The sequence below is a fragment of the Pseudomonas lopnurensis genome (genome assembly GCF_015070855.1).
Lineage (GTDB): Bacteria > Pseudomonadota > Gammaproteobacteria > Pseudomonadales > Pseudomonadaceae > Stutzerimonas > Stutzerimonas lopnurensis.
The window spans coordinates 20,744-69,381 of record NZ_JADDIX010000069.1 but is presented as its reverse complement, the minus strand read 5'-3'; the positions used below and the strand labels follow the sequence as shown (position 1 = coordinate 69,381).

50 protein-coding genes are annotated in these 48,638 nt (G+C 66.3%); 19 read left to right on the top strand and 31 right to left on the bottom strand.

Annotated features, from left to right (window positions below; genetic code table 11):
• Nucleotides 1-377: 377 nt before the first annotated feature.
• The 6 genes from pepN to IN820_RS13810 form a co-directional block, all read right to left on the bottom strand.
• Nucleotides 378-3,038: an aminopeptidase N gene (pepN, locus tag IN820_RS13835; protein WP_193681512.1), complete on the bottom strand. Its 2,661-nt coding sequence runs from the start codon at nucleotides 3,036-3,038 to the stop codon at nucleotides 378-380.
• Nucleotides 3,039-3,100: 62 nt separating this feature from the next.
• Nucleotides 3,101-3,946: a DUF2797 domain-containing protein gene (locus IN820_RS13830; protein WP_193681511.1), complete on the bottom strand. Its 846-nt coding sequence runs from the start codon at nucleotides 3,944-3,946 to the stop codon at nucleotides 3,101-3,103.
• Complete coding sequence (locus tag IN820_RS13825) at nucleotides 3,946-4,224, bottom strand: YeaC family protein (protein WP_102893735.1); 279 nt, start codon at nucleotides 4,222-4,224, stop codon at nucleotides 3,946-3,948. Before IN820_RS13825 ends, IN820_RS13830 begins: the two co-directional genes overlap by 1 nt.
• 144 nt (nucleotides 4,225-4,368) lie before the next feature.
• Nucleotides 4,369-5,232, bottom strand: a complete 864-nt coding sequence (locus tag IN820_RS13820; RefSeq protein ID WP_193681510.1) for a rhomboid family intramembrane serine protease — start codon at nucleotides 5,230-5,232, stop codon at nucleotides 4,369-4,371.
• Nucleotides 5,229-6,197, bottom strand: a complete 969-nt coding sequence (locus IN820_RS13815; protein WP_193681509.1) for a metallophosphoesterase — start codon at nucleotides 6,195-6,197, stop codon at nucleotides 5,229-5,231. Before IN820_RS13815 ends, IN820_RS13820 begins: the two co-directional genes overlap by 4 nt.
• Nucleotides 6,197-7,084, bottom strand: a complete 888-nt coding sequence (locus IN820_RS13810) for an NAD(+) kinase (protein ID WP_193681508.1) — start codon at nucleotides 7,082-7,084, stop codon at nucleotides 6,197-6,199. Before IN820_RS13810 ends, IN820_RS13815 begins: the two co-directional genes overlap by 1 nt.
• 381 nt (nucleotides 7,085-7,465) lie before the next feature.
• Here IN820_RS13810 and IN820_RS13805 point away from each other — a divergent pair, with 381 nt between their 5' ends.
• Both IN820_RS13805 and chrA read left to right on the top strand, forming a co-directional pair.
• Nucleotides 7,466-8,413: a DUF1853 family protein gene (locus IN820_RS13805; RefSeq protein ID WP_193681507.1), complete on the top strand. Its 948-nt coding sequence runs from the start codon at nucleotides 7,466-7,468 to the stop codon at nucleotides 8,411-8,413.
• Between the two features lie 96 nt (nucleotides 8,414-8,509).
• On the top strand, nucleotides 8,510-9,727 hold the full coding sequence (chrA, locus tag IN820_RS13800; protein ID WP_193681506.1) for a chromate efflux transporter: 1,218 nt from the start codon (nucleotides 8,510-8,512) through the stop codon (nucleotides 9,725-9,727).
• 140 nt (nucleotides 9,728-9,867) lie between these two features.
• Here chrA and IN820_RS13795 read toward each other — a convergent pair whose 3' ends face one another.
• A complete protein-coding gene (locus IN820_RS13795) occupies nucleotides 9,868-10,620 on the bottom strand; it encodes a sulfite exporter TauE/SafE family protein (RefSeq protein WP_193681505.1) in 753 nt (250 codons plus the stop codon).
• A gap of 111 nt (nucleotides 10,621-10,731) precedes the next feature.
• On the opposite strand from IN820_RS13795, the gene IN820_RS13790 reads away from it, so the two are divergent.
• Nucleotides 10,732-11,688, top strand: a complete 957-nt coding sequence (locus tag IN820_RS13790) for a LysR family transcriptional regulator (protein ID WP_193681504.1) — start codon at nucleotides 10,732-10,734, stop codon at nucleotides 11,686-11,688.
• 152 nt (nucleotides 11,689-11,840) lie between these two features.
• On the opposite strand, the gene IN820_RS13785 is transcribed toward IN820_RS13790, so the two are convergent.
• The 6 genes from IN820_RS13785 to speE form a co-directional block, all read right to left on the bottom strand.
• Complete coding sequence (locus tag IN820_RS13785) at nucleotides 11,841-12,182, bottom strand: ribonuclease E inhibitor RraB (protein ID WP_193681503.1); 342 nt, start codon at nucleotides 12,180-12,182, stop codon at nucleotides 11,841-11,843.
• Nucleotides 12,183-12,389: 207 nt separating this feature from the next.
• Nucleotides 12,390-13,124: a proteasome-type protease gene (locus tag IN820_RS13780; protein ID WP_193681502.1), complete on the bottom strand. Its 735-nt coding sequence runs from the start codon at nucleotides 13,122-13,124 to the stop codon at nucleotides 12,390-12,392.
• Nucleotides 13,125-13,217: 93 nt separating this feature from the next.
• On the bottom strand, nucleotides 13,218-14,015 hold the full coding sequence (locus IN820_RS13775) for a transglutaminase family protein (RefSeq protein ID WP_193681501.1): 798 nt from the start codon (nucleotides 14,013-14,015) through the stop codon (nucleotides 13,218-13,220).
• Nucleotides 14,012-14,962, bottom strand: a complete 951-nt coding sequence (locus IN820_RS13770; RefSeq protein ID WP_193681500.1) for an alpha-E domain-containing protein — start codon at nucleotides 14,960-14,962, stop codon at nucleotides 14,012-14,014. The genes IN820_RS13775 and IN820_RS13770 overlap by 4 nt, the downstream gene beginning before the upstream one ends.
• Nucleotides 14,963-16,375 (bottom strand): circularly permuted type 2 ATP-grasp protein, encoded by a 1,413-nt coding sequence (locus IN820_RS13765; protein WP_193681499.1) that lies wholly within the window; start codon nucleotides 16,373-16,375, stop codon nucleotides 14,963-14,965.
• Between the two features lie 177 nt (nucleotides 16,376-16,552).
• Complete coding sequence (gene speE / locus IN820_RS13760) at nucleotides 16,553-17,413, bottom strand: polyamine aminopropyltransferase (RefSeq protein WP_193681498.1); 861 nt, start codon at nucleotides 17,411-17,413, stop codon at nucleotides 16,553-16,555.
• A 199-nt stretch (nucleotides 17,414-17,612) separates the two neighbouring features.
• On the opposite strand from speE, the gene IN820_RS13755 reads away from it, so the two are divergent.
• Nucleotides 17,613-18,500 (top strand): DNA-3-methyladenine glycosylase family protein, encoded by an 888-nt coding sequence (locus IN820_RS13755; protein ID WP_193681497.1) that lies wholly within the window; start codon nucleotides 17,613-17,615, stop codon nucleotides 18,498-18,500.
• 30 nt (nucleotides 18,501-18,530) lie between these two features.
• On the opposite strand, the gene IN820_RS13750 is transcribed toward IN820_RS13755, so the two are convergent.
• The 7 genes from IN820_RS13750 to aroC all read right to left on the bottom strand — a co-directional run bounded on the left by IN820_RS13750 (nucleotide 18,531) and on the right by aroC (nucleotide 23,231).
• Nucleotides 18,531-18,722 carry a PLDc N-terminal domain-containing protein gene (locus IN820_RS13750; protein WP_193681496.1) on the bottom strand — a complete coding sequence of 64 codons (192 nt, stop codon included), beginning with the start codon at nucleotides 18,720-18,722 and terminating at the stop codon, nucleotides 18,531-18,533.
• Nucleotides 18,723-18,733: 11 nt separating this feature from the next.
• Entirely contained in the window at nucleotides 18,734-18,937 is a 204-nt protein-coding gene (locus IN820_RS13745; protein WP_193681495.1) for a PLDc N-terminal domain-containing protein, read from the bottom strand.
• 92 nt (nucleotides 18,938-19,029) lie between these two features.
• Nucleotides 19,030-19,713, bottom strand: coding sequence for an acireductone synthase (gene mtnC / locus IN820_RS13740; protein ID WP_193681494.1), 684 nt, complete (start codon nucleotides 19,711-19,713; stop codon nucleotides 19,030-19,032).
• A 1-nt stretch (nucleotide 19,714) separates the two neighbouring features.
• The gene (locus IN820_RS13735) at nucleotides 19,715-20,260 is read right to left on the bottom strand and encodes a 1,2-dihydroxy-3-keto-5-methylthiopentene dioxygenase (RefSeq protein WP_193681493.1); all 546 of its coding nucleotides are present in this window, start codon (nucleotides 20,258-20,260) and stop codon (nucleotides 19,715-19,717) included.
• 36 nt (nucleotides 20,261-20,296) lie between these two features.
• Entirely contained in the window at nucleotides 20,297-20,917 is a 621-nt protein-coding gene (locus IN820_RS13730; RefSeq protein ID WP_193681492.1) for a methylthioribulose 1-phosphate dehydratase, read from the bottom strand.
• On the bottom strand, nucleotides 20,914-22,065 hold the full coding sequence (locus tag IN820_RS13725) for an MFS transporter (RefSeq protein WP_193681491.1): 1,152 nt from the start codon (nucleotides 22,063-22,065) through the stop codon (nucleotides 20,914-20,916). The genes IN820_RS13730 and IN820_RS13725 overlap by 4 nt, the downstream gene beginning before the upstream one ends.
• A gap of 74 nt (nucleotides 22,066-22,139) precedes the next feature.
• The gene (aroC, locus tag IN820_RS13720) at nucleotides 22,140-23,231 is read right to left on the bottom strand and encodes a chorismate synthase (RefSeq protein WP_193681490.1); all 1,092 of its coding nucleotides are present in this window, start codon (nucleotides 23,229-23,231) and stop codon (nucleotides 22,140-22,142) included.
• Between the two features lie 158 nt (nucleotides 23,232-23,389).
• Between aroC and IN820_RS13715 the strand changes: the two genes are divergently transcribed.
• Together IN820_RS13715 and IN820_RS13710 are read left to right on the top strand one after the other, a co-directional pair.
• Nucleotides 23,390-24,352, top strand: a complete 963-nt coding sequence (locus IN820_RS13715) for an alpha/beta hydrolase (RefSeq protein WP_193681489.1) — start codon at nucleotides 23,390-23,392, stop codon at nucleotides 24,350-24,352.
• An 82-nt stretch (nucleotides 24,353-24,434) separates the two neighbouring features.
• Nucleotides 24,435-25,205, top strand: a complete 771-nt coding sequence (locus IN820_RS13710) for a hypothetical protein (RefSeq protein ID WP_193681488.1) — start codon at nucleotides 24,435-24,437, stop codon at nucleotides 25,203-25,205.
• A 101-nt stretch (nucleotides 25,206-25,306) separates the two neighbouring features.
• Here the strand turns inward: IN820_RS13710 and IN820_RS13705 are convergent, their stop codons facing one another.
• The 7 genes from IN820_RS13705 to IN820_RS13675 all read right to left on the bottom strand — a co-directional run bounded on the left by IN820_RS13705 (nucleotide 25,307) and on the right by IN820_RS13675 (nucleotide 33,119).
• Entirely contained in the window at nucleotides 25,307-26,269 is a 963-nt protein-coding gene (locus tag IN820_RS13705) for a glucokinase (protein ID WP_193681487.1), read from the bottom strand.
• Nucleotides 26,266-28,095, bottom strand: a complete 1,830-nt coding sequence (gene edd, locus IN820_RS13700) for a phosphogluconate dehydratase (RefSeq protein WP_193681486.1) — start codon at nucleotides 28,093-28,095, stop codon at nucleotides 26,266-26,268. Before edd ends, IN820_RS13705 begins: the two co-directional genes overlap by 4 nt.
• Nucleotides 28,096-28,702: 607 nt before the next feature.
• Nucleotides 28,703-29,464: an SMC-Scp complex subunit ScpB gene (gene scpB / locus IN820_RS13695; protein ID WP_193681485.1), complete on the bottom strand. Its 762-nt coding sequence runs from the start codon at nucleotides 29,462-29,464 to the stop codon at nucleotides 28,703-28,705.
• 41 nt (nucleotides 29,465-29,505) lie between these two features.
• Complete coding sequence (locus IN820_RS13690) at nucleotides 29,506-30,204, bottom strand: segregation and condensation protein A (RefSeq protein WP_193681517.1); 699 nt, start codon at nucleotides 30,202-30,204, stop codon at nucleotides 29,506-29,508.
• Between the two features lie 156 nt (nucleotides 30,205-30,360).
• Nucleotides 30,361-31,566, bottom strand: coding sequence for a tryptophan--tRNA ligase (locus IN820_RS13685; protein ID WP_193681516.1), 1,206 nt, complete (start codon nucleotides 31,564-31,566; stop codon nucleotides 30,361-30,363).
• A gap of 49 nt (nucleotides 31,567-31,615) precedes the next feature.
• Complete coding sequence (locus IN820_RS13680) at nucleotides 31,616-32,239, bottom strand: L-threonylcarbamoyladenylate synthase (RefSeq protein WP_193681484.1); 624 nt, start codon at nucleotides 32,237-32,239, stop codon at nucleotides 31,616-31,618.
• Nucleotides 32,240-32,252: 13 nt separating this feature from the next.
• Nucleotides 32,253-33,119, bottom strand: a complete 867-nt coding sequence (locus IN820_RS13675) for a PHP domain-containing protein (RefSeq protein ID WP_193681483.1) — start codon at nucleotides 33,117-33,119, stop codon at nucleotides 32,253-32,255.
• Between the two features lie 444 nt (nucleotides 33,120-33,563).
• On the opposite strand from IN820_RS13675, the gene IN820_RS13670 reads away from it, so the two are divergent.
• From IN820_RS13670 to IN820_RS13650, 5 genes are all read left to right on the top strand, one after another.
• The gene (locus tag IN820_RS13670; RefSeq protein WP_193681482.1) at nucleotides 33,564-33,863 is read left to right on the top strand and encodes a YciI family protein; all 300 of its coding nucleotides are present in this window, start codon (nucleotides 33,564-33,566) and stop codon (nucleotides 33,861-33,863) included.
• Between the two features lie 72 nt (nucleotides 33,864-33,935).
• Complete coding sequence (locus IN820_RS13665) at nucleotides 33,936-34,295, top strand: hypothetical protein (RefSeq protein ID WP_193681481.1); 360 nt, start codon at nucleotides 33,936-33,938, stop codon at nucleotides 34,293-34,295.
• Nucleotides 34,296-34,310: 15 nt separating this feature from the next.
• A complete protein-coding gene (locus tag IN820_RS13660; RefSeq protein ID WP_193681480.1) occupies nucleotides 34,311-34,988 on the top strand; it encodes a response regulator transcription factor in 678 nt (225 codons plus the stop codon).
• A 152-nt stretch (nucleotides 34,989-35,140) separates the two neighbouring features.
• Nucleotides 35,141-35,554, top strand: coding sequence for a Spy/CpxP family protein refolding chaperone (locus IN820_RS13655; protein WP_193681515.1), 414 nt, complete (start codon nucleotides 35,141-35,143; stop codon nucleotides 35,552-35,554).
• 93 nt (nucleotides 35,555-35,647) lie between these two features.
• Nucleotides 35,648-36,976 carry a sensor histidine kinase gene (locus IN820_RS13650; RefSeq protein ID WP_193681479.1) on the top strand — a complete coding sequence of 443 codons (1,329 nt, stop codon included), beginning with the start codon at nucleotides 35,648-35,650 and terminating at the stop codon, nucleotides 36,974-36,976.
• On the opposite strand, the gene IN820_RS13645 is transcribed toward IN820_RS13650, so the two are convergent.
• Nucleotides 36,977-37,543: a nitroreductase family protein gene (locus tag IN820_RS13645; RefSeq protein WP_193681478.1), complete on the bottom strand. Its 567-nt coding sequence runs from the start codon at nucleotides 37,541-37,543 to the stop codon at nucleotides 36,977-36,979.
• 541 nt (nucleotides 37,544-38,084) lie between these two features.
• A complete protein-coding gene (locus IN820_RS13640) occupies nucleotides 38,085-38,456 on the bottom strand; it encodes a YkgJ family cysteine cluster protein (protein ID WP_193681477.1) in 372 nt (123 codons plus the stop codon).
• Between the two features lie 184 nt (nucleotides 38,457-38,640).
• On the opposite strand from IN820_RS13640, the gene IN820_RS13635 reads away from it, so the two are divergent.
• Complete coding sequence (locus IN820_RS13635) at nucleotides 38,641-40,092, top strand: TrkH family potassium uptake protein (protein ID WP_193681476.1); 1,452 nt, start codon at nucleotides 38,641-38,643, stop codon at nucleotides 40,090-40,092.
• A gap of 9 nt (nucleotides 40,093-40,101) precedes the next feature.
• Here IN820_RS13635 and IN820_RS13630 read toward each other — a convergent pair whose 3' ends face one another.
• Nucleotides 40,102-41,034 carry a DUF808 domain-containing protein gene (locus tag IN820_RS13630; protein WP_193681475.1) on the bottom strand — a complete coding sequence of 311 codons (933 nt, stop codon included), beginning with the start codon at nucleotides 41,032-41,034 and terminating at the stop codon, nucleotides 40,102-40,104.
• A 245-nt stretch (nucleotides 41,035-41,279) separates the two neighbouring features.
• On the opposite strand from IN820_RS13630, the gene IN820_RS13625 reads away from it, so the two are divergent.
• The 6 genes from IN820_RS13625 (at nucleotide 41,280) to IN820_RS13600 (ending at nucleotide 45,981) form a co-directional block, all read left to right on the top strand.
• The gene (locus tag IN820_RS13625; RefSeq protein WP_193681474.1) at nucleotides 41,280-41,597 is read left to right on the top strand and encodes an Mpo1-like protein; all 318 of its coding nucleotides are present in this window, start codon (nucleotides 41,280-41,282) and stop codon (nucleotides 41,595-41,597) included.
• A gap of 262 nt (nucleotides 41,598-41,859) precedes the next feature.
• The gene (locus IN820_RS13620) at nucleotides 41,860-43,248 is read left to right on the top strand and encodes an adenylate/guanylate cyclase domain-containing protein (protein ID WP_193681473.1); all 1,389 of its coding nucleotides are present in this window, start codon (nucleotides 41,860-41,862) and stop codon (nucleotides 43,246-43,248) included.
• A 59-nt stretch (nucleotides 43,249-43,307) separates the two neighbouring features.
• Nucleotides 43,308-44,066 (top strand): helix-turn-helix transcriptional regulator, encoded by a 759-nt coding sequence (locus tag IN820_RS13615; RefSeq protein ID WP_193681514.1) that lies wholly within the window; start codon nucleotides 43,308-43,310, stop codon nucleotides 44,064-44,066.
• Between the two features lie 137 nt (nucleotides 44,067-44,203).
• Nucleotides 44,204-45,049, top strand: coding sequence for a DMT family transporter (locus IN820_RS13610; protein ID WP_193681472.1), 846 nt, complete (start codon nucleotides 44,204-44,206; stop codon nucleotides 45,047-45,049).
• Between the two features lie 274 nt (nucleotides 45,050-45,323).
• Complete coding sequence (locus tag IN820_RS13605; RefSeq protein WP_193681471.1) at nucleotides 45,324-45,545, top strand: AbrB/MazE/SpoVT family DNA-binding domain-containing protein; 222 nt, start codon at nucleotides 45,324-45,326, stop codon at nucleotides 45,543-45,545.
• A gap of 10 nt (nucleotides 45,546-45,555) precedes the next feature.
• On the top strand, nucleotides 45,556-45,981 hold the full coding sequence (locus IN820_RS13600; protein WP_193681470.1) for a type II toxin-antitoxin system death-on-curing family toxin: 426 nt from the start codon (nucleotides 45,556-45,558) through the stop codon (nucleotides 45,979-45,981).
• 30 nt (nucleotides 45,982-46,011) lie between these two features.
• On the opposite strand, the gene IN820_RS13595 is transcribed toward IN820_RS13600, so the two are convergent.
• On the bottom strand, nucleotides 46,012-46,293 hold the full coding sequence (locus tag IN820_RS13595) for a SelT/SelW/SelH family protein (RefSeq protein WP_193681469.1): 282 nt from the start codon (nucleotides 46,291-46,293) through the stop codon (nucleotides 46,012-46,014).
• 69 nt (nucleotides 46,294-46,362) lie between these two features.
• Between IN820_RS13595 and IN820_RS13590 the strand changes: the two genes are divergently transcribed.
• The gene (locus IN820_RS13590; protein WP_193681468.1) at nucleotides 46,363-48,552 is read left to right on the top strand and encodes a patatin-like phospholipase family protein; all 2,190 of its coding nucleotides are present in this window, start codon (nucleotides 46,363-46,365) and stop codon (nucleotides 48,550-48,552) included.
• Nucleotides 48,553-48,638: the final 86 nt, after the last annotated feature.

The following is a 48,638-nucleotide window of genomic DNA, read 5'->3' as shown; positions in this document are numbered from 1 at the left end:
AGGTCAGGCTCCCGCAAAAAAAGCAGCATGTGCACACCGAGCCCTGCAAGTCGCGGGGCTTCACCGAACCTGTGGTGGGCTGAAGCCCACCCTACCTGCTGGACTGCCAAGGACGCAAAAGCATCGCCCAGGTCAGGCTCCCGCAAAAAAAGCAGCATGTGCACACCGAGCCCTGCAGTCCCGGGGGCTTCACCGAGCCTGTGGTGGGCTGAAGCCCACCCTACCTGGTTGGACTGCCAAGGACGCAAAAGCATCGCCCAGGTCAGGCTCCCGCGAAAAAGCCGCATGTGCACACCGAGCCCGTAGGAGCCCTTGGGCTGCAACCCACCGTGGAAGAAGCCGGCCGCCCGGCTCACCCACAGCTGCCGGAACGAACCTCAGGCCAGGCTCTTGCTCACCACCTCGTAGACGTCGCTGGACAGTTCGCCGGAGGCCAGAATCCGTTCCAGCTCGTGTTTCATCAGCGCCTGGCGCGCGCTGTCGTACTTGCGCCAGCGGGTCAGCGGTGCCAGCAGGCGCGAGGCGATCTGCGGGTTGAGTGCGTTGAGCACGATCACCTGCTCGGCGAGGAAGCGATAACCCGCGCCGTCGGCCCGGTGGAAGTTGACCAGGTTCTGGTTGGCGAACGCGCCGATCAGCGCGCGCACCTTGTTCGGATTCTTCAGGATGAACGCCGGGTGCTTCATCAGCTGCTGGACGCGCTCCAGGCCACCGGGCAGCGGGTTGCCGGCCTGCACGCTGAACCACTGATCCATGACCAGCGGGTTGTCCTTGAAGTGTTCGGCGAAGGTCTGCAGCGCCTTGTCGCGCTCGGCCTCGAACGGCGAATTGACCAGCACCGCCAATGCGGTGAGGCGTTCGGTCATGTTGTCGGCCTGCTCGAACTGCTCGAGGCATGCCTCGAGCACTTCGGCCTTCTCGCTCAGCATCAGGTACGACAGCGCGATGTTCTGCAGCGCGCGGCGGGCGAAATGTTCGGCCGAAGCGACGTAGGCGGTGTTGCGCGAGGTTTCGCGATTGGCCTGGTAACGCTGCCACAGCGGCTCGAACAGCGCATCGGCGATGCGCTTGCGGGCGAATTCGCGAGCGGCGTGGATGGCGTCGACGTCGGCTACCTCGCTGATCTCGGTGAGGTAGGCCTCGCTGGGCAGCGAGAGCATCTCGGCGACCATCGCCGCATCGAGGTCCTGGTTCGCCAGCAGGCTGCGCAGCGCCTGGACCAGGCGCTCGTCCATGGCCAGCGGCTCGCCGCGCTGCTGCTGGCCGATCAGCTCCTGCAGCACCTGCACCGACAGTTGCTGCCCGGCCTCCCAACGGTTGAAGCCGTCGCTGTCGTGCTGCATGAGGAACATCAGCTGGTCGCGGCTGTAGGGGTACTCCAGCTTCACCGGCGCGGAGAAGCCGCGCAGCAGCGACGGCTGTGGCCGCTCGGGCACGTCGACGAAGGTGAAGGTCTGCTCGGCTTCGCTGACCGCCAGCACGCGTGAGATGCCCGCCGCAGCGTCTTCACCCTGCAGGCGCAGCGGTATCTCCGCGCCGCGGGCATCCAGCAGCCCCAGCGCCAGCGGAATCACGAAGGGTTCCTTGGTCGGCTGGCCCGGCGTCGGCGGGCAATTCTGGCGGAAGGTCAGGCTGTAGGTTTTGGCCACCTCGTCATAGCGCTCGCTGACGGCCAGGCGCGGCGTGCCGGCCTGGCCGTACCAGCGCTTGAACTGGCTCAGATCCGCGCCGTTGGCATCCTCCATGGCCTTGACGAAATCGTCGACGGTCACCGCCTGGCCGTCATGACGCTCGAAGTACAGGTCGCTGCCCTTGCGAAAGCCTTCGGCGCCCAGCAACGTCTGGATCATCCTCACCACTTCGGCGCCCTTTTCGTAGACGGTCAGGGTGTAGAAGTTGGAGATCTCGATGAAGGATTCCGGGCGTACCGAATGCGCCATGGGGCCGGCGTCCTCGGCGAACTGGTGGGTACGCAGGTAGGCCACGTCCTCGATGCGCTTGACCGTCGGCGAATTCATGTCGGCGGAAAACTGCGAGTCGCGGAACACGGTGAAGCCCTCTTTCAGCGAGAGCTGGAACCAGTCACGGCAGGTCACGCGGTTGCCCGACCAGTTGTGGAAGTACTCGTGGGCGACGATCGCCTCGACGCGCTGGTGCGCGGCGTCGGTGGCGGTTTCGGCACGGGCCAGCACGGCGCTGGAGTTGAAGATGTTGAGGCCCTTGTTCTCCATCGCGCCCATGTTGAAGTCGTTGACCGCGACGATCATGAAGATGTCCAGGTCGTACTCGCGGCCGTAGGCCTCCTCGTCCCACTTCATGGACTTCTTCAGGCTGTCCATGGCGTGCTGGCACTTGTCGATGTTCTCCGGCTCGACGTAGATGCGCAGCGCCACGTTGCGACCGCTCAGGGTGGTGAAGCTGTCCTCGACGCACCAGAGGTCGCCCGCCACCAGGGCGAACAGGTAGGCCGGCTTCTTGAACGGATCTTCCCAGGTCGCCCAGTGGCGCCCGTCATCCTCGCTGCCGCTGGCGATCGGATTGCCGTTGGAGAGCAGCACCGGATAGGCCTTCTGCTCGGCGCTGACGGTGGTGGTGAACTTGCTCATCACGTCCGGGCGGTCGAGGTAGTAGGTGATCTTGCGGAAACCCTCGGCCTCGCACTGGGTGCAGAACATGCCGCCGGACTTGTACAGCCCCTCCAGCGCGGTATTGCTTTCCGGATGGATGCATACGCTGCTGTCGATGACGAAGGCATCGCTGTCCGGCTGCAGGGTCAGGCAATCCTCGCTGAGCTGGTAGTCGCCCAGGCCCAGCTCGCGGTCGTTCAGCGCGAGCGACAGCAATTCCAATTCCTGGCCGTGCAGCTCCAGCGGCGGCAGCTTGCCGGCCGGCCGCTCGGGGTTGCGGCGCATCACCAACTGGGCATGCACCAGGGTGCGGTCCTCGTACAGCTCGAAGGTCAGGTGGGTTTCATCGATCAGGTACTCCGGGGCCTGGTAATCCTTCAGATGAATGACTTTCGGTTGTTCGGTACGCATGGGTCGGGCCTCTTCGAGGCAGCTTCAAGTGGCAAGCTTCAAGCTGCAAGTTAGGGATGGTGTCAGCTTGCAGCTTGTGGCTTGCAGCTGATGGCTGTTTGGTAGGCGGTGAACTTGCGAATGTTGATCACGCCGGTATCCAGGATCAGGTATTGACCCTTGATGCCCCGCAGGGTGCCTTCGACCACCGGCGTCTTTTCCAGATCGAGACTGACGATCTTGCTCGGATAGGCCTCCACCGGATAGCGGATCTCCAGCACCTCGGCATCCGCCACCGGCTGGATCGCCTGCAGGCCGTAGCGCTGCTGCAAGTCCCGCAGCCCCTCGGCGCAGGCATCGAAGATCTGCTCGCGCATCTCGATCAGGTCGATGGGTTCGGCATCGCCCTTGAGCAGCGCACGCCAGTTGGTGCGATCGGCGACCTGGCTGCGCAACAGATCCTCGACCATGCCGGACTGCTGACGAGTGGCGACGCGCATGATCGGCAGCGCCTGGCTGGCGCCCTGGTCGAGCCAGCGCGTCGGCAACTGCGTGGCGCGGGTGATGCCCACCTTGGTGCCCGAAGAGTTGGCCAGGTAGACCACGTGATCGGTCATGCAGAAGTCCATGCCCCACTGCGGATCGCGGCAGGTGCCGAAGTCGTGGTGGCATTTTTCCGGGCTCATGATGCAGACGTCGCACTGCGGCAGTTTCTTGAAGCAGGGATAGCAATAGCCCTGGCTGAAACTCTTGTTGGTCTTGCGCCCGCAATGAGTGCAATGGATGGCCCCGAGGTACTCCAACCGCAGCGTTTTGCCGATCAGCGGATTGACCGGCACCCGCGCCTCGTCCAAGCAGAAAGCGTACTGGGCGGGCGCGCCCAGCTGCACACTCATCTTGTTCAGCGCGCCACGTCCAAGCTCCTGCATCAGTGACGGGTTCCCGAAGCGGGTGCGAACAGGCTGGTATCGATGGGGGCCTCGGCCTTCTTGCTCTTGGAGCCACACTCTGCCCCGCCCATGTAGCCGGTGCGTTCTTCTTCCGGAAGATTCTTCATTTCCCAGGCGATGATCGCCTGCATGCAGGTTTCCTTCTGCTCGGGCGTGAGCTTGCGGCCGTCAGCCCATTTGCCGAGCTCGATGGCCTGCTTGAGGCTCGCGTAGATTTCGGGGGTGATGTTTTCGGCGGTTTGGATAAAGGACGACATGGCCAGCTCCCAGGGAAACGAGCCGGCATTCTAGCGGAAAGGAGCAGCCATTAGCTGCAAGCCTCAAGCCTCAAGCCTCAAGCTTCAAGCTTCAAGCAGGAGCATTCGTCCTCGCCGCTCTTACTTGCCGCTTGCCGCTTGCCGCTATCCCCTACGCGCCAGCAGCCCACCGATAACGCCCGTGACGCATCCGGCGACCAAGCCGCCAACGTGCGCGGCATTGGCGATCGCCAGCGCGCCGAAGCTCAGCACCTCGATCACGCCGGTCAGGCACACCACCAGCCAGACCAGCATCAGCACCACCACGCCCGGCGGCAGCCGGTAGGCGTTGTCCGGGGCGAGCTTCTGGAACAGCCAGCAATGGCCGAGCAGGCCGTAGAGCACGCCGGACAGCCCACCGAAAATGCCCGGACCGCCGAACAGGTATTGGGCGAAATTGGAGATCAGGCCGAACAGCAGGGTCAATGCCAGCAGCATCCAGGCACCCTGGCGGAATTCGATGCGTCGTCCCAGCTCCCAGTACCACATGCCGTTCATCGCCAGATGAAGGATGCCGAAGTGCACGAAGATCGGCGTGATCAGTCGCCACCACTGCCCGGCCGCGAGACTCTGCTCGAGCGTGGCGAAATAGGCGTATTCGCCGTCGATACGAAAATCCGTGAAGCTCAGCCAGCGGATCGTCGCGAAATTCTCGCCGAGCAGGGTGAGCGCCGCGACGACCAGCGTCAGCAGCAGGATCGCCGTGGTGAAGGGATTGGCCCGTAGCGCCGCGCCCAGGCCGCCGCGGCGGCGGGTCGGCTGCTCGGCAACCACCGCGCCGTCGCCGGCGGGATAGCGCGCATAGAGGTCGCGCACCTGCTCGGCCACCTCGGCCGGCACGCGCAGCACCTGCTGATCGCCCTCCTCCGATACCCGGCAAGGCACCCGCAGACGCTGCAACAGGGCGATGAAGCCGCTCAGGTCTTCGGACAACGGCAGGCGCAAGGCCTCGACTATGGCCACGCTCATCGAAATATCGCCTTGACGTCGACCCAGGCGAATTTCGCCGGGTCCAGACGGGTTTCCTGATCCAGCCGATAGGCCACCAGCTTGCCGTTCTTCACCGCGCTGTAGTCCAGGCACGCCAGGTTGTCGCGAATCGGCCCCGGTTGCCCGCGACGCCAGTAGTGGCCGACGAACAGCAACGGTTCGTCCGGCCCGTAGAGGAACAGGCGGCGCTTCTGCTGCGCCGACAGCGGCATGCGCGCCGCATGTTCAGGCAGCCCACCGGGCTGGAATACCACGTCGCCATACGTCTGCGGATCCTCTTCCCAGAACTTGGTGCGGAAGAAGGTACGCACGAAGCCCTCCTCGCTGGTCAGCGTCATGCCCTGCGGCAGCGGCATATCGGTGCCGCGCAGCAGCCGGTCCAGCGCCTGGCAGATGAAGGTGCCGGGCAGGCCAGCCTCGCGCAGGATCGCGGGATTGATCCGCCCGTCGTCCAGAAGGGTTCCTAGCCGGGCGATGACATCGCTGTCCCAGCAGGCGTGCACCACACGGAAACGCGCGCTTTCCAGGTACAGCGGCAGCGAGTAGAACCAGTCGCGAAACGCCTGCCACTCATCAGGGTAATGCTCGAACTGCTGGAAGGTCTCCTGCAGCAGCCGGGCGAAGCGTGGCGAGCGCTCGCGGACGAACTCGCGGCCACTGCCCGGCGGCGCCGGCATGTACCAACCCAGGGCATTGAATTCGTGGTTGCCCATGATGCAGTAGGCCTGGCCATGTTCGACCATGTCGTGCACCAGGTGCAGTGCCTCGCGGATATGCGGGCCACGGTCGATGATGTCGCCGAGGAAGATCACCTGGCGCCGTGGATGGCGCCAGACGCCGCCCTGGCGGTGATAGCCGAGCCCCTCGAGCAGGCGCGCCAGGGCGTGGGCGCAGCCGTGCACGTCGCCGATCAGGTCGTAGCCGCGGTCCGGATCGAGCTGCATCAATCGCCTCCGCCGAGGCGGCTGCCCCAGCCGAGCTTGGTCCGGCAGACCTCGTAGTAGTTGTGGTCCAGCGGGTGGATCAGGTGCAGCTTCTGCGGCTTCTTGCGCACCGTGACGGTGTCGCCCGGCGCGCAGGTGAAGTGGTTCTGCCCGTCGCAGGACACCTGCGGGTAGATTTGCATGTTCGGCGAGACCACGATCTTCAGTTCGCTGTTGCCGTCCACCACGATCGGCCGGCTGGACAGCGTGTGCGGGTACATCGGCACGATGACGATGGCGTCCAGGCGCGGGTGCATGATCGGCCCGCCGGCCGACAGCGCATAGGCGGTGGAGCCGGTGGGTGTGGCGACGATCAGGCCGTCGGCCTTCTGGCTGCAGACGAACTGGCCGTCGATGTACAGCTCGAACTCGATCATCCGGGTCGACTTGCCGGGATGCAGCACCACGTCGTTGAGCGCATCGCCCTCGCCGATCGGCTCCTCGAAGCGCCGCGCCTGCGCCTCGAGCAGGAAGCGGTTCTCCAGGGTGTACTGGCCGTTGAGCACCTCGGCGACCTTCTCCTCCAGTTCGTCGGGACGGATGTCGGTGAGAAAGCCCAGGCTGCCGCGGTTGATCCCCAGCACCGGGACCCGATGCCTGGCCATCGCCCGCGCGGCGCCGAGCAGGCTGCCATCGCCGCCGACCACGATCACCAGGTCGCAGGACTCGCCCAACCGCTGCCGCGAGGAGGTCTGCATGCCATGCCCCGGTAGCACCTCGGCAATGTTCTCCTCGAGAATCACATGCAGATGACGCTCGACGAGAAATCGCTTCAGCCGGCGGATGGTATCCAGCACCTGGGAGCTGCCCAGGCGGCCGATGATGCCGATATTGCGGAATTGCTCCATTGAGGCTCCCTGGTGTGGCTGAGCTGAAATGCGCACAAAAGCCGTGTGCAGTGGACAAGCAGGACGCTGAGTCCGCTCGCGAAGCCGCCATTGTGCCAATCGGTTAGAGCGCATGGCCGGCGTGGGTGTTCAAAATCGCCGAATTATGGGCGAAACCGCGAAGCAGCGGCAAACGCTCCTCGGCTATGCTCAGGGCAATCGCGCTATGCGCTCGAAGAGCCGAAAACAGCGTTGGAAGGCTGGAGGCTGAACGACAGGCGGCCCGAGTGTGAGCGAAGATCCGACGTTTTTTCGTCCAGCTTTCCAGCCTCCAGCGCTTTTGTCGAATGGCCGTTGCGAAATAACGTCATAGCGCGATTTCCCTGCGGCTATTCTGCAGGCATGAACCTCCCCGACCTTGCCGACCTTCTGCCCCGCCTCCAGCATCCGCAGGTGCGCGACCTCGCCTGGACGATCCTTTCCCCACCCCTGCTGGGCGAGGCGCCCTGCAGGCAACGTCACCCCCTCGCGGCCAGCCGCTGGAGCCGTGAACCCGGCCTGCTGGCCGGCTGGCTCCTACGCCAGGATACGGATGTTTCGGTGCTCGAATCCTGGCTGGGGCGCAGCAGCATCCGCCGGCTGGGGCTGTACTACGAGCGCCTCTGGCAATTCGCCCTCAGCGAGGCGCCGGACATCCGGCTGCTCGCCGCCAACCTGCCGATTCGCCAGGCCGGGCATACCCTGGGCGAACTGGACCTGCTGCTGCACGATCCGGAAGGCGTGCAACACCTGGAGCTGGCGGTGAAGTTCTACCTGGGCCTGGAGCAGGGTGACGGCAGCCGGCACGCCCGCTGGCTGGGGCCGGGTAGCCACGACCGACTCGATATCAAGCTCGACCATCTGTGCCGCCATCAGTTGCCGCTGGCCAGTCGCCCGCAGGCGCTCGCCGTACTTGGCGAGCTGACCCGCAGCCCGGTAAACAGCAGTTTCTGGCTCGGCGGCTACCTGTTCCAGCCATGGCCGCACGGTTGCACGGCGCCCCATGGCGCGTATCCGGCTCACCTGCATGGACGCTGGCTACGCCAGGCGCAATGGGAGCGGTACCAGGCGCAGACGCCCGATGCGCTCTGGCTGCCGCTGCCCCGCCCAGCCTGGCTGGCGCCGGCGCGCCTGGATGCCTCTCAACTGTGGGAACGCGCCCGCTTCGCCGCCTGGATCGCCACGCAACCGGCCGCGGCCCGGGCCCAGTTGCTGGTCCGCGTGTGCGCGACGGCCACGGGCGACTGGCTCGAGCAGGAGCGGCTGTTCCTGATGTCGGATGAATGGCCGAGCATGCCGGCCTGGTCGTAGCGCGGCGAGTAGCCCGTTTGTCATGGCGAGCGGTTAGACTCGCCTGAGCCCGGCCCGCGCGCCACCTCATCGGATTGCCATTCCATGGTTCCAAGCATGCCCGCTGCCTCGAAAGACTCCGGCGAAACCTCGCAACGCAACGCCTGGGCGGTATTCCTGGTGTTCCTGCGCCTGGGGCTGACCGCCTTCGGCGGCCCGGTGGCCCATCTCGGCTATTTCCGCGACGAGTTCGTCCAGCGCCGACGCTGGCTGGACGAGCGCAGCTATGCCGATCTGGTCGCGCTCTGCCAGTTCCTGCCCGGTCCCGCCAGCAGCCAGGTGGGCCTGGCGGTCGGCCTGGTGCGCGCCGGCTATCGCGGCGCGCTGGCGGCCTGGGCCGGATTCACCCTGCCCTCGGCGCTCCTGCTGACATTGTTCGCGCTGGGCATCGCGTGGGCCGAAGCCTTGCCGGACGGCGTGCTGCAGGGGTTGAAGATCGTCGCCGTGGCGGTGGTGGCCCAGGCCGTCTGGGGCATGGCGCGCACGCTCTGCCCCGATGCCCCACGCATCGCCATGGCCCTCGGCGCGGCCAGCACCGCCCTGCTGCTGCCCTTCATCTGGGGGCAGGTCGGCGTCATCGTGCTGGCCGGGCTGATCGGTCTGCTGCTGTTGCGCCCCGAGCTGAAAGGCGAGCATGCGGCGCTGCCGATCGCCATTGGCCGACGCAGCGCGCTGATCTCGCTGGGCCTGTTCGCGGCACTGCTGCTCACCTTGCCCCTGCTGGCCCGCCATACCGGGAACCAGGCGCTGGCAATGGCCGATGCGTTCTACCGTGTCGGCTCGCTGGTATTCGGTGGCGGCCATGTGGTGCTGCCGCTGCTGCAGGCGGAAGTGGTCCCCAGCGGCTGGATCGACAACGGCACCTTCCTCGCCGGCTATGGCGCTGCCCAGGCGGTGCCGGGGCCGCTGTTCACCTTCGCCGCCTTTCTCGGTGGCTCGATGAGCGCCGAGCCCAGCGGCTGGCTCGGCGCGGGCTTGTGCCTGGTGGCGATATTCGTGCCGTCGTTCCTGCTGGTGATCGGTGTACTGCCGTTCTGGGAACGTCTACGTGCCAGCCGGCATACCCAGGCGGCGCTCGCCGGGGTCAATGCCGCAGTCGTCGGCCTGCTGCTGGCGGCACTCTACGATCCGGTGTGGACCAGCGCCATCGAGGGCGTCGAGGACTTCGTCCTGGCGTTGCTCGCCCTGGCCGCCCTGATGCTCTGGAAGCTGCCCCCCTGGCTGGTGGTGCTGGCGGGTGCTATCGGCGGCTGGCTGCTGAAAGCGCTTGTCTGAGTGCACGGGGTCCCCCCTCCTGTAGCACGTTGGGCTTCGGCGCTACGCGCCTCAACCGCAACCTACGCCATTGCATATGTAGGCTGGGTTGAGCCCCGCGAAGCCCAACGCGCGCCAGCATCCGAGCAGCCTTCGAGCGCTCAGATCTCGAGCGCCAGCAGTACCGCGCTGAGCACCAGAAACAGGCTGAACAGCAGACGCAGCAGGCGCTCCGGCAAGGCGTGGGCGAAGCGCACACCGAGGCTGATGCTGAGCAGGCCGCCCACCGCCAGGGGCAGCCCCAGTAGCCAGTTGACCTGGCTGTGCAGCGCATAGGTGACCAGCGTCACTCCGGTGCTGGGTGCCGCGAGGGCCAACGAAAGCCCTTGGGCGACGACCTGCGACGTGCCGAATACCGTGGTCAGCACCGGCGTGGCGATGACCGCGCCGCCTACCCCGAACAGCCCGCCGAGCGCGCCGGAAAAGGCACCCAGCACACCGAGCCAGGGCCAGGGATGGCGCAGCTCGCCGTTACCGGCAGGCGGCTGCAGGAAGACCCGCAGCAGGGTGTAAGCCGCCAGCGCCAGCAGGAAGCCGACGAAGATCAGGCGCATGCGCCCGGCATCCAGCGATACCGCGATGGCGGCGCCGAATATGGCGAAGCAGAAACTGGCGCCAGCCAGCGCCCCGGCATGGCGCCAATCGATGCGGTTACGCTGGTGATAGCGCCAGATCGCCAGCAGTACGTTGGGCACCACCATCACCAGCGCGGTCCCCTGCGCCAGTTGCTGATCGAGCCCGAACAGCACGCCGAGCACCGGAATCGCGATCAACCCGCCGCCGATGCCGAACAGCCCACCGAGGGTGCCCAGCACCAGCCCCAGCAATACGTTCAGCCCGATATCCAGCACCATGCGCTCACTCCTGCCTTTACGAAGGCGGCCATGCTACGCGCTCACGGCTAGCATCGATATGCAAAGCCACGCAAAATGGCTTTGCCAGAATCGCACAAGCACGAGACAAGAATGCAACCCGACGCACTCTCCGCTCAGCTCAGCCTGTTCATCGACGTACTCGATGCCGGCAGCTTCTCCGCCGCCGCGCGCCGCCATGGGCTGACACCCTCGGCCGTCGCCAGGCGTATCGATACGCTGGAAAAGTCGCTGGGCTGCCTGCTGTTCAGCCGCAGCACCCATGCCGTCAGGCCGACGCCGGCCGCGTTGGCCTTCGCCGAACGGGCGCGGCGGATCGTGCAGGAACTGCACCTGGCCCGCGCCGAAGCCGCATCGCTCGACAGCGCCCCGGAGGGTCGAATCCGTGTCGACGCGCCCGCGCCGTTCGGCCGGCGTCACCTGGCGCCGGCCCTGGCGGCGTTTCTCCAGGCCTACCCCGGCGTGGATATCCAGTTGCGCCTGATCGACAGTTTCGTCGACCTGCACGGCGAGCACCTGGGCAAGGCCGACCTGCTGCTGCGCATCGGCCCGCTGGCCGATACCCGGCTGGTGGCCACGCCGCTGGCGCCCATGGTGCGCATCGTCTGCGCCAGCCCGGCCTATCTCGAGCGGCGCGGCGTACCGACCCATCCACAGCAACTGCTCGAGCACGACGGTCTGGACTGGGACGCCCTGGCGCCACCGCATGCCTGGCGCTTCGAACAGGAGGGTCGCACGCAGCCATTCCGTCCGCGCCGCCTGCGCATGATCACCAACAATGCCGAAGCGCTGTTGGCCGGCGCCCTGGCGGGACTCGGCATCGCCCATCTGCCGACCTGGCTGATCAGCGACTACCTGTTGCGCGGCGAGCTGTTGCCGCTGTTCTGCGACAACGGCCTGCCGGAACCCGAAGCCAGCGGCATCTATGCCCTGCGCCTGACCCGGGAAGCCGACACGCGAAGCCGGCTGTTGCTGGCGTTTCTGAAAAGCCGCTTCGGCCCGGTCCCACCCTGGGACCAGGCGCTGCAAAGCGGTTTCAAGAGGGATTGAACGAAGCTCGGGCGATCCGATAACGCGGTAGGTTGGTGCTGAGCGCAGCGAAGCCCAACGGGGATCGGCACGGACGTGTTGGGCTTCGTCGCTTCGCTCCTCAACCCAACCTACAGGCTACACACTGCGCCACCCTATGAATCCCGACGACGCTACGGACTCCGCTCTTCGATTTCCTGGGTGACGCCCCAGCCATCGAGCACGCCGCCAAGGGGCTCGACCAGGTCCTCCAGATCCTGTTCGAAGTCGCCGATGCCGTCGAACGTCGCGTACATCACCTTGCTGACCTGCAGGTTCCAGGCTCCGTCCTCACGCGCAAAGACCTGCGTATTGATGGTTTCGCCGCGAAAGTTGCGTGCGGCCATTTGTGCTCGGTCCTGCTCCGGGAAGACCGCATAGAACTCGATGGGGTGCACGCGGGCGAAATCGAAACCGCCCTCCTTCATCCGGCGCAGAACGGTGCTGCTGACATCCTCGTGGAAGGTGGTACTCATGAAATCAACCTCCTCTCAAGCGTGGATGGATTCGCCGGCCTCCGTTGGGACAGGCTTATGGAGAGCGAGCGAACGGGTCACGACTGCGTGAAGCGAAACGGTGCGAGCATCTTCGATGCCCACGATGACAAGCTAGCAGGCTGCCAGCCCGGTTGCACGAACACGCTGAATGCTCGGCGCGTCGGCGGCCGCCATGAAAGCAGCCTCTCAATCCAGATAGAACCCCGGTGCCGCCGGCAGTTCAACCAGCATGCGCCGCAGGTTGCTGCACCATTGCCCACGGATATCCTCGTAGTAGGCGTCGCCTTCCTCCACCCGATAACCGTCCGGTACCTGCAGGCTGTCCTTGCGATAGACCAGCACGTCCAGCGGCATGCCCACCGAGAGGTTGCTGCGGATGGTCGAGTCGAAGGAGATCAGCGCGCAGCGCAGGGCCTGCTCCAGCGCCGTCGTATGGCATAGCGCACGATCGAGGATGGGCTTGCCGTACTTGCTCTCGCCGATCTGGAAATAGGGCGTGTCGACCGTCGCACAGATGAAGTTGCCCTGCGGGTAGAGGTTGTACAACTGCGGCTCCTCGCCCGCGATCTGCCCGCCGACCAGAAAGGAGCTGCTCATGTCGATCCCCGACGCCATGCTCGGTGACGCATCGTGTTCGACCACTTCGCGCAGCGTCTCGCCCACCAGGCGCGCCGCGGCGAACATCGTCGGCACGTTGTGCAGGTTCGCGCCCTCACCCAACAGGCGGTGCCGCAACAGGCTGACCACGGCCTGCGAGGTGGCCAGATTGCCGGCCGTCTGCAGCACGATCAGCCGCTCGCCGGGGATGCCGAAGCGGTAGAGCTTGCGAAAGGTAGCGATGTGATCGACGCCAGCGTTGGTCCGTGAATCGGAAACGAACACCAGCCCATCGGCCAGGTTCATGGCGACACAGTAGGTCATGGCTCGTGAGGCTCTAGTGGATGAGGAGCGGCCGCAAGCGGCGCGCGGATGGTAACCCAACCGCCGCGCGCTGCAAGCCGGGGCAGCGCACGATCATTGCTGGCCCATCATCTGCATCGGCATGACCTGCACCCGGGCGTGCATCGACTCGCTGCCGCCGCCACGCCGCATGCCGCGCACCGGGCAGGCATCGAGATAATCCAGGCCCACCGCCAGTTTCAGGTGCCGATCCGGCCGAACCAGCCGGTTGGAGACGTCGAAGCTGTACCACTGCCCGTCGATCCAGGCCTCGGCCCAGGCATGGCTGGCCAGGTGATCGCTGTCGTCAGCCAGCAGATAGCCGGAAACGTAGCGCGCCGGGATGCCCAGGCTGCGGGCGCAGGCGACGAACGCATGGCTGTGATCCTGGCAGACCCCGGCGCCACCGGCGAAGGCCTGCGCCGCCGTGCTTTCCACCTGGGTCGCGCCCGGCGTGTAGGTCATGTGGTCGGCCAGCGCGTGCATCAGCTCGGCCAGGGCGTCGCGCTCGCGGCGGGTGCCGCACTGGCGGCGGGCGAAGTCGATCAGGGCATCGTCGGCCTGGGTCAGCGGACTGGAGCGCAGGAACGGCAACGGCGAGGCGGTTTCGGCCTCGCATTCGCAGGCCTCGTCGATTTCCACCTGGCCGCGGGCGCGGATGACGATCTCGTCGTGCGGCTCGTCCAGGGTCAGCACGTGCAGCACGTTGCCATAGGGATCGCGCTGCGCCCGCGCCGGCCGCGGCAACTCCAGCTCCCAGCTATACACGTGCTGGCGCTGGCTCTGCTGGGGCGTTAGGCGCAGGTACTGGATGCTCGCGCGTACCTGGTCCTGGTAGCGGTAGCTGGTGTCGTGGGCGATGGAGAGTTTCATGCGGCCTCCAGGTAGGAAGAGTGAATGGCACTGCCCAGCCGGCCGATCTGCTCGACATAGGCGGTGATCCAGTCGTGCAGGCCGATTTCCAGCACTTCGTCGATGCTGGTGTAGCGCAGCCCCGCGTCCAGTTCGGAGGCCAGGCGCTGCGCCGGCCGGCCGTTTTCTCCCGGCAGGCTGGCGAGTATCTGTTGCAGCTCCACCAGGCAGGCGCGCAGCGAACGCGGCACGTCGGCGCGCAACAGCAACAGCTCGGCGACCTTGGCCGTGCGCGGCGAGCCGCGGTAGATCTCGGCGAAGGCCTCGAACGAGGACAGCGCGCGCAGCAGCGCACTCCATTGGTAGTAGGCGCGGGCCGAGCGGTCGTCGAGGTTCTCGCTTTCCTCGCCGAGCAGTTCGTGGCGGGCATCGAGCAGACGCAGGGTGTTGTCGGCGCGTTCGATGAAGGTTCCCAGGCGGATGAAGCGGTAGGCATCGCTGCGCATGATGGTGCCCACGGTGGCGCCGCGGAACAGGTGCGAGCGCTCCTTGACCCATTCGCAGAAACGGCTGATGCCGTAACGCCCCAGGCCCTGCTCGGCGATGCCGCGCATCTCCAGCCAGGCGGCGTTGATGTTCTCCCACATGTCCGAGGTGATGCGCCCGCGCACGGCATGGGCATTGCTGCGCGCCAGGCGCAGGCAGTTGAACAGGCTGGCGGAGTTGCCTTCATCGAGGGCGAAGAAATGCAGCATGCGCTCGGCGTTGAGCTGGCCATGACAGGCCAGGTAATGGTCCAGCGTGCCGGTGATCAGCAGCGGCATGGCCAGTTCGTCGAGGCCATCGCCACGGCCGTCCTGCGGCATCAGCGACAGCGAATAGCTGACGTCCAGCATGCGCGCCATGTTTTCGGCGCGTTCCAGGTAGCGGGACATCCAGTACAGATCGGCAGCGGTTCTACTCAGCATTCAGCAATCCTCCACGATCCAGGTGTCCTTGGTGCCGCCGCCCTGCGACGAGTTGACCACCAGCGAGCCCTCGCGCAGCGCCACGCGGGTCAGGCCTCCGGGTACCAGGCGGGTTTCCCGGCCACTGAGCACGAACGGCCGCAGGTCGATGTGGCGCGGGGCAATGCCGTTCTCGACGAAGGTCGGGCAGGTCGACAGGCTCAGGGTCGGCTGGGCGATATAGGCGCCGGGATTGGCCTTCAGGCGGGCGCGGAAGGCCTCGATCTCTGCGGCACTGGCCGCCGGGCCGACCAGCATGCCGTAGCCGCCGGAGCCCTGGGTTTCCTTGACCACCAGCTCCGGCAAGTGCGCCAGCACGTGGGACAGCTCGTCCGGCTTGCGGCATTGCCAGGTCGGCACATTGGCGAGGATCGGCTCTTCGTCCAGGTAGAAGCGGATCATGTCCGGCACGAACGGGTAGATCGACTTGTCGTCCGCCACGCCGGTACCGATGGCGTTGGCCAGCACCAGGTTGCCCGCCCGATAGGCCGACAGCAGGCCGGGCACGCCCAGCGCCGAATCCGGATTGAACGCCAGCGGATCGAGGAAGGCATCGTCGAGCCGGCGATAGATCACATCGACCTGGCGCGCGCCGGCGGTGGTGCGCATGTAGACGTGCTCGTCGCGCACGAACAGGTCCGCCCCCTCGACCAGCTCCACGCCCATTTCGCGGGAGAGAAAGGCATGCTCGAAGAAGGCGCTGTTGAAGCGGCCCGGCGTCATCACCACAACGCAGGGGTTGTCCAGCGGGCTCGAGTGCTTGAGCGTTTCCAGCAACAGGTTGGGGTAGTGGTTGATCGGCGCGATGCGCTGCGCGGCGAACAGCTCGGGGAACAGCCGCATCATCATCTTGCGGTCTTCGAGCATGTAGCTGACGCCGCTGGGCGTGCGCAGGTTGTCCTCGAGCACGTAGTAGGTGCCGTCGCCGTCGCGCACCAGGTCGACCCCGGCGATGTGCGCATAGGTGTCGCGATGCAGGTTCAGCCCTTGCATCGCCGGTTGGTAGCCCTCGTTGGCCAGCACCTGCTCCGGCGGAATGACGCCGGCCTTGAGGATGCGCTGCTCGTGGTAGAGATCGGCGAGAAACAGGTTGAGCGCCTGCACCCGCTGGATGCAGCCCCGCTCCACGGTGCGCCATTCACTCATCGGGATGGAGCGCGGAATGGTGTCGAAGGGGATCAGCCGTTCGGTGCCCTGTTCGTCGCCATACAGGGTGAAGGTGATGCCGGCGCGGTGGAACAATAGATCCGCCTCGCGTCGACGTTGCGCCAGCACGTCGGATGGCGTATCGGAAAGCCAGGCCGAGAAAGCCTGGTAATGCGGGCGGCATGCGCCGTGCGCGTCGTGCATCTCATCGTAGAAAACGCGGTCCATGCGGAGCCCTCGAACAGTAACCTGCCCAACGACAGTGCAAAGCTCGCGCCACGCTGAATAACCTTTGTAGAACAAAGGCTTTGGAGGAAAAACGAAAACGGCCCGCACCATTTCCGGGCGGGCCGCGCGGCCTGGATCGGGTCGGCGCCCCGTTATGAGACGCCCATCACAGGCGGATCAATCGTTGCTGGGCTTGTTGATGGCCTGCAGCACGTACTGCGGCAGCGCGAACGCGCCGAGGTGGACGTGCGGGTTGTAATAGCGAGTGACGATGCCGCTGCCGGCGAAGCGCTGCAGCAGGGTGTCCAGCGGTAGCTTGCGGCTTGCGGCATTGCAGGCGCCCCAGGCGAAGGTCATGGCACCGCCGATATAGGTCGGCACCGCGGCCTGGTAGAAGTGCCAGTCGGCGAACAGCCCGTTCATGCGCCTGGCGGTGGTCTGTACTTCACCGAGCTGCATGAACGGCGTGCCGTTCTGGGTCACCAGGATGCCGCCCTCGTTCAGGCAGCGGCGGCAGGCCTGGTAGAAGTTCTCCGAGAACAACACCTCGGCCGGGCCGATGGGATCGGTGGAGTCGGAGATGATGACGTCGAAGGTCTCCTCGGTGGTCGCGACGAAGTTCATGCCGTCGTCGATCACCAGGTTCAGCCGCGGGTCCTCGAACGCACCGGCGGAATGATTCGGCAGGAACGCCTTGCACATGTCCACCACGGTGCCGTCGATCTCGACCATGGTGATGCTCTCGATGTCGCGATGGCGCGCAACCTCGCGCAGAATGCCGCCGTCGCCGCCGCCGATGATCAGCACGCGCCGCGCCAGCCCGTGGGCGAGAATCGGCACGTGGGTGAGCATCTCGTGGTAGATGAACTCGTCGGCCTCGGTGGTCTGGATCACGCCGTCGAGCGCCATCACGCGGCCCATGCGGGCGTTCTCGAAGATCACCAGGTGCTGGTGTTCGGTACGCACTTCATGCAGCAGCTTGTCCATCCGGAACCGCTGGCCGTATCCCTCGTAGAGAGTTTCCTGATAGTCGCTCATGGGGTGTCTCCCTTGGCAGGCGGTCGAAAACACAGGGAATTCAACGACCTGATAGCTGGCTGGCGTAACGGGTGGTGTCTGGCAGCCACCCATGGAAAAGGACGCGCATTCTACGTTGGCTGGTGTTACAGGGGGAACCACGGGTTTCGAAAGCGCGCTTCGGGACGACAGGCAGAGCGCTTGCGGCTAGGCTTAGATGATGTTCGAACCTCTCTACCTGCCCTATCGTGCACCCTGGGACTGGCAGCAGTTCCACCGCCATTTCGCCCTGCGCCTGCTTCCCGGCGTCGAGCGGCTGGACGCCGAGCGTTACAGCCGCAACCTGCGCCTGGGCGATGCCAGCGGCTGGCTCAGCGTGCGGCCGCTGGCGGACCGCCCCGCACTGGAATTGACGCTCAGCGACTCGCTGCAGCCGAGCCGGCAACTGCTCGTCGGCAAGGTGCGCAAGATGTTCGACCTCGACGCCGACCCGCAGGCCATCGCCGAGCATTTCGCCACCGACCCGGCGCTGGGCCCGCTGGTCGCCGCCCATCCCGGGCTGCGCCTGCCGGCGGCCTACGATCCGTTCGAGCAGGCGGTGCGCGCCGTAGTCGGCCAGCAGGTGACGATCAAGGCGGCGGTGACCATCACCCGGCGATTGCTGGAGCGCCTCGGCGAACCGCTGCCGAATGCCCCGCCCGGGCTGCAGCTGTTGTTTCCCACCCCGCAGGCGATCGCCGAGGATGCGCTGGAGAACATCGGCATGCCCGCCAAACGCGCACAGGCGCTGCGCCGCCTCGCCGCAGCGGTGGCCGAAGGCGCACTGCAGCTGCATGTCGAGGACGGTGCCGAGGTGCTGGTCCGGCGCCTGTGCGAGCTACCGGGCATCGGCCCGTGGACGGCCGAGTACATCGCGTTGCGCGGTTTCGGCGAGGCGGACGCCTTTCCCGCCGCGGATCTCGGCCTGCTCAAGGCGCCCTTGTGGGGCGACGGCGGCATCAGCGCCAGGGCGCTGGCCGCACGCGCGGAGGCCTGGCGGCCATGGCGAGCCTATGCGGCGATACATATCTGGCAGGATTACGCGGCGACGCCAGCGATTCGAGCCTGACCAGTGCTAGTCGCTGGCGAGCACATACCGTTATAGCCGCGCCTTGCCGAATGGTCCCGCCGCCACCGCCCACATGATCAGCCCGACCACCGGCAGCAGCATGATGACCAGGCTCCAGATCACCTTGCGGCCAACCTCGATATGGCTGCGCCAGACATGCGCGATGGCCAGCACGTCCAGCACCAGTACCACCAGGGCCAGCGGCCCGCTCAGGCTGTCCATGGTGCCGTTCTTCAGAGACCGCGCTGATCGGGGCGGTTGCCGCGCGGCCCCATGATGCCCCAGATGATCAGGCCGACGACCGGCAGAACGACGATCAACAACACCCAGAGCACCTTCTTGCCGGTGGTACTGTCACTGCGAACTACGCTGATGATCGCCCAGATATCCAGGATCAGGATGAGCAGGCTGAAGATACCGCCGAAGGCATCCGACATGGGTACGCTCCTGTGTGGGTGGGGTACCTAATCTAGGATGCCGACGTGGCGACAGGGTTCAGTGCCGTTCCCGCTTCGTTCGCGGCCCCGGGTCAGAGCCGCGCCGGGTCGATCAGGGCGAAGCTGGCGACCGTCTCGTGCGCGCCCAGCGTGCCGCCCTCGCGGGCCAGGCCGCAGGTCTGCATGCCGGCCTGCTGCGCGGCATCCAGTTCCTCGACCACGTCGGAGAGAAACAGCACGTCCCCGGCGGGCAGGCCGATGGCCGCGGCGATGCGCCGGTAGGAGTCGGCCTCGCGCTTGTGCCCCGAGGTGGTGTCGAAATAGCCGGAGAACAGCGGCGTCAGGTCGCCGGCCTCGGAGCAGCCGAAGATCAGCTTCTGCGCCTGGATCGAGCCGGAGGAATAGACGTAAAGCCCGTAGCCTTCCTGCTTCCAGCGCTTCAGCGCCGCCACCGCATCCGGATAGACGTGCCCCTTGAGCTGCCCGGCCCGATAGCCCTGGGCCCAGACCATGCCCTGCAGCGCCTTGAGTGAGGTGGCCTTGCGGTCGCTGGCGATCCAGCCGAGCAGGATCTCGATCACCCGCTCGACGTCCGCTCCGCTTTCGCCGCTCTCGCTGCGCGCCGCCTCGATCTGCGCCGCCACCGCCGGTTCCCCGGCGTGGCTGCGGATGTACGCGGGCAGGTGCTCGCGGGCGTAGGGGAACAGCACGTCGAAGACGAAGCTGACCGCGCTGGTGGTGCCCTCGATATCGGTGAGGATGGCCTTGACCGGCATCTCAGTCCTCCAGGCGCGGGAAGCGGCTGGCGATGTTCTCGCCGGTGAACTGGGCGACCCAGCCTTCGGGATTGTTGAACAGGCGGATGGCGACGAAGTGCGGGTTCTCGCCCATGTCGAACCAGTGGCGGGTGCCGGCCGGCACCGAGATCAGGTCGTTCTTTTCGCAGAGCACGGCGTAGACCATCTCCTCGATGTGCAGGGTGAACAGCCCGCGCCCGGCGACGAAGAAGCGCACCTCGTCCTCGGCGTGGCGGTGCTCGTCGAGGAACTTGGCGCGCAGCTCGGCCTTCTGCGGATGGTCGCTGTCCAGGCTGATGACGTCGACGGTGACGTAGCCGCGCTCGTTCATCAGCCTGTCGATCTGCGGACGATAGGCGGCGATCACCTCCTCCGGGCTGGCACCGGCGGCGATCGGCGCGCTGGCTTCCCAGCGCTCCAGGTGGACGCCGACATCGGCCAGGGTCGCGGCGATGTCTTCGACGTGGGTCAGCACCTTGAGGGGTTGTTCCGGACGGCTTTCGTGGTAGACGCTGAGGACGCTCATGTTCGGTTCTCTCTTGGAATGGGTGGACGGACGGGATCAGCGGGGCTGCAGCGCGCGCATTTTCAGTTCGCAATCGAAGAGGAACTCGAAGGCCTCGATCTGGCGCAGCGCGTCGCTCATCTTCTCGCCCCAGGTATACAGGCCATGGCCGCGGATCAGGTAACCGACGCAGTCGGGATGCTCGTCCAGCCAGGGTTGCACCCTGGCCGCCAGCCGGGCGATATCCTGGTCGTTGTCGAAAATCGGCACCAGCACCTGCGATTCGTGGGTCGAGACGCCACTGAAGGCCTTCTGCAGTTCGTAGTCGGCGAACACCAGCGAATCGCTTAGCGTCAGCCGCGAGAGCACCGTGGCGTTGACCGAGTGAGTGTGCAGCACCGCGCCGATTTCCGGCTTCCAGCGGTACAGCTGGGCGTGCAGCAGCGTCTCGGCGGACGGTTTCTTGCCTTCTTCCAGGCTGTTGCCGTCCATGTCGACGGCCAGCAAGTCGTCCGGCGTCAGTTGCCCCTTGTGCTTGCCGGATACGGTGAGCAGCACCTCGGCACTGGTCAGGCGCGCCGAATAGTTGCTGCTGGTGGCCGGCGACCAGCCGCGGCCATAGAGAAAACGCCCGGCATCGATGATCGCCCGGGCCAGGTGTTCACGCGTGGCAGTCATGCCCGATCCTCCTGCAAACGGAAAGCAATGATAACGGCTGCGGCCAGCGCCGCCAGACTGGCGATGGCGAAGGTCCACACCGGGCCGAGGCTGTTCCAGCTGTAGCCCGAATACAGCGCGCCCAGCGCACCCCCGACACCGGCCAGGGTGGCGTACAGGGCCTGGCCCTGGCCCTGCTGACGATGGCCGAAGCTGCGCTGGACGAAATGGATCGCTGCGGCATGGAAGCTGCCGAACGTGGCGGCATGCATCAGTTGGGCGATCAGCAACACGGCGAGGTGATCGGCCAGGCTGCCCAGCAACAGCCAGCGCAGGGCGGCGATCAGGAAGCTGGCGACCAGCACCTGGCGCAGCGAGAAACGTTCGAGCAGCCGCGCCATCGCCAGGAACAGCAGCACCTCCGCCACCACGCCCAGCGCCCACATCAGCCCGATGGTGCCGCGGGCATAGCCCAGCGCCTCCAGATGGATGCTGAGAAAGGTGTAGTACGGCCCGTGGGACAACTGCATCAGCGCCACGCAGCCGTAGAAGGCCAGCACCCCGGGCCGGCGCAACTGGGCGAGAAAGCCGCCCTGCCCCGGCGCCTCGGAGCGCTGCCGCGGCTGGGCATTGGGCACCCAGAGACTGCCGGCGACGATACCGAGCATCACCGCGACCACTGCCACGGGATACAGGTCCAGACTCAGGCGCTGGAACAACTGGCCCAGGCCGGCCACCGCAAGGATGAAGCCGATGCTGCCCCATAGGCGGATCCGGCTGTAGCCTTCTGCCTGCTCGTGCAGATGCGCCAGGGTGATCACCTCGAACTGGGGCAGCACCGCATGCCAGAAGAACGCATGCAGGGCCATGACCAGCGCCAGCCAGGCATAGCTTTTATCGAAGAGAATCAGGCCGAACGACAGCAGCGTGCACACGGCGCCGAGCCGGACGATCTGCAGCCGCCGTCCCGTGGCGTCGCCCAGCCAGCCCCAGAGGTTGGGCGCGATGCAGCGCATCAGCATGGGAATCGCGATCAGCTCGCCGATACGCGCCGGCGAAAAGCCCAGGTGCTCGAAATACAGCCCGAGAAACGGCGCGGTCGCGCCCAGCAGGGCGAAATAGAACAGGTAGAAGCCGGAGAGGCGCCAGTACGGCAAAGAAGCAGTCATAAGCTACAAGCTTCAAGCGGCAAGCAGAAACAGCACAACGGCCCACTTGCAGCTTGTGGCTTGAAGCTTGCCGCTCAAAGCTGCCCCAACACCGGCGTGGTCACCCGCACCTCGGCGTTCTGCGCGCGATGGCGCAGCAGGTGGTCCATCAGCACGATGGCCATCATCGCCTCGGCGATCGGCGTGGCGCGGATGCCCACGCAGGGGTCGTGGCGGCCCTTGGTGATCACCTCCACCGGGTTGCCGTCGACATCGATGGAACGTCCCGGGGTGGTGATGCTGGACGTCGGCTTGAGCGCCAGGTGGGCGACGATCGGCTGGCCGGAGGAAATCCCGCCGAGGATGCCGCCGGCGTTGTTGGAGAGGAAACCCTCCGGGGTCAGCTCGTCGCGGTGCTCGGTGCCGCGCTGGGCGACGCTGGCGAAACCGGCACCGATCTCCACGCCCTTGACCGCGTTGATGCTCATCAGCGCATGGGCCAGCTCGGCGTCCAGGCGGTCGAAGATCGGCTCGCCGAGGCCCGGCATCACGCCTTCGGCGACCACGGTGATCTTCGCGCCGACCGAATCCTGGTCGCGGCGCAGCTGGTCCATGTAGGCCTCGAGCTCCGGCACCTTGTCCGGGTCGGGGCTGAAGAAGGCGTTGTGCTCGACGCCGTCCCAGTTCTTGAACGGAATCTCGATCGGGCCGAGCTGGCTCATGTAGCCGCGCACGACGATGCCCTGGCTGGCCAGGTACTTCTTGGCGATGGCGCCGGCCGCCACGCGCATGGCGGTCTCGCGCGCCGAGCTGCGACCGCCGCCGCGGTAGTCGCGGATGCCGTACTTGTGGTGGTAGCTGTAGTCGGCGTGGGCCGGACGGAACAGGTCCTTGATCGCCGAGTAGTCCTTGGACTTCTGGTCGGTGTTGCGGATCAGCAGGCCGATGGCGCAGCCGGTGGTCCGCCCCTCGAACACGCCGGAGAGGATTTCCACCTCGTCGGCTTCCTGGCGCTGGGTGGTGTGGCGGCTGGTGCCCGGCTTGCGCCGGTCGAGGTCGTGCTGCAGGTCCTGCAGCGACAGCTCCAACCCCGGCGGGCAGCCGTCGACGATGGCCACCAGCGCCGGGCCATGGCTTTCGCCGGCGGTGGTGACGGTGAACAGCTTGCCGTAGGTATTGCCGGACATGCAGGGCGCTCCGCGATCGACCTAAGAAACAGGGGGCGGAAGTATACCTGAGCCGCGCTCGGTTTCATCGATCCTGATGGCGGGGCATACTGCGCAACGGCGAGCCCTAGGGTCTTGTTGCCGCGCCCAACCCGCTCAATGACAAGCGAAGCCCCTCCATGCGTTTCCTGCCGATACTGCTGCTATTGATCATGTCCATCCCTTTCGCCCAGGCCCAGACGCTGCTCAACCAGACCCTGAATCTGGACACCGGCCACGGCGTGCTGCAGGGCAGCCTGCTGCTGCCCAAAAGCGACCGGCCGTTGCCGGTGGCGCTGCTGATCGCCGGTTCCGGCCCCACCGACCGCGACGGCAACAACCCCGGCGGACGCAACGACAGCCTCAAGCGCCTGGCCCAGGGGCTGGCGAAACGCGGCGTGGCCAGCCTGCGCTACGACAAGCGCGGCGTCGGCGCCAGCCTGGCCGCCGCGCCGGACGAGCGCGACCTCAGCGTCGAGGCCTATGCCGACGATGCGCTGGCCTGGAGCGCCAAACTCCGAAGCGACCCGCGTTTCGCCGAACTGATCCTCATCGGCCACAGCGAGGGCGCGCTGATCGCCAGCCTCGCCGCGCCGCGGTCCGAGGCCACCGCGCTGATCGCCATCGCCGGCAGCGGGCGGCCCATCGACGAAGTCTTGCGCGAACAGTTGCAGGGCCGGCTGCCGCCCGCCCTGCTCGCCAGCAGCCATTACCTGATCGACGAACTCAAGGCCGGGCGTACCCACGCGCAGGTGCCCGAGCCGCTGCAGGTGCTGTTCCGGCCCAGCGTGCAGCCCTACCTGATTTCGCTGTTCGCCCAGGACCCGGCGGCAGCCTTCGCCGCGGTTGGCATCCCGGCGCTGATCGTCCAGGGGCGCACCGACATCCAGATCGGCATCGAGGACGCACGGGCGCTCGCGCGTGCCAAGCCGGATGCCCGGCTGGCACTGATCGACGGGATGAACCATGTGCTGCGCATCGTACCGGCGGATGACCGGCAACTGGCCTCGTACGACGACCCGGAACGGCCGATCGCCCACGCCCTGCTCGAACGAATCGCCGAATTCCTGCAGGATAATGGCATCCTGCCAGCCTCCAGTTAGGCCTCGGACGGCCGATAGCCCGCGAACAACGGCCCGATACGGCTCCTGATCGAACCGGCACGCAGGCCAAGGAAACGCGCAGATGACCGATACCCAGACCACCGATGAAGACCAGGCAACGCCGCCGCCACACCCATGGGCCGAGCTGCTGCCCGACCGTTTCCGGCTGTTGCGCCTGGCGCCGCTGCCGACCGAGCGCGACGGCGGCGCGCGCCCGCTGCGCTTCGTCGAGTTCGCCCAGGTGGAGCGACACACGCCCGAGCAGAGCCTGCTGCGCCTGTTCATCAACGTTCCCGGCCAGATGCGGTCGCGCAAGCACAACGTCCTGGAGGTCTGGGCCGATCATCGCAGCAAGGAACTGCGCTTCGGTCCGGATTCGGGCCTGCACATCGAACCGGCCAATCGCGGGCTCGGCCGCTTCCTGCTGGCGCAGGGCGCCGCCTGGGCGCAGAAGCGCTGGGCGCATTACCTGGTCGAAGGCGGCTCGCTGCCCAAGGATGCGTCCAACGACGATTACCGCCTGCGCCGCGACCATTGCCTGCGCACCCAGGGTTTCGACATCAACTATCCCCAGGCGCAGCAGCAAAAGGCCACCTATGGCGCCCCACGCGTCAGCGCCCTGCGCCCGGACTGGAACGGCGAGAAGGTGCAGATCGTCGAACTGCAGGAAGCCGCGGCGATGCTGGAACAGGCCGATCGCAATCTGCAGGCGCAGGACAACCAGATCCGCGAACTGCAGGAACGCATCGCCCGCTTCCGCCGCGAGGACGGCGCACTGCGCTTCACCATCGTCTGCCTGATCGCCCTGGCGCTGTTCCAGGCCGGCCTGCTGATCTGGATGGCGACACGCTGAGCCGCGGATCGTGCCCGCCGCCATCCACTGGACGACCCCGTGGACCTACGCCCACACGGACGTAGGCTGGCGCTGAGCGCAGCGAAGCCCAACAATCGCCCTTAGGTATCCTCGAGCAACGCCTGCAGTGCCACGCCAGCGCCCTCCAACCCCGGATAGGCCGCGGTCACCAGCCACACCGGCAACCCGTCGAAGTAGCCGCTCATGCAGCCCTTGTCGCGCAGGCTGTGGGTGAAGTCGCTGCGCAGGAACAACTCGGCGAAGCGCGGCACCATGCCGCCGGCGATATAGACGCCGCCGCGCGCGCCCAGCGTCAGCACGTTGTCCCCGGCGATACGCCCGAGCCAGCGGCAGAACTGCTGCAGCACCTCCACGGCGTAGGGCTCGCCGGCGAGCGCGGCGGCGGTGACGCCTGCGGGCGAATCGAGCAGCGCCTCGCGGCCATCCAGCGCACTGCAGGCCCGATACAGCCTCAGCAGCCCCGAACCGCTGAGCACCGCTTCGGCACTGACATGGCCGAGCGTACGGTGCAGATACGCCCAGATCGCCGCTTCACGCTCGCTCCCGAGCGGCAGGCAGACATGCCCCCCCTCGCCCGGCAACGCACGCCAGCCGCCGCCTTCCAGCGGCAGCAGCGCCGCGACCCCGAGGCCGGTACCGGGACCGATGACCAGGCGCGGCCGGCCCGGTTCGGGCTCACCCGCGCAGACCGTGACGCGCTCGTTCTCGCGCAGGCGCGTCATGCCCAGAGCCATGGCGGCGAAGTCGTTGATCAGCAGCAGCTCGCTCAGCCCCAGCGCCTGACAGAACGCCTTGCGGCTCAGCTGCCAGTGGTTGTTGGTGAAGCGGAAGCTGTCGCCGTCCACCGGCCCGGCGCAGGCCAGGCAGACCGCGTCGAGCGCATCCAGCGGCAGCCCGATCTCGGCCAGATAGGCCAGGATCGCCAGTTCGGGGCGGGCATGATCCGCCGTCGGCAGCACCCGGATCTGCTCGATGCGCTGGTCGCGCCAGAGGGCGAAGCGGGCGTTGGTCCCGCCGATGTCGCCAACCAGAGCCGTTTTCACTCGAGCGCCTCCAGACTCTCGGTGAAGGCGCTGGCGCCCCGCTCGGCGCTGCTGAACGACGCGCGCATGAAGGCGAACAGCTCGCGGCCGCAGCCGATGCCCATGTCCGCGGGGCGGACGGCCGGCTCCCGTGCGTCCCACACGGCCTGGTCCACCAGTGCCCGCAGCTCACCGGTCTCGCCGTCGACCCGGATGATGTCGCCATCGCGCACCCGCGCCAGCGGCCCGCCATCGAGCGCCTCGGGGCAGACGTGGATGGCCGCCGGGACCTTGCCCGACGCGCCGGACATGCGCCCATCGGTGACCAGCGCCACCTTGTGGCCGCGGTCCTGCAACACACCGAGGAAGGGCGTGAGCTTGTGCAGTTCCGGCATGCCGTTGGCCTTCGGCCCCTGGAAACGCACCACCGCGATGAAATCGCATTCCAGCTCGCCGGCCTTGAAGGCCGCCGCCAATTCGCTCTGATCGATGAAGACCCGCGCCGGGGCCTCGACCACGCGGTGCTCGGGCGCCACGGCGGACACCTTGGTCACACCGCGCCCGAGGTTGCCCTCCAGCACCCGCAGGCCGCCTTCGGGCGAGAACGGCCGCGCAGCCGGTCGCAGGATGCCCTCGTCGAGGCTCTGCAACGGGCCGTCGCGCCAGACCAGCCGGTCGCCGTCGAGGAAGGGTTCCTGGATGTAGCGCGTGAGGCCCTTGCCGACCACGGTATGCACGTCCTCATGCAACAGCCCGGCATCGAGCAGCGTGCGCACCATGAACGGTACGCCGCCGCAGGCGTGGAAATGGTTCACGTCGGCCTGGCCGTTGGGATAGACCTTGGCCAGCGTCGGCACCACTTCGGAGAGCTCGGCCATGTCCTGCCAGGTCAGCTGGATACCGGCGGCGCGGGCGAAGGCCGGGATATGCAGGGTATGGTTGGTCGAGCCGCCGGTGGCGTTGAGCGCGACCACGGAATTGACGATGGCCTTCTCGTCGACGATCCGGCACAGCGGCGTATAACTGCCGGCCTGGGCGGTCAGCCGGGTCACCTGCCGCGCCGCTTCGCGGGTCAGGGCGTCGCGCAGGGGGGTATAGGGATTGACGAAGGACGCGCCCGGCAGGTGCAGGCCCATGATCTCCATCACCACCTGGTTGGTGTTGGCGGTGCCGTAGAAGGTGCAGGTTCCGGGACTGTGGTAGGACTTCATTTCCGATTCCAGCAGCTCCTCGCGGCTGGCCTTGCCCTCGGCGTAGCGCTGGCGCACCTCGGCCTTTGCCTTGTTGGGGATGCCCGACGGCATCGGCCCGCCCGGCACGAAAACCGTCGGCAAGTGACCGAAGCGCAGCGCGCCGATCATCAGGCCGGGGACGATCTTGTCGCAGATGCCGAGCATCAGCGCGGCGTCGAACATGTTGTGCGACAGCGCGACGGCGGTGCTCATGGCGATCACCTCGCGGCTGGCCAGGCTCATCTCCATGCCCGCCTCGCCCTGGGTCACGCCGTCGCACATGGCCGGCACGCCACCGGCGAACTGGCCCACCGAGCCGACCTCGCGCAACGCCTGCTTGATCAGTTCGGGAAAGTGCTCGTAGGGCTGGTGCGCCGAGAGCATGTCGTTGTAGGCCGAGACGATGGCCACGTTGGCCTCGTTCATCAGGCGCAGGCGCTGCTTGTCCTCGCCCGAGGCGCAACCGGCGACACCATGGGCGAAGTTGGCGCATTGCAGCTTGCCCCGTTGCGGGCCTTCGCCGGCCGCGGCGGCCATCATCGCCAGATAGCGCTCGCGGGTCTTGCGGCTGCGCTCGACCAGGCGCTCGGTGACTTCCAGAACTCGCGGATGCATGCCTTACTCCTGCTGGGACAATCGAGTGTCGGTTGATCGGGTGCCAACCGTGTCAACTGTTCGGTGATTCAGACAACCATAAACCATCCGGGATCGGTTGGCGTTCCGACGCGCCGTTCGAAGCTGCGACCGCTCGGCGCCCGTATCCGCCAGCCGCGCGCTTTCGCGCCCCTACGATGCCTGTAAAAACGCCAAGACCGGCAGGGTGGATAACGCCGCGTGCGGCTTATCCACCGCGGGCACGAGAGCAAGGCGAACGGCATGGCGCTTCTTGTAGGAGCCGGCTTGCCGGCGATCGGCGCTGCGCACCGCCGCGGTTCGCCCGCAAGCGGGCTCCTACGGTGTGCAAGAAGGGTACTCCGCGTTTGCGCCCACCGGACGCGTGGGCAAGGCTTCGCCGTTGCCCACCCTACGAACTGTAAAAACACCAAGACCGGTAGGGTGGATAACGCCGCGTGCGGCTTATCCACGTCGGGCAAGGCGAACGGCATGGCACTTAGTTGTAGGAGCCCGCTTGCGGGCGATCACTGCACGCCACCACGGTTCGCCCGCAAGCGGGCTCCTACGGTGGTGCAAAATGCCCAACGCCATCCCCCAAAGCCGGCGCTCATTGCGCCGGCTCGTCGTCCTCCGGCGAGGCCTCGACTTCCAGCAGGTCGTCGAAGTCCGTCTTGAGCCCCTGCTCCATGCCGTCCAGCTCGGCCAGCAGACTGCGGAAGCTGGTCTGTTCGCGCGGTTCCGTCTCTGCCTCCTGCGCCGCCACGTCGGCGCGTGCCTGCAGCGCGGCGGGCACGGTCGCGTCCTCCTCGTCGAGCACCGGCCGCAACTCGGGCTCCATCTCGCGCAGCACGGCGAGCGGCGGCAGTTCGTCGAGGTTCTTCAGGTTGAAGTGATCGAGAAACTGGCGGGTGGTGGCGAACATCGCCGGCCGCCCCGGCACGTCACGATGGCCGACGACGCGAATCCACTCGCGCTCCTGCAGCGTCTTGACGATCTGGCTGTTGACCGCGACGCCGCGGATGTCCTCGATCTCACCGCGAGTGATGGGCTGGCGGTAGGCGATCAGCGCCAGGGTTTCCAGCAGCGCGCGCGAGTAGCGCTGCGGCCGCTCCTCCCAGAGCCGGCCGACCCAGGGCGAGAAGCGCTCGCGCACCTGCAGCCGATACCCACTGGCGACTTCCTTGAGTTCGAACGCACGACCCTTGCAGGATTTCTCCAGGACCTCCAGGGCCTTTTTCAACTGTGCCGAAGACGGCCGCTCGCCCTCTTCGAACAGCTCGCCCAGGCGCTCCAGTGAAAGCGGCTTGCCGCTGGCAAGCAGAAAGGCTTCGAGCAGCGAAGCCAGATCCTTGGGATCGGAAAGGTCCACGGGGTGCTACCTCAACAGTTGTGCGGGTGCGCCGCGCCGGTCTATTCGGTGCGGCCGCGTACATGGATCGGCGCGAAGGGCTCATTCTGCACCAGCTCGACCAGCGATTCCTTGATCAGCTCGAGCACCGCCATGAAGGTCACCACCACGCCGAGCCGCCCTTCCTCGACGCGGAACAGCGTGACGAACGGAACGAAGCCGCCGCCCTTGAGGCGCTCGAGCACCTCGCTCATGCGCTCGCGGGTCGACAGCGCCTCGCGGGTGACCTGGTGGCTTTCGAACATGTCGGCACGGCGCAGCACCTCGGCCATGGACACCAGCAGCTCCTCCAGGCTGACGTCCGGCAGCAGCTTGCGCGCCCGCGCCTGCGGCGCATCGAGGCGCGGCACCTGCAGCTCGCGACCGACCCGCGGCAACTCGTCGAGGTCCTCGGCCGCAGCCTTGAAGCGCTCGTACTCCTGCAGGCGGCGGATCAGTTCGGCGCGCGGGTCGTCTTCTTCCTCGGCGACCTCGGCCGAGCGCGGCAGCAGCATGCGCGACTTGATCTCGGCGAGCATCGCGGCCATCACCAGATACTCGGCCGCCAGCTCCAGGCGCACCGACTTCATCAGCTCGACGTAACCCATGTACTGGCGGGTGATCTCCGCTACCGGGATGTCGAGGATATCGATGTTCTGCTTGCGGATCAGATAGAGCAGTAGGTCCAGCGGCCCCTCGAAGGCTTCGAGAAAGACCTCCAGGGCATCCGGCGGAATATACAGATCCAGCGGCAGCTCGGTGACCGCCTCACCATAGACCAGCGCCAGCCGCAGCTGCTCGCCGGGCTGGATCGATTCGGCGTTCTGCACCTCGGTTTGTTGCATGCGGCCTCTCCAAAGGGGCGGTGCGTGCCGCGCTCAGCGGTAGTTCAGGCCCATGGCCTGGCGCACGTCGATCAGGGTCTCGCGGGCCTCGTCGCGGGCATGTTCGGCGCCTTCGGCGAGGATGCTGCGCACCAGATCGGGATTCTGCTCGTAATCCAGCGCGCGCTCCTGCAGCGGCGCGAGATCGGCCTTGATCGCGTCGATCAGCGGCGCCTTGCATTCCAGGCAGCCGATGCCGGCACTGCGACAACCCTGCTCGGCCCACTGGCAGACGGCGTCTTCGGAGTGCACCAGATGCATCTGCCACACCGGGCAACGCGTCGGTTCGCCGGGATCGCCGCGATGCACGCGTGCCGGATCGGTGGGCATGCGGCGGATCTTCTCTTCGATCTCGCCGGGGGTGTCGCGCAGGTAGATGGCGTTGCCGTTGGACTTGGCCATCTTGCCGCCATCCAGGCCGGAAATCTTCGGCGCGTCGCCGAGCAGCGCCTGCGGCTCGGGCAACAGCAGCCTGCCGCAGCCCTCCAGGTAGCCGTACAGCCGCTCCTGGTCGCCGAGGGTGATGGTCTGCTGCTCCTTGAGGATGGCACGGGCGGTGTTCAATGCCTCGACGTCGCCCTGTTCCTGATAGCTCCTGCGCAGGTTGACGTAGAGTTTCGAGGTCTTCTTGCCGAGCTTGCGGATCGCCGCCTCGGCCTTGCTCTCGAAATCGTCCTCACGCCCGTACAGATGGTTGAAGCGGCGCGCCACGTCACGGGCGAACTCGATATGCGGCAGCTGGTCGGCGCCGACCGGCACCAGCCCGGCACGATAGAGCAGGATGTCCGCGGCCTGCAGCAGCGGATAGCCGAGAAACCCATAGGTCTCCAGATCCTTGTGCTGCAGGTGCTGCTGCAGTTCCTTGTAGGACGGCACACGCTCCAGCCAGCCCAGCGGGCAGATCATCGACAGCAGCAGGTGCAGCTCGGCGTGTTCGGGGACCTGCGACTGGATGAACAGCGTCGCCGAGCTCGGGCTGACCCCGGCGGCCAGCCAGTCCACCGCCATGTCCATGACGTTCTGGGCGATGTCGCCGGAGGTTTCGTAGTCGGTGGTCAGCGCATGCCAGTCGACGATGCAGAAGAAACATTGATACTCGTGCTGCAGCCTGACCCAGTTCTTCAGCACGCCGTGGTAGTGGCCGAGATGGAGCCGGCCGCTCGGTCGCATGCCGGAAACCACGCGCCGCTGTGAATCCATGAAGCTCAAAAGTGTGTCCTTGATCGATGTTGTGCGGGCATGCTCACCTTCAGGCCGCGAAGGGTTCCGGGTCGCCGCAGCCGACCCGCAGCACTTGCGGCCGGTCGTCCACCAGGCTGACCACCGTGGAAGCCTCGACGCCACCGTACCCGCCGTCGATGATCAGGTCCACCTGATGTTCCAGCGCCTCGCGGATTTCATAAGGGTCGCTCATCGGCAGCTCCTCGCCGGGCAGGATCAGGCTGACGCTCATCAGCGGCTCGCCCAGTTCCTCCAGCAATGCCTGGGCGATCGGCTGCGCCGGCACGCGCAGGCCGATGGTGCGGCGCTTGGGATGCAGCAGCATGCGCGGCACTTCGCGGGTGGCCGGCAGGATGATGGTGTACGGCCCCGGCAGGTGCGTCTTGAGCAGGCGGAAGGCGGCGGTATCGACCTTGGCGAACAGCCCCAGCTGCGACAGGTCGCGACAGGCCAGGGTGAAATTGTGCTTGTCGTCGAGCTGGCGCAGGCGGCGGATGCGTTCGATACCGGCCTTGTTGCCGATCGAGCAGCCCAGGGCATAGCTCGAATCGGTGGGATAGACCACCACCCCGCCCTTGCGGATGATATCCACGGCCTGCTTGATCAGGCGCGGCTGCGGGTTGTCCGGATGGATCTGGAAGAACTGACTCATGGCAACTCCCTGTTCAGCTGGCAGCAGATATGCGGCACTCATGATCGAAATGTCTCCAAAGCGGTGACAGATCGGCAGGCAGGGCGCGATAAAGCCCCAGCTCCGACCAGTCGCCAGGGGCGTGGAAATCGCTGCCCACCGTGGCCATCAGCCCGAACTCGCGCGCCAGGATCGACAGCCCGCCCACCTGCTCCAGCGGCTGCATGCCATTGACCACTTCCAGCGCGTGCCCGCCGGCCCGGGCGAAATCCACCACCAGCCGCCGGCGCTTGCTACGGGTGAACTCGTACTGCCAGGGGTGCGCGAGGCTGACCCACGCGCCCGCTTCGCGCAGCGTCGCCAGCGTCTGCTCGAGGCTCGGCCAATGCTGCTTCACGTCGCCGAGCTTGCCCGAGCCCAGCCATTTGCGAAACGCCTCGGCGCGGTCGCGTGCATGCCCGGCGCGCACCAGGAACTCGGCGAAATGCGGACGCGCCGGCGCGTTGCCGCTGTCGCCGAGTTCCTGCTGAACCGCGCGGGCGCCTTGCAGCGCCCCCGGCATGCCCTTGGCTTCGAGCCGCTGGGCGATCAACTCCGCACGGCGCCAGCGACCGTCATGCAGTTCGGCGATCGCCCGCTGCAGCGCCGGTGCATCGCTGGCGAAACCGTAACCCAATACATGAATGGTAGCCCCGCTCCACAGGCACGACAGCTCGATCCCGTTGACCAGTTGCAGCCCCAGCGCCTGCGCAGCCGCCCGGGCCTCGTCGAGACCGTCGACGGTATCGTGGTCGGTGAGTGCCAGCAGCTCGACGCCGCGGGCGTGGGCGCGTTCCACCAGCCTGGCCGGCGCGAGCACGCCATCCGAAGCGGTGCTGTGGCAATGCAGATCGACAACCATCTAGTAATGCACTCCAGGGAGGTGGGGCACCTCGGAAAAAGGCCATGAGCCGCCGGTGGCAACATCAGCCGGCACCGGCTCGCCTGCCGAGAGGCCGAGTCGATCAGGCACGAACGCGGCTAGTCTAACGCCGCATCGGGCCTTTGGCTCGCACCGTCGGCATCGGTCCATGCCATGGATCGTCAGCGACCCAGGCGAACTGTCTCGATTCGACCATCGTTCGTGAACGGCGTGCCATGCCGATGTCGCTCGTCCGGTCCAGATAGACGGTTTCGCGGCACGCACGGTTTGCTATGATGCCGCGCTGCATGGCGCATGGCCGCTACTGCGCGGTGTCGCACGCCCCAGCGACATCGGATTCAATCTGCCCCGCTGTTCATCCGCGACCAGGGCTTTTATCTTCTCCCGTCATGCAGACGAAACCCACGCTATCGAGGAATGACCATGCTCTACGCCGTTATTGCCACCGACGCCCCGAATTCCCTGCCGGAACGCCTGGCCGCCCGACCGGCCCACCTTGCGCGCCTGGAGCAGCTCAAGAACGAAGGCCGCCTGGTGCTGGCCGGCCCGCACCCGGCGATCGACAGCAACGATCCCGGCGAGGCGGGTTTCACCGGCAGCCTGGTGGTCGCCGAGTTCGACTCCCTGGAAGCTGCCCAGCAGTGGGCCGATGCCGACCCTTACAAGGCCGCCGGCGTCTACGTGAGCGTGCTGGTGAAGCCCTTCAAGAAAGTGCTGCCCTGAACCGACAACAGGGATTGCGAATTCGTCCGGCCGTCACGTTCCACGGCCCCGTAGAAGGAAAAAGGAGTTCCGATGCGCCAAGGCCCGCTTTCTCTGCTGCTTGCCCTGAGCCTGCTTGCCCCCGCGCTGCATGCGCAAGAGTCTGCCCCGTCCCCGCTGCCGGAAGCGTCCGAGCAGGCGGAGCCCTATGCCGACGAAGACGTGCCACCCGCGGCGCACGCCACCGATGCGGTGGAAGGTCTGCTGCTGCGCCTGCGTGAAGAGAATCAGCGCTTGCGTCTGCAGTTGCAGGCAGAGCAGGCCAAGGTCGCCCCGGCGCTGCTGACCGAACAGCAACGGTGGTTCGTGGTCGGCGGCGGCGTAGGCGTTGTCAGCTTCCTCCTCGGCCTGCTGGTGACGCGCGACCGCCGCCGACGCCAGTGGATCAACTGAGCGTAACGACCCGACATGAGCGAACTGCTGCTGATCGATGACGACCGTGAACTGTGCGAGCTGCTGGTCAGCTGGCTCGCCCAGGAAGGGTTCGTCGCCCATGCCTGCCACGATGGCCAGAGCGCCCGCGCGGCGCTGGCGCAGCACCAGCCCGCAGCCGTGGTGCTCGACGTCATGCTGCCTGACGGCAGCGGCCTGGAACTGCTCAAGCAATTGCGCAGCGAGCACCCCGACCTGCCGGTGCTCATGCTGTCCGGCCGCGGCGAACCGCTGGACCGCATCCTCGGCCTCGAACTCGGCGCCGACGATTACCTGGCCAAACCCTGCGATCCGCGCGAGCTCACCGCGCGCCTGCGTGCGGTACTGCGCCGCAGCCAGCCAGCCGCCGCGCCCAGCCAGCTGGAGCTGGGCGACCTGTGCTACAGCCCGGCGCGCGGCGTCGCCAGCGTCGCCGGCCACGACGTCAGCCTGACGCTGTCCGAAGGACGGATTCTCGAAGCGCTGCTGGCCCAGCCCGGCGAGCCGATCGACAAGCAGGCCCTGGCCCAGCATGCGCTGGGCCGCAAGCTGACCCTCTACGATCGCAGCCTGGACATGCACGTCAGCAACCTGCGGCGCAAGCTCGGCCCGCATGCCGACGGCAGCCCGCGCATCGTCGCGTTGCGCAGCCGTGGCTATCTTTACGCCGGCTGATCTCTTTACCGAGGCTTTACCCAGGCCTGACCGCGCTTGACCTTGCGCCCCCTAGACTGAACTCATCCGGTCACAGACCAGCCGCCGGGAAAGGACATCGCCGATGTCGCCGCGGCCGGGCCGGTTTCCCTACATAGGAGAGATTCATCATGATGCGCAAATCACTCGTTGCCCTGCTGTTCACCGCTGCCCTGCCCACCCTCGCCTTCGCCATGCCGGGCGGCATGCATGACGACCACCACGGCGGGAAGAAAGCCCCGCACATGTTCCATCAACTGGACCTGAGCAAGGAACAGCAGCGCGAAATGCACAAGCTGATGGGCGAGCAGATGAAGCAGCGCCACGAGATCACCCAGCGCTACCTGGCCAAGCTGCCCGACGCCGAGCGCAAGGCCATGCAGGACGAACTCAAGGCCAGCCATGACAAGACCCGTCAGAGCATGCGTGCGCTGCTCAAGCCCGAGCAGCAGAAGGCCTTCGACGAAGGCCTGAAGAAAATGGAAGAAAAGCGCGCCGAACGCGCCGAATTCCGCCAATGGAAGACCGAACGCGATCAGCAGAACTGATCGATAGACCATCCGACAACCTGCCCGGCAGCCCCAACCCGTTGCACATGACGACGGCGCGGGGCTGACCGGGCTTTGCCGTGGAGAGACCCGGTGCGATCACTGTTCTGGCGCATACTCGCGACGTTCTGGCTGGCCATCGCGCTGGTCGCCGGACTGGCCATGCTGCTCGGCCATGCGCTGAACCAGGACGCCTGGATTCTCAGCCGCCACCCCTCGGTGCAGGGCCTCGCCGAAACCTGGACCAGTGTCTACGAGCGACACGGGCCACAGGCCGCGCAGCGGCTGCTGGAGGAGCACCGCCAGCGCTCTCATGTCGACGTGCAGGTCCTTGCCGAAAACGGCCAGCCGATCATCCGTGGCACCTTCCCGGCACGCGCCGCCGCCTACGAGGCGCGTCAGCGCAACCATGACCGCCAGTTGCCCTGGCGCCGCCTGACCGCCGATTACACCAGCCCGACCAGTGGTGAAACCTATCTGTTCATCTACCGCATCCCGCACCCCGAGCTGCAGGCCTGGCATCGCGGCAGCCTGTTCTGGCCGCTCAGCGCGCTGGGCATCGCGCTGGTGGTGCTGACCGGTTTCAGCCTGATGCTGACCCTCTCGATCACGCGCCCGCTGGACCGTTTGCGCGGTGCGGTACACGACCTGGGCCAGACCACCTATCAGCAGCAGTCCCTGGCGCGGCTGGCCAAACGCCGTGATGAACTCGGCGTGCTGGCCAGCGACTTCAACCGCATGGGCGCGCGCTTGCAGACGCTGATCGGCAGCCAGCGCCAGCTTTTGCGGGACGTTTCCCACGAGCTGCGCTCACCGCTGGCTCGCCTGCGCATCGCCCTGGCCCTGGCCGAGCGCGCCAGCCCGAGCGAGCGCGAAGTGATCTGGCCACGCCTGGCCAAGGAATGCGATCGACTGGAAGCCCTGATCAGCGAAATTCTCGAACTGTCACGCCTGGATGCCGAGCCCGGCGCGGCCGCCGACGTCGACCTGCCGTCGATGTTCGAGCGATTGAAGGAAAACGCCCGCATCGTGGCGCCAGGGCAACGCATCGATAGCCAGGTGGAACCCGGCATCAGCCTGTCAGGCTGGACGGAAATGCTCGAACGCGCCCTGGACAACCTGTTGCGCAACGCACTGCGCTTCAATCCCGAGGGCGTACCGATCGAACTGCGTGCGCAGCGGGATGCCGACGGCCTGGTGCTGAGCGTCCGCGACCATGGCCCCGGCGTGGCCGACGAACACCTGCCGCAACTGAGCGAGCCGTTCTTCCGCGCACCTGGCCAAACCGCCGCCGGGCACGGCCTCGGTCTCGCGATCGCCCGCCGCGCCGCGGAGCGTCATGGCGGCCAGTTGCGCCTGGCCAATCATCCCGATGGCGGCTTCATCGCCAGCCTGCGCCTGCCGTTGAGCGACGCCCAGTAATCAGCGCCCGCCAGCCCAGGCCGCGACGAAATCCTGCGGCTCGAGCACCGGCGCGCTACGCAGCCGCCCCTCGGGCGTGCCCAGGTAGAGGAAGCCCAGCATCCGCTCGTGCTCACCCACACCCAGGCCTTGCGTCACGTGCGGGTCGTAGGCGAAATCGCCGGTACGCCATACGGCACCGATTCCCTGCGCATGCGCGGCCAGCAGGATACCGTGGGCCGCACAGCCGGCAGCCAGCAGTTGCTCGCTTTCCGGCACCTTGGGATGCGCCTGCAAGCAGGCGATGGCCACGATCAGCAGCGGCGCGCGCAGGGGCATGTTGCGCGCCTTCTGCAGGGCCTCCGCCGAGGCGTTCGGATCACGCGCCCGCAACGCCGCAGCGAACAATTCGCCGAGCCGTTGGCGCGCATCGCCTTCGACGGTCAAAAACCGCCAGGGATGCAGCTGTGCGTGATCCGGCGCGCGCAGCGCGGCGCGAAACAGCAGATCGAGTTGCGCGGCATCGGGCGCGGGGTCACCGAGCCGTGTGACGGAAACGCGGTTGAGCAGCAGGTCCAGAGCGTCCATCCATTACCTCCTAAACGGGTCGGACATTCTAGGGTCTGTCGAGGTTTCAGCGCGAGTGATGGCGGGATATCAGGGAATTCACGAGCATCGCTGCCCTGCGATGTTCGGTTACCTGCCGGGCGGGCAAGTTTGGGTGTTGCCATTGGATGAAAGCATTGCTTTCAAAACAATTGACCGAGTTGCTCGATGGCATGGTTTCGCCCTGCCGGGCGACCGGGACAAGCCCGCAAAAACGCTTGGCCCTGCATACAGCCCTGCGATTCACTCCGGGTTCGTTACGCGCTTCGCTCCATCGCCGCTCACCCAATAGGTGTGTTGGGCATAGGCGATCATCCGTTGGGTTGAGAAGCGAAGCGACGAAGCCCAACGCACTATGCCAGTACCTGTCGGGCTTCACTGCGCTCAGCGCCAACCTACCGGCGTGCGTCCGATCGCCCGCATATCGGGCCTATGCACGCGATCAGAGCCCGCCTTTCCCCGCCAAGATGCAAAGGATCGTTACTCACCGAGCCATACCGACCTCGGCAATGGTCCTTGCGCCTCAAGCCACCCGATCCGGCGAGAGCTGCGGCTGCAGCGGCGGTACCAGCGGTGGCAAGCCATGGGCGGCACGCGCGGCGTCGCAATGCACGTTGTGCTCCCCGTTCGCCCAGGACGCCTCGAAGTCGCGACAGGTGCTCGAGCGCTGCTCGTACAGAGTGCAACGAACAGCGCATCCGACGTCCCCGAGCAGACCCACGCAACGGGCGGGCTTGGCCTCGGTGCCGAGCATGGCCACATGGAACGGCGCGACCTGGACCGTCAGGTGATCGGGGACCACTCCGCCCGAGGACACGCATTCACCGAAATAGAAGGACACACGAAAGAACGCGCAGCAGGCGCCGCACGTAAGGCAGGGATTGTCGATGGACATGGAAGGTGAACACCCAGATACCGGAATGGGCCGGCGCCCGGACGGCTATTCTATTCATCGCGACGGCCTTGGGAAGAGGCTGCCGGGGCTGCGCTGAAAACATTCTCCGCGGCCCCATGCGGGCGGTTTACTGCCATCACGACACGAGTAGAATGTCCGCTTTTTCCCGTGCCGAGCACCACTCATGGCCCTGCCGACCCTGCGCATCATCGGTTTCATTCTCGGCATATTCCTGATCACCCTGGCAGTCAGCATGATCATCCCGATGCTGACGCTGCTGGCCTTCGAGCGCACCGACGACCTGCAGGCGTTCATCTGGGCGAGCCTGATCACCTTCTCCTGCGGTTTCGCCCTGGTGGCCCCCGGGCGCCCGGCCAATACTCACCTGCGTCCGCGGGACATGTATTTCCTGACGACCGTCAGTTGGGTGGTGGTCTGCTGCTTCGCCGCGCTGCCGCTCATGCTCATCCAGCACATCAGCTACTCGGACGCCTTCTTCGAAACCATGTCCGGCATCACCACCACGGGCGCGACCGTACTGTCGGGGCTGGACAGCGCCTCGCCCGGCCTGCTCATGTGGCGTTCGCTGCTGCATTGGCTCGGGGGCATCGGCTTCATCGGCATGGCGATCGCCATCCTGCCGATGCTGCGCATCGGTGGCATGCGGCTGTTCCAGACCGAATCCTCCGACTGGTCGGAGAAGGTCATGCCGCGCTCGCATGTGGCAGGCAGGTATCTCATCGCCATCTACCTGGTGTTCACGCTGGCGGCATTCGTGGCATTCCTGCTGACCGGCATGAGTATGTTCGATGCCATCAACCATGCGATGTCGACCGTCTCGACGGGCGGCTTTTCCACTTCCGATGCCTCGATGGGCAAGTTCGGAGCGGCAGCCCATTGGGTGGCGGTCTTCTTCATGATCCTCGGCAGCCTGCCGTTCACCCTGTATGTCACGACGCTACGCGGCCACCGCACGGCGCTTTTCCGAGATCAGCAGGTACGGGGCTTTGTGCTGATGCTGGCGATCACCAGCCTGCTGTTCAGTGGCTGGTACTGGCTGAACCATGACATCGAAGCGCTGGATGCCCTGCGCATCGTCACCTTCAGCGTGGTCTCGGTGGTCACCACCACCGGCTTCGCGGTCGACGACTACAGCCAGTGGGGCGGTTTCGCAGTGATGGCCTTCTTCTATCTCACGTTCGTCGGCGGCTGCTCGGGCTCGACCTCCGGCGGGCTGAAGATGTTCCGCTTCCAGGTCGCCTACTCGCTGCTGCGCGCCAACTTCAAGCAGTTGATTCACCCGCGGGCGGTGATCCGCCAGCAATACAATGGGCACAACCTCGACGAGGAAATCGTCCGCTCGATCCTCACCTTCTCGTTCTTCTTCACCATGACCATCGGCGTGCTGGCGCTATGCCTGGCCCTGCTGGGGCTCGATCCGATCACGGCCCTTACCGGAGCCGCCACCGCGGTGTGCAACGTCGGCCCGGGCCTGGGCACCATCATCGGCCCGGCCGGCAACTTCTCCACGCTGCCGGACACCGCCAAGTGGCTGCTGTCGCTGGGCATGCTGCTTGGGCGGCTGGAAATCATCACCGTGCTGGTGTTGCTGACCCCGGCATTCTGGCGGCACTGATCAGGCGGCTTAGGCGGCCGCACCGGAATCGCGCTTGAACAGGCGGCTGCCGAGCGTCACCAGCGCCAGTACGACGCCGCCGGCAACGATGCCGAACGTCGCATCGAGCAGCGTCGGCAGCAGACCACCCAGCACCGCGCCGATGTAGGGCAGCCCGAGGGCATCCTGCGCGCTGGTCTCGATGAAGTGATGCACGGCACGGATGCCATGGGTGAGGATGCCGCCGCCGACCATGAACATCGCCGCGGTGCCGATGACCGATAGCGACTTCATCAGCCAGGGGGCGACGCGCAGGATGCCCCGCCCGATGGCGCTGGCCAGGCCGCCGGCACGCCTGCTCAGCGCCAGCCCGAGGTCGTCGAGCTTGACGATGCCAGCCACCAGGCCATAGACGCCGATGGTCATGAGGATGGCGATCCCCACCAGCACCGCCACCTGCTGCGAGAACGACGCTGCCGCGACCGTACCCAGGGTGATGGCAATGATTTCCGCCGACAGGATGAAGTCGGTACGCACCGCGCCGCTTATCTTGCTCCGCTCGAACGCCACCATATCCACCGCCGGGTCGGCCAGCGCCTTCACGGTCTCGTCGTGCATCGCACGGTCGTCGTGCAGGAAGCGGTGCGCCAGCTTCTCGAAGCCTTCGTAGCAAAGAAAGGCGCCGCCGAGCATCAGCAACGGCGTGATCGCCCAGGGAACGAAGGCGCTGATCAGCAACGCGGCGGGCACCAGGATCGCCTTGTTGCGCAGCGACCCCTTGGCCACGGCCCAGACCACCGGCAGCTCGCGGTCGGCCTTCACCCCGGTTACCTGCTGGGCATTCAGCGCGAGGTCGTCACCGAGCACGCCCGCGGTTTTCTTCGCCGCGACCTTGGTCATGAGCGATACGTCATCCAGCACCGTCGCGATATCGTCGATCAGGGCAAGCAAGCTGGTGGCCAAGGTGAATCCCTCTATCGATGAGACGAAGCCTGTTGCTAGCTATGGCTGCGCGGCGGGCTACAGGTTCCAGAGCTTCGCCTGGCGCAAGCGTCGCCTTGCCCACACGCTGCATGTGGCTTGATCGGCGAGCCAGCGATTTCCCGCAAGCCCCGGTACCGCTGGCACGACTAAACTGACAGTCATCGCCCATGGCCCGCAACGCGCGCCGCGCCTAAACTGCCGCAGACAATAACAGGAGGTCCGCCATGAGTACGCAAACCGCCGAACGCTTCACCCGCTTTGCCGATTTCTATCCGTTCTACCTGGCCGAGCACAGCAACCCGACCTGCCGCCGCCTGCATTACCTCGGTAGCCTGCTGGTCTTGGTCATCCTGGGCTATGCCTTGCTCACCCAGCAATGGTTGTGGCTGCTGGCGATGCCACTGGCCGGCTACGGGTTCGCCTGGGTCGGCCACTTCGTCTTCGAGAAGAACCGCCCGGCGACGTTCCAGTATCCGCTCTACAGCTTTCTCGGCGACTGGGTCATGCTCAAGGACATGCTCACCGGGCGCATCCGCTTCTGAGTGCCACGGCGACGGCAGATCCGATCTCTGTCGCCGCCGATTTTCGAGCTTGGTTTGGCGATGCGGCGTCGCTTGGTTATGATCAGCCGGCTGCTGCACGGGCCGGCCTACCGCCGAGCCGGCACGCTGTAGCGGCGAGACTGAACGCTGTCGATTCCGACCGCTCGCCGTTTCCTGCACGGCGAGCCCGTTCGAGGCCAGTTGAAGTCTGCAAGGCGCATAGAAAAAGGCGTCGAAAACCTACCAGGGATCGTACACATACATGACCTCCATCATGGTTGAGCGCCGCAATGGCCTCGCCACTCGCCCGTTGCGCGAGTACTACTCCCGTGTGCTCGCCTACCTGGCCTGCGCCGCGACCCTTGCGGCAGGTACCTACACCCAGTATTTCTCGATGGACCTGCTGTGGATGGTCCCCTATGCCCTGCTCTATCCGCATCTGGCCTACCACCTGAGCTATCACTTCAAGCGCGAGCATCCCGAGCGCACCTCGCAGGTTCTGCTCTGCCTGGATGCGCTGAACGCCGGCTTCGGCATCTTCCTGCTGGGTTTCTCGGTGGTGCCGAGCCTGATGTTCCTGCTCACCCTCGGCTTCAGCGCCCTGGTGATCGGCAGCATGCGCGACCTGATGCTGGCGCTGCCCTGCGTAGGGCTCGGCATCGGCCTTACCAGCCTGCTGGTGCCCATGGAGATCAAGGACACCACGCCCACCCTGGTGTCGCTGGTGAGCATCCTGTTCACCACCCTCTACGTCTGCGCCACGGCCTACTACGTCCACCAGCAGGGTCTAGGGCTGGCCCAGGCGCGCAAGGAAATCGAGATGGAGCAGGCCAAGGCCGCGCGCCTGGCACGCAACCTGGCGAAGTACCTCTCCCCGCAGGTCTGGGAGTCGATCTTCTCCGGCAAGCGCAGCGTACGCCTGGAAACCCAGCGCAAGCGGCTGACGGTATTCTTCTCGGACATCAAGGGTTTCACCGAGCTGTCCGAAGAACTGGAAGCCGAAGCCCTGACCGACCTGCTCAACAACTACCTCAACGAAATGTCGAAGATCGCCCTCAAGTACGGCGGCACCATCGACAAGTTCGTCGGCGACTGCGTGATGGTGTTCTTCGGCGACCCCACCAGCCAGGGCGCCAAGAAGGACGCGGTGGCTGCCGTCTCCATGGCCATCGCCATGCGCAAGCACATGAAGGTGCTGCGCCAGCAGTGGCGCGCCCAGGGCATCACCCGGCCGATGGAGATCCGCATGGGCATCAATACCGGCTATTGCACCGTGGGCAACTTCGGCGCCGACACGCGCATGGACTACACCATCATCGGCCGCGAAGTGAACCTCGCCAGCCGCCTGGAAAGCGCGGCCGAAGCCAGCGAGATCCTCGTCGCCCACGAAACCTATTCACTGATCAAGGACGTGATCATGTGCCGCGACAAGGGCCAGATCAGCGTCAAGGGCTTCTCGCGGCCGGTGCAGATCTACCAGGTGGTCGACTTCCGCCGCGACCTCGGTGCGACCTGCAGCTTCGTCGAACACGAACTGCCGGGCTTCTCCATGTACCTCGACACCAATGGCATACAGAACTTCGACAAGGAGCGCGTGATCCAGGCGCTGCAGCAGGCCGCCGAGAAGCTGCGCGACAAGGTCATCCTCTGAGCAACCTGCCCGTCTGCCGCGGGCGGACCGGAACACGCATCGAGGCCGTCATGCCGCCGATTCTTTCGCTTCGCCACTACAGCCACGATCAGATCGCCCATAGCCATGAGCACGTGCAACTGGTATTCGGCCTGCGCGGACAGCTCGACTTCGAAATCGCCGGACGCGGCAGCCGCATCGGCCAGCAATTGCTCGCGGTCGTTCCAGCCACGACCCATCATGCTTGCGGCAGCCCGAGCGGTAGCCATTGCCTGGTCGTCGACGTGCCGCCCGAGGCCTGGCTGCGTGAACGCCTCGGCCAGCATGCCGAACCCAGCCTGCGCCTGCTCGAGCGTCCCGACACCCTGCGCCTGTCGCCGGCCCAGCAGCAACTGGTCAACTGGCTGGCGGCCAGCCCGATCAACGACCCGGTCATCGCCGAACAGGGTACGACGCTGCTGCTGGCGTGCCTGAGCGGCGGCTGTGAACCGGCAGGCGAGCGGTCCCCGCTGCCCCTGGCGGCGATCGACGCGCACATCGCTCGTCATCTCGGCCACCCCCTGCAAGTCGGCGACCTGGCTCGCCTCGCCGGCCTTTCCGTCGCGCGCCTGCACGCCCGCTTCGTCGCCGAAACCGGCCTCACGCCGATGGAATATGTCCGCCAGCACCGCCTGCGCCAGGGCCATGCGCTGCTGCGCGACAGCCGGCTGCCGGTCGGCGAGATCGCCGCACGGGTGGGCTACGCCTCGCAAAGCGCCTTCACCGCCGCGCTGGGCCGCGCGTTCGGCTGCACGCCGCGTGAATTGCGGCGCGAGTTGCGCGACAAAAGCCATCACTGAAACGACAGACAGCCGCAGCGCGGCCGCGCTAGATTGCCGCCATTGAACGGGAGTGGGCAGATGGCGCGAATCACCTGGGAAAACTTTTTCAACGGGCCCGGAACGCAGGGTTCCGCCTCCAGCGCCGAGTGCCCGGCATGACCCGGCATCAGGCACTGCTCGGCCTGCACGTGGGCGCCCTGGCCTTCGGCCTGGCCGGGATATTCGGCAAGCTGGCCCTGGCCGGGCCGCTGGTCATCGTCTTCGGCCGCGCGCTGTTCGCCGTGCTGTCGCTGGCGCCAGTGGCGCGCCGGCGCAACGGCGAGCGCCACCCCAGTGCGCGGCAGGTGGTCCAGTTGCTCGGCTCCGGCCTGCTCCTGTGCGGTCACTGGCTGACCTTCTTCGAGTCGGTGAAGATCGCCGGCGTGGCAGTGGCCACCCTCGGCTTCGCCAGCTTTCCCGCCTTCACCGTGCTGCTCGAAGGGCTGCTGTTCGGCGAGCGGATACGCCGCGCCGAATGGGGCGTGGTGGCGCTGGTGAGCATCGGCCTGGTGCTGGTCACGCCCCACTTCGACATCGGCAGCGAAGCCACCTTCGGCCTGCTGCTGGGTGTGGCCTCGGGCCTGCTGTTCGCCCTGCTGTCGCTGGCCAACCGCGCCACCGTCCAGGGCCTCAATCCGATGCAGGCATCGCTGTGGCAGAACGCGGCCATCATCGCCGTCCTGCTGCCGTTCGTATGGCCCGCCCTGCCCCAGGTGCGCCCCCTCGACTGGCTGTGGATCGGCCTGCTCGGCGTCTTCTGCACCGGTGTCGCGCACAGCCTGTTCGTCGCCAGCCTGAGGTTGCTCAAGGCCCGCACCGCGTCCGTGGTCTTCGCCCTCGAGCCGGTCTACGGCATCGCCTTTGCCTGGCTGCTGTTCGCCGAGCAACCCTCGCTGCGGATGCTCGCCGGCGGCGCGCTGATCCTGCTGGCGACTTTTCTTTCCGCCCGACAAGGGCATTGATTCAGCCTGTGGGCTTCAGCCCACGAACTGGCGCTCATTGCGCGGATCTCGCGCGCTTTGATTGTAGGAGCCGGGGGGACGCCGAGTCCTTGCCGGCGATCGGCGCTGTGCGCCGCCGCGGTTCGCCCGCAAGCGGGCTCCTACGATGGTGCACAAAGGGGAATCCGCATTCATTGCCCACCCGGAATATTTGGCCCTCGAAGGCAGCGTTCATTGCACGCTGCCGGCGCCTGGTTATACCATCCGTACTAACGTCATTTCAGAGGCTCCCGCCATGAAACTCAAGATCACCTCCATCGGTAATTCCGCTGGTGTCATCCTGCCGAAGGAAATACTGGCGCGCCTGCGCCTGGAGAAGGGAGACGAGCTGTACGCGCTGGAAACACCGGACGGCCTCAAACTCAGCGTATTCGACCCCACGCTGGCCGAGCAGATGGAAGTGGCCGAGCAGGTCATGCGCAAACGCCGCACCCTGCTGCATAAACTCGCGCAATGAGGATCACGACATGATCGTCTGGATCGGCAAGGCGCTGGCCCTGGCCATTCACGACCGCCAACTCGCCGAGCATGGCGGGGGTAGCGGCGTACGCGACGAAGGCCTGCTCGACTCGGCCCTGGCTCGACCGCAGCAACTCCATGCCTATGGCGAACCCGCGCCGGACCTGACCGATCTCGCCGCCAGCCTGGCGTTCGGTCTGGCCCGCAACCATCCTTTCGTCGACGGCAACAAACGGACCGCTGCCGTGCTGTGTGAAGTATTCATCGAACTCAACAACGGCAAATTGCTGGCCGATGACCTTGAACTCTATCCGCAATACCTCGGCCTGGCCGAAGGCTCCATCGACGAAGCCGAGTTCGCCCGCTGGCTGCGTACCCGAATCGTTATCGACAGGCCGGACGAGGTGCAGGATGCGGCGGGCCAGTATCGTTAGTTCGTGATCGAAAGTGGAACTGTCCCTGGCTCAGCGATCGTTATGCCCCAGCGAGCGCTGAGGATCGATCCGGTCGCGCACGCGCTGCTTGAGTTCCCTCGCTTCGGGAAAACCGCCGTCGCGCTTGCGCTCCCAGATCTGCACGCCGTCGCAGGCGATGTGGAACGTCCCGCCGCTGGCGGGCACCAGGCAGACGCGACCGAGGTCGTCGGCGAAGGTCGAGAGCAGCTCCTGGGCCAGCCAGGCCGCGCGCAGCAGCCATTGGCACTGGGTGCAATAGGTGATGACGATTTCCGGCTTCGCTTCGGTCATGAGGGCAGCTCCGAGAGTTCTGCGGCGGCCTATAATAGCCCCCTTTCCCCTCCCCCGCCCGGTTCTGCCATGCACCGCCTGTTCATCGCCTTGCTGTTGTTGCTCCCTTCGATCTGCTACGCCGCCGAGCAACCGGCGACGCCGAAGATCGGCCTGGTATTGTCCGGCGGCGCTGCGCGCGGGCTGGCGCATGTCGGCGTGCTCAAGGCTCTGGAAGAACAGGGGGTGCGCATCGACGCCATCGCCGGAACCAGCATGGGCGCGGTGATCGGCGGGCTGTATGCGGCCGGTTACAGCGTCGCGGAGCTGGAGCGGCTGGCGCTGACGCTGGACTGGCAACAGGTGCTTTCCGACGACCCGCCCCGCCAGGACATTCCCTATCGGCGCAAGCAGGACGATCGTGACTTCCTCATCAAGCAGAAGCTCAGCTTCCGCGACGACGGCAGCCTCGGCCTGCCGCTGGGCGTGATCCAGGGGCAGAACCTCGCCCTGCTGCTGGAGCGCCTGTTGGTACATGCCAGCGACACCCGCGATTTCGACCAGTTGCCGATCCCCTTCCGCGCCGTGGCCACGGACATCGCCAACGACGAGAAAGTGATCTTCCGCAGCGGCCATCTGCCCCAGGTCATTCGCGCCAGCATGTCGATCCCGGCGGTGTTCGCGCCGGTGGAAGTCGACGGCCGCCTGCTGGTGGACGGCGGCATGGTCGACAACATCCCGATGGACGTGGCCCGTGACATGGGCGTCGACCGCCTCATCGTGGTGGACATCGGCACCCCGCTGAAGCCGCGCAAGGAGCTGCTCACGGTCGTCGACGTGCTCAACCAGTCGATCACCATGATGACCCGGCGCAATTCCGCGGAGCAACTGGCCACCCTGCTCCCCCAGGACCTGCTGATCCAGCCGCCACTGGCCGGCTACGGCTCCACCGATTTCGGCCGCGCCGAACAGTTGCTCGATGCCGGTTATCGCGCCACGCTGGCCCAGCAGGGTCGCCTGGCCGAGATGCGCAGTCCGGCCAGTGGCAACCCGGCACTGAGCCTGGCCCGCTCGAGCGACCCCCGCACGCCGGTGATCACCGCGATCAAGGTGGAGAACGATTCCAAGGTCAGCGACGCGGTGATCCGCCGGCATATTCGCCAGCGGCTCGGTGAACCGCTGGACCTGGAGGACCTGCAGAAGGACATGGGCACGCTCTACGGCCTGGACTATTTCGAGCGCGTCGAGTATCGCGTGCAGCGTCGCGAACTCGGCAACACGCTGGTGATCAATGCCCGCGAGAAGCGTTCGGGCACCGATTACCTGCGCCTCGGCCTGAGCCTGTCCGACGATTTCCATGGCGACAGCGTGTTCAACCTGGGTGCCAGCTACCGCAAGAACGGCATCAACCAGCTCGGCGCCGAATGGCTGACGCGCTTGCAACTGGGCGATCGGCAGGAACTCTACAGCGAGTTCTACCAGCCGCTGGATGCCGGCTCGCGCTGGTTCGTCGCGCCCAATGCGTTCATTGAGGCACAGAACGTCGAGGCCATTCTCGACAACGATCCGATCGCCGAGTACCGCCTGCAGCGCTATGGCTATGGCCTCAACGTCGGCCGGCAGATCGCCAACAACGGCGAGATCCGCTTCGGTATCGGCCAGGCCTGGGGCGAAGCCGACGTGCGGGTCGGCGAGCGCGACCTGCCGGACTTCAGCTTCACCGAGGGCTATTACGAGCTGCAGTACTCGTTCGACACGCTGGACAACGTCGACTTCCCGCGCGAAGGCGAGGACATCCGCCTGACCCTGCGCCAGTACGACCCGAGCCTGAGCTCCGACCAGCGCTACCGGCAATGGAACCTCGCCCTGGACAAGGCCTTTAGCCACCAGGCCAATACCTGGGTGTTCGGCGGGCGCTACGGCCGCACCCTGGACGATGCCGAAGTGGTGACCTCGAGCTTCCTGCTCGGCGGCGCGCGGCAGCTGTCCGGCTTCCGCCAGGACGCCCTCTCGGGGCAGAACATCAGCCTGGCGCGCATGGTCTATTACCGCCGCATGACGCCACGCGCCTTCCTGCCGCTCGATTTCCCGGTTTACCTCGGCGGATCGCTCGAACGTGGCCGCGCCTGGAACAACGACAACACGTTCGACAGCGGCTACGTCAATGCGGCCAGCATCTTCGTCGGCTATGACACGCCGCTGGGCCCGCTGAATTTCAGCTACGGGTTCAACGACGAGGACGAACAGGCACTCTATATGAATCTGGGGCGCAGCTTCTAAGGCGAACGTAGGTCGGCTGGCCGTGCAAACTCAGCCCCCAAGAACAGCGTGAAAAGCGCTCCACAGCCCTACGCATGCGTGAGCAG

Excerpts from the sequence above, each read along its gene's own strand:
- IN820_RS13625 (WP_193681474.1), top strand. The coding sequence starts at position 41,280 with ATGAGTACGCAAACCGCCGAACGCTTCACCCGCTTTGCCGATTTCTAT.
- IN820_RS13725 (WP_193681491.1), bottom strand. The coding sequence starts at position 22,065 with ATGACTGCTTCTTTGCCGTACTGGCGCCTCTCCGGCTTCTACCTGTTC.
- IN820_RS13730 (WP_193681492.1), bottom strand. The coding sequence starts at position 20,917 with ATGACTGCCACGCGTGAACACCTGGCCCGGGCGATCATCGATGCCGGG.
- IN820_RS13770 (WP_193681500.1), bottom strand. The coding sequence starts at position 14,962 with ATGCTGAGTAGAACCGCTGCCGATCTGTACTGGATGTCCCGCTACCTG.
- IN820_RS13600 (WP_193681470.1), top strand. The coding sequence starts at position 45,556 with ATGATCGTCTGGATCGGCAAGGCGCTGGCCCTGGCCATTCACGACCGC.
- IN820_RS13680 (WP_193681484.1), bottom strand. The coding sequence starts at position 32,239 with ATGAGTCAGTTCTTCCAGATCCATCCGGACAACCCGCAGCCGCGCCTG.
- IN820_RS13750 (WP_193681496.1), bottom strand. The coding sequence starts at position 18,722 with ATGGACAGCCTGAGCGGGCCGCTGGCCCTGGTGGTACTGGTGCTGGAC.
- IN820_RS13785 (WP_193681503.1), bottom strand. The coding sequence starts at position 12,182 with ATGAGTACCACCTTCCACGAGGATGTCAGCAGCACCGTTCTGCGCCGG.
- IN820_RS13635 (WP_193681476.1), top strand. The coding sequence starts at position 38,641 with ATGGCCCTGCCGACCCTGCGCATCATCGGTTTCATTCTCGGCATATTC.
- edd (WP_193681486.1), bottom strand. The coding sequence starts at position 28,095 with ATGCATCCGCGAGTTCTGGAAGTCACCGAGCGCCTGGTCGAGCGCAGC.
- chrA (WP_193681506.1), top strand. The coding sequence starts at position 8,510 with ATGCCCGCTGCCTCGAAAGACTCCGGCGAAACCTCGCAACGCAACGCC.
- IN820_RS13610 (WP_193681472.1), top strand. The coding sequence starts at position 44,204 with ATGACCCGGCATCAGGCACTGCTCGGCCTGCACGTGGGCGCCCTGGCC.
- IN820_RS13795 (WP_193681505.1), bottom strand. The coding sequence starts at position 10,620 with ATGGTGCTGGATATCGGGCTGAACGTATTGCTGGGGCTGGTGCTGGGC.
- IN820_RS13590 (WP_193681468.1), top strand. The coding sequence starts at position 46,363 with ATGCACCGCCTGTTCATCGCCTTGCTGTTGTTGCTCCCTTCGATCTGC.
- IN820_RS13735 (WP_193681493.1), bottom strand. The coding sequence starts at position 20,260 with ATGAGCGTCCTCAGCGTCTACCACGAAAGCCGTCCGGAACAACCCCTC.
- IN820_RS13810 (WP_193681508.1), bottom strand. The coding sequence starts at position 7,084 with ATGGAGCAATTCCGCAATATCGGCATCATCGGCCGCCTGGGCAGCTCC.
- IN820_RS13595 (WP_193681469.1), bottom strand. The coding sequence starts at position 46,293 with ATGACCGAAGCGAAGCCGGAAATCGTCATCACCTATTGCACCCAGTGC.
- IN820_RS13685 (WP_193681516.1), bottom strand. The coding sequence starts at position 31,566 with ATGGATTCACAGCGGCGCGTGGTTTCCGGCATGCGACCGAGCGGCCGG.
- IN820_RS13815 (WP_193681509.1), bottom strand. The coding sequence starts at position 6,197 with ATGCAGCTCGATCCGGACCGCGGCTACGACCTGATCGGCGACGTGCAC.
- IN820_RS13755 (WP_193681497.1), top strand. The coding sequence starts at position 17,613 with ATGTTCGAACCTCTCTACCTGCCCTATCGTGCACCCTGGGACTGGCAG.
- IN820_RS13715 (WP_193681489.1), top strand. The coding sequence starts at position 23,390 with ATGCGTTTCCTGCCGATACTGCTGCTATTGATCATGTCCATCCCTTTC.
- speE (WP_193681498.1), bottom strand. The coding sequence starts at position 17,413 with ATGAGCGACTATCAGGAAACTCTCTACGAGGGATACGGCCAGCGGTTC.
- IN820_RS13775 (WP_193681501.1), bottom strand. The coding sequence starts at position 14,015 with ATGAAACTCTCCATCGCCCACGACACCAGCTACCGCTACCAGGACCAG.
- IN820_RS13665 (WP_193681481.1), top strand. The coding sequence starts at position 33,936 with ATGCGCCAAGGCCCGCTTTCTCTGCTGCTTGCCCTGAGCCTGCTTGCC.
- IN820_RS13745 (WP_193681495.1), bottom strand. The coding sequence starts at position 18,937 with ATGTCGGATGCCTTCGGCGGTATCTTCAGCCTGCTCATCCTGATCCTG.
- IN820_RS13820 (WP_193681510.1), bottom strand. The coding sequence starts at position 5,232 with ATGAGCGTGGCCATAGTCGAGGCCTTGCGCCTGCCGTTGTCCGAAGAC.
- IN820_RS13780 (WP_193681502.1), bottom strand. The coding sequence starts at position 13,124 with ATGACCTACTGTGTCGCCATGAACCTGGCCGATGGGCTGGTGTTCGTT.
- IN820_RS13660 (WP_193681480.1), top strand. The coding sequence starts at position 34,311 with ATGAGCGAACTGCTGCTGATCGATGACGACCGTGAACTGTGCGAGCTG.
- pepN (WP_193681512.1), bottom strand. The coding sequence starts at position 3,038 with ATGCGTACCGAACAACCGAAAGTCATTCATCTGAAGGATTACCAGGCC.
- IN820_RS13710 (WP_193681488.1), top strand. The coding sequence starts at position 24,435 with ATGACCGATACCCAGACCACCGATGAAGACCAGGCAACGCCGCCGCCA.
- aroC (WP_193681490.1), bottom strand. The coding sequence starts at position 23,231 with ATGTCCGGCAATACCTACGGCAAGCTGTTCACCGTCACCACCGCCGGC.
- IN820_RS13655 (WP_193681515.1), top strand. The coding sequence starts at position 35,141 with ATGCGCAAATCACTCGTTGCCCTGCTGTTCACCGCTGCCCTGCCCACC.
- mtnC (WP_193681494.1), bottom strand. The coding sequence starts at position 19,713 with ATGCCGGTCAAGGCCATCCTCACCGATATCGAGGGCACCACCAGCGCG.
- IN820_RS13645 (WP_193681478.1), bottom strand. The coding sequence starts at position 37,543 with ATGGACGCTCTGGACCTGCTGCTCAACCGCGTTTCCGTCACACGGCTC.
- IN820_RS13620 (WP_193681473.1), top strand. The coding sequence starts at position 41,860 with ATGACCTCCATCATGGTTGAGCGCCGCAATGGCCTCGCCACTCGCCCG.
- IN820_RS13825 (WP_102893735.1), bottom strand. The coding sequence starts at position 4,224 with ATGTCGTCCTTTATCCAAACCGCCGAAAACATCACCCCCGAAATCTAC.
- IN820_RS13830 (WP_193681511.1), bottom strand. The coding sequence starts at position 3,946 with ATGCAGGAGCTTGGACGTGGCGCGCTGAACAAGATGAGTGTGCAGCTG.
- IN820_RS13790 (WP_193681504.1), top strand. The coding sequence starts at position 10,732 with ATGCAACCCGACGCACTCTCCGCTCAGCTCAGCCTGTTCATCGACGTA.
- IN820_RS13640 (WP_193681477.1), bottom strand. The coding sequence starts at position 38,456 with ATGTCCATCGACAATCCCTGCCTTACGTGCGGCGCCTGCTGCGCGTTC.
- IN820_RS13605 (WP_193681471.1), top strand. The coding sequence starts at position 45,324 with ATGAAACTCAAGATCACCTCCATCGGTAATTCCGCTGGTGTCATCCTG.
- IN820_RS13765 (WP_193681499.1), bottom strand. The coding sequence starts at position 16,375 with ATGGACCGCGTTTTCTACGATGAGATGCACGACGCGCACGGCGCATGC.
- IN820_RS13670 (WP_193681482.1), top strand. The coding sequence starts at position 33,564 with ATGCTCTACGCCGTTATTGCCACCGACGCCCCGAATTCCCTGCCGGAA.
- IN820_RS13675 (WP_193681483.1), bottom strand. The coding sequence starts at position 33,119 with ATGGTTGTCGATCTGCATTGCCACAGCACCGCTTCGGATGGCGTGCTC.
- IN820_RS13805 (WP_193681507.1), top strand. The coding sequence starts at position 7,466 with ATGAACCTCCCCGACCTTGCCGACCTTCTGCCCCGCCTCCAGCATCCG.